Genomic DNA, 57388 nt, shown 5'->3' on the forward strand with positions numbered 1-57388 from the left:
GAATCTCGACGTCGAGCAGGTCATCGTCGGTCGCGATGCGCTTGCGGCTGGTGCCGTTGCGATGGTTCGTGCGGCCTGCCGGCTTGGCATCGCCCTTCTCGTAGCCGAGGTGGTGGGTCAGTTCACCACCCAGCGCGCGTTCGAAGATTGCCTTCTTGAGCGCCGCAAGCTGCTCGTTGATCGTCGCCCGATCCAGCGTGCCGGGTACCAGTTGCTTGATTAGTTCCGGGTCCAGGTTCAAGCCCTTGCCCGGTTCAATCGTCACTTCTTCCTTGCGTTTGCGTGGCATAAAGTGGCTCCTTGGCCATCAGTTTATGCCTCACACACAAACATTCGGATAGGTTCGATCGGATGCGAGCCGTTCATGCGATCCAATAGGCCCGATAATCCATACGTTTCCGTGATTTATCGCCACCCATGCCAAACCAATCCCCGGTACGCAAAACCATCCTCCTCATCGGCGCTTCGGGCCTGCTGGGCCGCGCGGTTGCCGCCTCGCTGGCGCGCGAATCGTCGCTGACCCTGCTCGCCACCATCCGGAACCCGCAAACCGCCGGCGCCAAATTGCTCGCATTGCCATCCGAAAGCATTGCCGAACTGGATGTCCTCGACCAGCCATCCCTCGAACGCGTTTTTGAAACCTGCCGACCGGCAGCGGTGATTCTCTGCGCCGCCGAACGCCGCCCCGACGTCTGCGAACGCGACCCGGCCGCGGCCCGCGCAATCAACGTCACCGCACCGGCCCGCATCGGCGCGCTCGCCGCGCGATACGGCGCATGGACGCTCGGCATTTCGACCGACTACGTCTTCGACGGCCGGGCCGCGCCCTACGGCGAAGATGCCGTCCCGAATCCGCTGAACATCTACGGCCGCACCAAACTGGAAGGCGAGGCCGCGCTCCTCGCCGCGTCGCCGCTGTCGTGCGTGCTGCGCCTGCCGTTGCTCTTCGGCCCGGTCGCCGACTGGAGCGAGTCGGCCGTCACGAGCCTCGTGCCGGCCGTCGTCGCGTCGGCGCGGCCGGGCGCCGACGCGGTCGGCATGGACGCATGGGCGATCCGTTACCCGACCTATACGCCCGACGTCGCGCAGGTCATCCGTGACCTGACGTTGCGCCATCTCGCGGGTGAATCGGTGACGGGCATTCGCCATTGGTCGAGCGAGGAGCCGATGACGAAGTACGACATCGCGCGGCGAATCGCCGCCGCGCTCGGCATCGCCGCGTCGCTCGCGCCGATCGACCAGCCGACCGACGCGACGCCGCGCCCGTACGACTGCCATCTGGACGCCGCGCGCGTGCGCTCGCTCGGGATCGATTACGCGACGCCGTTCGATACGGCGCTGCGGGCCGTGCTGCGCGATGCGCCGCAGTCGCCGTAGGATCGACACCCCGGGCGGCTCGCGGCGTCCCGCCGACATCGACGAGCCGATCCGCCGAGGATCGTACAGCCGTTCAACGCCCACTCAGGAGCCCGGCTATGCAACTGAAATGGCTCGAAGACTTCGTCGAACTCGCGCGCACGCGCAGCTTCACGCGCGCAGCGGAAAACCGCTTCGTCACGCATCCGGCGTTCGGCCGCCGCATTCGCTCGCTCGAGGAATGGGTCGGCACGCGTCTGATTGCACGCACGAAGCCGCTCGAGTTGACCGCGGCCGGCACCGTGTTCCTCGACGCCGCGTCGAACGCGCTCGACATTCTGCACGGTGCACGCACGCAATTGCAGGAGGCGTCGCCGGTGCTGGAAAACACCCTCCGGATCGCGACCGGCCGCACGCTGTCGGCGACCTTCTTCCCCGACTGGTACGACGAGACGGTTGCGCGCGCAGGCTTTTTCACGGCGACCGTGTCGACCGGCAGTGCGGAGGAAGCGATCCTGCAGTTGACGGCCGGCGAGGCCGATATGCTGATCGTCTATTCGAGCCCGCACACGCGGCTGCTGATCGATCGCGACCGCTTCGACTGGCTGTCCGTCGCACGCGAGGTGCTGGTGCCCGTCAGCGCACTCGATGCGCGCGGCAGCGCGCGCTACCGGCTGCCGGCCGGGCAGGCGCCGGTGCCGTGGCTCGCGTTCGCCCGCACGCTGACGCTGCGCGCGGTGCTCGCGCGCCATCTCGCCGAAATGCCGAACCGTCCGACGCTGCGGCCCGTGTACCAGGCCGATTCGTACGAAGCAATCCTCGCGATGGCGCGGCGCGGGCTCGGCCTCGCGTGGCTGCCGCAGCGGCTCGTCGCGGACGACGTGCGGCGCGGCGAACTCGCGATCGTCGGCGGCGCCGACTGGCAGATCGGCTTCGACGTCGCGCTGTACCGGCGCCGGAACGAATCGCATCCGGTCCTCGACGCGATCTGGCGCACCGCGCCGTCCCGCGACGACGGCGGGGCGCCAGCCGGTTGAACCCGCCGGCGGCTCGCGCGGCGCGCGATGCGCCGATCAGCACGATTGCGTGCCGAAACGGCACGAACGCACGCGCCGCGGTGCCTACACTCCGCGCTTGACTGGCCCGAACGGCCGCCGGCAACCGCCGCGCGCCGTCTTTCACAATCCTGACGGCCAGCATCAATGGAGGAGCACAGGCATGACCCGCAACCCGCACGCCGCGCAGCCGGCCCCGCACAATCCGTGGCGCGAGATCTGCGCCGCGAGCATCGGCAACGCGCTGGAGTTCTACGACCTGCTGATCTACGGCTATTTCGCGATCGTCATCGGTCAGCTGTTTTTCCCGACGCACGACGCGGCCACCTCGCTGTTGCTGTCGGTCGGCACGTTCGGCATCTCGTTCGTCACGCGCCCGCTCGGTTCGATCGTGCTCGGCAGCTATGCGGACCGCGCGGGCCGCAAGGCCTCGCTAACGATCTCGATCGGGCTGATGATGCTCGGCACCGCGATGATTGCGTTCGCACCGACGTATGCGCAAATCGGCATCGCGTCGCCGCTGCTGATCATCGTCGCGCGGATGCTGCAGGGCTTCTCGACGGGCGGCGAATTCGGCGCGGCGACCGCGTTCATGGTCGAGCAGGCCGACGCGAAGCGGCGCGGCTTCTTCGCGAGCTGGCAGATGTCGACGCAAGGGCTCGCGACGGTGCTCGCAGCCGGCGTGTCCGCGCTGCTGAGCCTGCTGCTGACGGCCGATCAACTGCATGCCTGGGGCTGGCGCGTCGCATTCGCGGTCGGGCTGCTGATCGGCCCGGTCGGGCTGTACATCCGCCGCAACATCGACGAACCGGCCGATTTCCGCCGGCTCGGCGAGGCCGGGCGCGCGAAGTCGCCGCTGCGCGACGTGTTCGTGCGCGATCGCGCGAACATGCTGCTCGGCGCGGGCGTGGTCGCGACGGCCACGGCGTTCAACTACGTGCACAAGCTGTACATGCCGACGTATGCGGTGAAGCAGCTGCATATCCCGGCCACGTCGTCGTATCTCGGCGCGGTCGTCACGGGGGCGATGCTGATGATCGCGGCGCCCGTCGTCGGGCACCTGTCGGATCGGTTCGGCCGCATTCGCGTGATGCTGATCGCGCTGATCCTCGTCGGCGTGACGACGTGGCCGCTGTTCGTGATCCTGAACCGCTATCCGAGCGTCGAAACGCTGCTCGCGGTGCAGGCGCTGGTCGGCTTGCTGATCGCGGTGAGCCTTGCGCCGCTGCCGGCGCTGCTCGCGGACATCTTCCCGACCAGCACGCGCGGCACGGGCCTCGCGCTGTCGTACAACTTCTCGGTGACGCTGTTCGGCGGCTTCGCACCGCTGATCGTGACCTGGCTGATCGACGCGACGCACAACAAGCTGGCGCCGAGTTTCTACGTGATGGCGACGGCCGTGCTCGGCATCACGTCGGTGATTTCGCTCGGCCGCCGGATGCGCGGCGCGGCGGCCGGTGCCGCGACGACGACGCGCGCGACCGAGGCGTGATGCGCCACGCACGTACCCGATTCCGGCGTGACCGGCCCGCGCCGGCCGCGCCTTTTCCGAACCCTGACGAATCCTTCCGACATGACCACGCTTGAAGCCATCCGCGCCGCGCTGCCGGCCTATCCGATCGAAGTGGCCTTTCCCGACATCTCGCGCTGGCACGCGGGCAATACGGGCATCGACTATCTGCACACGTTCGACAGCGGCAAGCCCGGCAAGCACGTGATGATCCTCGCGCTGACGCACGGCAACGAAGTCAGCGGCGCGATCGCCGTGGACGCGCTGCTGGCGGCCGGCCTGCGGCCGGTCGCGGGCCGGCTGTCGCTCGGCTTCGGCAACGTCGGCGCGTACGAGCACTTCAGCGCGGAGAACGCCGACGCGACGCGCTACCTCGACGAAGACATGAACCGCGTGTGGACGCCGGCCGCGCTCGACGGCACGCGCGACAGCCGCGAGCTGGCGCGTGCGCGGGCGATGCGGCCGCTGCTCGACACGGTCGACCTGCTGCTCGACATTCATTCGATGCACGAAGCATCCGCGCCGCTGATGATGACGGGGCCGCTCGAGAAGGCGATCGCGCTGGCGGCCGCGCTCGGCACGCCGGAGCACGTGATCGTCGATCGCGGCCATGCGAACGGCACGCGGCTGCGCGACTACGGCGGCTTCGGCGATCCGGCGAGCGCGAAGAACGCGCTGCTGATCGAGACGGGGCAGCACTTCGCCGCGAGCGCGCGCGACGTTGCGCTCGACAGCGCCGCGCGCTTCCTGCTGCAGGCAGGCGTCGTCGCGCGCGACGATGTCGCGGCGTTCCTGACGCAAGCCGCGCCGGTCCGGCAGAAGTTCATCGAAATCACGGAGCCGGTCGTCGCGCGTTCGATGGATTTCCGGTTCTCGCAGCCGTTCACCGGGCTCGAAGTGATCGCGAAGGCAGGCACCGAGATCGCCCGCGACGGCGACGACGCAATCGTCACGCCGTACGACAACTGCGTGATCGTGCAGCCGTCGATGCGCCATCTCGGCGTGAACGTCACGATGATGCGGCTGGGGCGGCTGCTCGAACGCTGAGTCGGGCCGCCAGGCGCCGGCCCGTACCGGCAAGCTGTCGTCAAAACCGGCCCCGGACGGCGCACCGCGGCCGACCGCAGATGTCCGTCCCGGACGAGCCGGCGGAAATCGACGCGTGTGAGAGACGCCGAACGACCAACCCGTCCGGCGATCGAATTCGAAATTTGTCTAGTCATCCTTGAGATTCGGCCGCTCGAATTGCACCAAACGTGTGCCGGAATTCCCCGTAACGATGCACGCCGGACCCCTGAAATTAGGGGATTTCCCGCGTTTACCCGGTTTTTATTGATCGCCGCTTGTCTCGCTGTTTTTCTTCTTGCATGCTTGTATAGACAAATTCCTGAGGCGGCTTGCTGCACCGAAGGGATGGCGAACTTCAACGCAAGGAGAAATCTCGTGAACGGCAAGCGCATCAAGTGGGCAATCAGGGCGATCGGCGTCATCGCGGCCGCGGCGGCAACGCTTGCGGCACCGGTGCAGGCAAAGGAATGGAAGACGGTGACGGTCGCGCTGGAAGGCGGCTACGCGCCGTGGAACCTCACGCTGCCGGGCGGCAAGCTGGGCGGTTTCGAGCCGGAACTGCTCGCCAACGTGTGCGAGCGCGTCAAGGTGCAGTGCAACATGGTCGCGCAGGACTGGGACGGGATGATTCCCGGCCTGCAGGCCGGCAAGTTCGATGTCCTGATGGATGCGATTTCCATCACGCCGGAGCGTGAAAAGATCCTGCTGTTCTCGCGTCCGTACGCGGCGACGCCGGCGACGTTCGCCGTCACCGATACGAAGATCCTGCCGAAGGCCGCGCCCGGCGCGCCGATCGTCAAGCTCACGGGTGACGCCAACGCGGACAAGCCCACCGTCGACACGCTGCGCAAGCAATTGAAGGGCAAGACGATCGGTATCCAGTCGGGCACCGTCTACACGAAATTCATCAACGACAGCTTCAAGGACATCGCGTCGATTCGCGTGTACAAGACGTCGCCCGAACGCGATCTCGATCTGGTCGCCGGGCGCATCGATGCATCGTTCGACGACGTCACGTACTACGCGGCGAACAACGCGAAGAAGGACAACGCATCGATCGTGCTCGCGGGGCCGAAGCTCGGCGGCCCGATCTGGGGGCCGGGCGAGGGGCTCGCGTTTCGCAAGCAGGATGCCGACCTGAAGACGAAGTTCGATACGGCGATCGCCGCGGCGCTCGCGGACGGCACCGTGAAGAAGCTCGCCGACAAGTGGTTCAAGACCGACGTCACGCCGTAAGCGCGCGTTCGGGCGCCGCCGCGTAAGTCGCCTGACGACGCGCGGCGGCACGCATCCAGCGGATTCACTCAACGCATGCCGGGAGGCACGCATGGCGATTCTTGAAATGCTCGGCTTCGGATCCGAAGGCTGGGGCGGTGTGCTGCTGCTCGCCGCCCTGATGACGGTCGCGCTGACGCTTGCCGCGCTCGCGGTCGGCGCGGTGATCGGCGCGGCGATCGCGGCTGCGAAGCTGTCGCGCTACCGCACCGCCCGCCTGCTCGGCGATCTGTATACGACGGTATTTCGCGGCGTGCCCGAACTGCTCGTCATCTATCTGTTCTACTTCGGCGGTTCGACGCTCGTGACGACCGTCGGCCAGTGGTTCGGCGCGGAAGGTTTCATCGGCGTGCCGCCGTTCGTGATCGGCGCGCTCGCGGTCGGGATGATCTCGGGCGCCTATCAGGCCGAGGTATATCGCGCGGCGGTGCTCGCCGTGTCGAAAGGCGAGCTCGAAGCGGCGCGCGCGATCGGCATGCCGCGCGGCATGGTGCTGCGGCGCATCCTGGTTCCGCAGGTGCTGCGCTTCGCGCTGCCCGGTATCGGCAACGTGTGGCAACTGAGTCTCAAGGATTCCGCACTGATCTCGGTCACGGGTCTTGCCGAGCTGCTCCGCACGAGCCAGATCGCAGCCAGTTCGACTCACCAGTACTTCGTGTTCTTCGTCGCGGGCGGCGCGTTGTATCTGCTGATGACGGGCTTGTCGAACCGCGTGTTCAACCGGGCGGAAGCGATCGTCGGCCGGTCGTTCCGCCGCAATTTCGCGCGCAACTGACGGAGAACGAGCATGTCCATCGATTTCGCTTTTCTCCTCGATACGCTGCGCCAGCTGCTCGCGGCCGTGCCGACCACGCTCGGTCTGTTCTTCGCATCGCTCGTGCTCGGCGGCCTGCTGTCGCTCGTGATCGTCACGATGCGCGTGTCGCCGCGCTGGCTGCCGAACCGCTTCGCGCGTGCCTACATCCTCGTGTTTCGCGGCTCGCCGCTGCTGATCCAGATGTTCCTCGTGTATTACGGGCTCGGCCAGTTCGGCGTGATCCGCGAGAGCTTCATGTGGCCGGTGCTGCGCGAGCCGTACGTATGCGCGGTGCTGTCGCTTGCGCTGTGCACCGCCGGCTACACGGCCGAAATCCTGCGCGGCGGGTTGATGGCCGTACCGGTCGGGCAGATCGAGGCCGGGTATTCCATCGGCCTGTCGGGCTTCTCGCTGCTGCGGCGCGTGATCGGCCCGATCGCGCTGCGCCAGTGCCTGCCGGCGTACTCGACCGAGGCCGTGCTGCTCGTCAAGTCGACCGCGCTGGCGAGCCTCGTCACGGTGTGGGAAGTGACGGGCGTCGCGCAGCAGATCATCCAGCAAACCTACCGGACGACCGAGGTGTTCGTCTGCGCGGCCATCATCTACCTAGGCCTGAACTTCATCGTCGTGCGTCTGCTCGGCGCGCTCGAATGGCGGCTCTCCGGGCACCTGCGTGCGCCGAAGCCGTCCGGTGCGCCCGCCGCGGCGACGCGCAATCCTCAGCGCGCCGCATCCTGAGCGTCCCCGTCCTTTTGAAGAGAATCCGATGAACACCCCTGCTCCCGTTGCGCTGTCGGTCAGAAATATCCACAAGTCGTTCGGCGATCATCATGTGTTGAAGGGCATTTCGCTCGATGCGCACGAGGGTGACGTCATCTCGATCCTCGGCGCGAGCGGATCGGGCAAGAGCACGTTCCTGCGCTGCCTGAACCTGCTCGAGACGCCCGACGACGGCTCCGTCGCGCTCGCAGGCGAAGAACTGGCGATGAAGCGTGCACGCGACGGCAAGCTGCATCCGAGCGACCGGCGCCAGGTCGACCGGATCCGCTCGCAGCTCGGCATGGTGTTTCAGAACTTCAACCTGTGGTCCCACATGACGGTGCTCGACAACCTCGTCGAGGGGCCGCTGCGCGTGCAGAAGCGCAGTCGCGCGGAAGCGGTGGAGGAGGCCGAGGCGCTGCTCGCACGCGTCGGCCTCGCCGACAAGCGCGGCTACTATCCCGCGCACCTGTCGGGCGGCCAGCAGCAACGTGTCGCCATTGCCCGCGCGCTGGCGATGCATCCCAAGGTGATGCTGTTCGACGAACCGACGTCGGCGCTCGATCCCGAGCTGGTCGGCGAGGTGCTGCGCGTGATGCGCTCGCTGGCGGAGGAAGGGCGCACGATGCTGGTCGTCACGCATGAAATGGGGTTTGCACGCCACGTGTCGAATCGCGTGATGTTCCTGCATCAGGGTGAGGTCGATACGGACGGAACGCCCGACGAAGTGTTCGGCGGGCAGACCTCCGAGCGCTTCCGGCAATTCGTGTCGAGCCATCACGACCGCACCGCGAACTGAGGCTGCCATGACCGTATTCCGTGGGGCGCGGCCGCTCGACTGGCGACAGGTCGCGGCCGTGGCGGCCGGCGAGCCGCTGGCGTTGGCCGACGATGCGCGCGTGCGCGTCGTCGCCGCTCGCGAACTCGTCGACGAGATCGTCGCGCGCGGGATTCGCGCATACGGCGTCAATACCGGCGTCGGCGCGCTATGCGACGTGATCGTGTCGCCGGCACAGCAGAGCACGCTGTCGCACAACATCCTGATGAGTCACGCGGTGGGCGTCGGCATGCCGCTCGGTGCAGCCGAAACGCGCGCGATCATCGCGGCCGCGATCAACAACTATGCGCACGGGCATTCGGGCGTCCGCGCCGACGTCGTCGAACAGCTCGTCGCGCTGCTCGAGCACGATTGCCTCCCCGAAGTGCCGGCGCACGGCTCGGTCGGGTATCTGACCCACATGGCGCACGTCGCGCTCGTCTGCATCGGGCACGGCCATGCGCGCCATCGCGGCGAACGCCTGCGCGGCGACGAGGCACTGCGGCGCATCGGCCGCGAACCGCTGGTCCTCGGCGCGAAGGAAGGGCTGAGCCTGGTCAACGGGACGCCGTGCGTCACGGGGCTGGCGGCGTTTGCGCTGGCCCGCGCCGAACGGCTGCTCGACTGGGCCGACTGGATCGCGGCGATGAGCTTCGAGAACCTCGGCGGGCAACTCGCCGCATTCGATCCGGCTTCGCTCGCGCTGCGGATTTCGCCCGGTATCGGGCAGGTCGGCGCCCGTTTGCGTGCACTGCTGGCGGACAGCGGCATGCTTGCCGCGGCGAGCGGCCGGCATACGCAGGATCCGCTCAGCCTGCGCACGATTCCGCACGTGCATGGCGCGGCGCGCGACGTGTTCGACGTCACGGCAGAGGTCGTCGACCGCGAACTCGCGTCCGTCACCGACAATCCGATCGTGGCCGGCACGCGAGAGGCGCCGGCCGTGCATTCGCAGGCGCACGCGGTCGGCGCGGGCATCGCGCTCGCGATGGACAGCCTCGCGGCGGCGATGGCTCAGGTCGCGGCGATCGCCGAGCGGCGTCTCGACCGGCTCGTGAATCCGCTCGTCAGCGGGCTGCCGGCGTTTCTTGCCGCGCCGGGAGGCAGTTGTTCGGGGTTCATGATCGCGCAGTACACGGCGGTCGCGCTGGTCGCGCAGAATCAGCGGCTTGCCGCGCCGGCGAGCCTCGACGGCGGCATCACGTCGGGGCTGCAGGAAGATCACCTGTGTCATGCGACGCCGGCCGCGCTGAAGGCGCTCGACATCATCGAGAATACGACGCGCGTGCTCGCGATCGAGCTGCTGGCCGCCGCGCAGGCGTGCGACCTGCAGCCGGACGAAACGGGGCGGGCCGCGGCGACCGACGCGCTGTGGCGGCATGTGCGCGCACGCGTGCCGGCGTATCACGACGACCGGCCGCTCGCGGACGATATCGCGATCGCGACCGGCATCGTCGCCGGTGTGCCGCCGTCGTTGCAGTGACGACGATCGAGGACGGGCCGATCTCCCAACATTCATTCGGTCGAGGGCGCATGAGCGAAACGGAACGCAAACTTTCCGCGCGGCCGGCGAAGGCGTCGGCCGACACCGTGCCGGCGCGGGCATTGCCGGCCTATCAGCAGATCAAGCGCTACGTCGTCGAGCGGATCGCGAAGGGCGACTGGAAGCCCGGCGGCGCGATCCCGACCGAGGCCGAACTGGTCAAGGAATTCGGCGTGGCCCGGATGACGGTGTCGCGCGCGCTGCGCGAACTGACGGCCGAGCGCGTGCTGACGCGCATTCAAGGGGCCGGCACGTTCGTCGAGCGCCGGCATTACGAGTCGACGGTGCTGGAGATCCGCAACATCGCGGACGAGATCGCGGAGCGCGGCCATCGGCACAGTGCGCGCGTGCTGCTGATCGAGCGCAGCGTCGACCCGGACGCGATCGATGCGCTCGGGCTGCGCACCGGGCCCGTGTTTCATTCGCGCATCGTGCATTACGAGGAGGACGAACCGATCCAGTTCGAGGATCGCTACGTCAATCCGGCCTTGTTTCCCGCGTATCTGGAGCAGGACTTCACGATCGAGACGCCGAATCATTACATGGTGCGCCTGGCGCCGATCCAGCGTGCGGAGTTCCGGATCTACGCGGAGAAGCCCAATGCGCAGGTGCGTCGGCATCTCGTGATGGAAATCGGTGAGCCGTGCTTGCTGCTGCGACGCCGCACGTGGGTCGGCGAGCAGGTCGCCACGTCGGTCAGGCTGTGGCATCCGGCGTCGCGGTTTCATCTGGCGGGCAACATGTAGGGAAGCGAGATGGGTCAGCGCTGAGCGGACCGTTTGCCGCTTCAGTCGGCGATGGCCGGTGCCTCCGCATGGATCGGGATGGCGCAATGCCGTACCTGCATCGAAAGGCGATACACTGCGCGGGTTCCCGATTCGGTCGGGAGCGTCGGGCAAACGAGCGACCGCATCGCGGCGCCGGCGCGCATCGCGCATCGTCCGGCTCGATTTGACACCTGGCGTCGCCGGCCGTTAAAGTCGCCGACGCGGGGCGGTGGGTCAAGCACACGCCCGGAACAGGCAGCCGATGTTCCAGGACTACGGGGCTACCCCGTGGATCAGATCGATACGCCGATGCGTCGCAAGCGCGCAAGTTGCGCGTTGCGCAACGACGGCTCTCGCAGCACCAGCCACGTTGACTCATCGTCCCGCCTCCCTTTTCCCATGCACTCATCCCTGCGCGACACCACCCGCACGATTGCCGAGGCGATGCTCGCCGGTCCGCCCGAACGCGACGGCGTCGTCGCCCGGCTGGCCGCCGTGCTCGGCGAAGCGTCGCCGTGGACGCACGAATGCGCGAACCTCGCGCTCGCGCGCTTCGGCACGAACTGGGCCGATACCGATACCGACGTGCTCGCGGCGGTCCTGGCCGAGGCGCCCGCGTTCGTGCGCGCATGGTATGGCGACCGTCGGCCGGCGGTGATCCGCATCGTGCGGCGGCCGCTGGTCCAGCGACCGTTGCCGGCGCCGCTCGCCGGCTGCGACGTGCCGCAATGGCCAACGCCCGGCGATCTCGCCGGCTGGCTCGGCGTGAGCGCGCCGGAACTCGACTGGCTGTCCGATCACTGGCGCGTCGATGCGCGCGGCAGCGCGACGCCGCTGCATCACTACACGTACGTCGCGGTCGACAAGCGCAGCGGCGGGTGCCGCCTCGTCGAAATCCCGAAGGGGCGGCTGCGCGAAGCGCAGCGCCGCATCCTGCACGGGCTGCTCGATCGCATTGCGCCGCACGGCGCGGTACACGGTTTTCGCAAGGGGCACGGGATCGTGTCGTTCGCGGCGCCGCATGCGGATCGCGATGTGGTCGTGCGCTTCGATCTCGCGGATTTCTTCGTGTCGGTGCGCGCCGCGCGCGTGCATGCGTTGTTCGCGACGCTCGGGTATCCGGCCGAAGTCGCGCGTGCGCTCACCGGGCTGTGCACCAATCGCGTGCCGTCGGCGCGGCTGCTCGCGCCGGACCTGCGCGACCGGTTCGACTGGATCGGCCGCCAGCGCTACCGCGAACGGCATCTGCCGCAGGGTGCGCCGACGTCGCCGGCGCTCGCGAACCTGTGCGCGTTCCGGTTCGACATGCGGCTGGCCGCGCTCGCGCGTTCGCTCGATGCGACCTACACGCGCTATGCGGACGATCTCGCGTTTTCCGGCGGCGGCGCGCTCGCGCGCGACCTCGAGCGGTTGCAAGTCCGGGTCGCCGCGATCGCACTCGAGGAAGGCTTCGCGCTGCACTTGCGCAAGACGCGCGTGATGCGGCGCGGCACGCGCCAGCAACTGGCCGGCGTGGTCGTCAATCGTCATCCGAACCTGGCGCGCGACGCGTTCGATCACCTGAAGGCCATCCTGACCAACTGCATCCGGCGTGGCCCGGCGTCGCAGAATCGCGACGCGCATCCGGATTTCCGTGCGCATCTGGCCGGACGCGTCGCGCATGCGACCGCGCTGAATGCGGCACGCGGCGCGAAGCTGCGCGCGCTGTTCGACCGGATCGCGTGGGAAGCCGACGGCGCGGACAGCTGAACCGTCGGGCCCGCATCGACGCCGGCCGGCGACTTCTGCATCGCGACGCCGCGCACTGCTATCATTCGCGCCATGCCGCACCCGTGCCTGGTGCGGCGATCACCTGCCGCCGCCGTCCGCCCGGTGCATGCGTACGCGGCGTGCCGCCCATTGCCGGCCTGGTCCTGTCTGTCAGTGACGCACGACGTCGTTTAGTGCGCATCGCGCAAATCATGCCGGCTCAGGTGGACGATTCACCTATTTGACAGCCCCGATCGGCGGAACTTCGTGGTAGGTTCGGCCATCGGAGCTTTTTGCAAAAACATGCCCAAAGAGGATGAATACATGACCCAGGCCCTGCAGGAACTCGAAGCACAACTTCGGGACCTGAACATCAAGCTGTCAGAGGCGAAGCAGAAGGAGAAGCAAGCCGCGCTCGCGGCCTTCAAGGAACAGGTCGAGTTGTTGGGAATTTCGCAGCAGGAAGTGCTGAGCGCGCTCGGCTACATCGTTCAGCGCAAGCGCAAGGCGCCTGCCAAGTACTACGATCCGTCGACCGGCCGCTCATGGTCGGGGCGCGGCCCGCGGCCGAAATGGCTCGACGGCAAGGATCTCGAAGCGCTCGCCGTCGACCGCGAGGCCAAAACCTGGTGGCCGGGGGACGATCAGGGCTGAAGCCCGCGCCGCAGGGCCATCCGGCGCCGTTTGGTTCGCGCCGGCGGCTCGGCCGGCAATCCCCCGCCAGCCTGCAGTCTTGCATCCGGTGTCCGGCCTGATCGCGACATCGCCGGCCTTGCCGCCGCACCGGATCCCCGTTTCCCTTTCTCCTTTCCACGCGTTGCTCGCCAGCCGTCCGGCCAGCGCGGGCCGACGCGCGCGCCTCGGTCGTTCGCCGGCACAGGCCTTAGAATGTCGCCGGACATTCGTGGCAGGACACCATGGCAGCAAACATGAAATCTTCGGCGCTCGGCGGCCCGTCGGCCCCGCGCGTGGAGCAGGTCGGGGCGTACGCGTGGAAAGCGCTGGCCGGATCGGCGATCGGCTATGCGATGGACGGCTTCGACCTGCTGATCCTCGGCTTCATGCTGCCGGCGATCACGGCGGCGCTGCACCTCACACCCGGGCAGGGCGGCGCGCTGGTCACGTGGACGCTGATCGGCGCGGTCGCGGGCGGCATCGTATTCGGCGCGCTGAGCGACCGCTACGGGCGCGTGCGCGTGCTGACCTGGACGATCCTGCTGTTCGCGATCTTCACCGGCCTGTGCGCATTCGCGCAAGGCTTCCAGGATCTGCTCGTCTATCGCACCATCGCGGGCATCGGCCTCGGCGGCGAGTTCGGGATCGGCATGGCGCTCGCGGCCGAAGCGTGGCCGGCCGGCAAGCGCGCGCGCGTGTCGTGCTACGTCGCGCTCGGCTGGCAGGCCGGCGTGCTGCTGGCCGCGCTGCTGACGCCGTTTCTGTTGCTTCACATCGGCTGGCGCGGCATGTTCGTGGTCGGCGTGTTGCCGGCGCTGCTCGCCTGGGCGATGCGCAACAAGCTGCACGAGCCCGAAGCGTTCGTGCAGCGCGCGGCGCAGCCGAAGTCCAACGCCTTCCGCATGCTCGTCGCCGACGGCCGCACCGCGCGCACGAGCCTCGGCATCGTGATCCTGTGTTCGGTCCAGAATTTCGGCTACTACGGAATCGTGATCTGGCTGCCGACCTTCCTGTCGAAGCAGATGGGCTTCTCGCTGACGAAATCGGGACTGTGGACGGCGGCGACCGTCGTCGGGATGATGATCGGCGTCTGGGTGTTCGGCCAACTGGCCGACCGCATCGGCCGCAAGCCGACGTTCCTGCTGTACCAGCTCGGCTCGGTCGTGACGGTCGTCGCGTATGCACGGCTGTCGGACCCGACGGCGATGCTGTGGGCCGGCGCGCTGATGGGCATGTTCGTCAACGGGATGGTCGGCGGCTACGGGACGCTGATGTCGGAAGGCTATCCGACGGCCGCACGCGCGACCGCGCAGAACGTACTGTGGAACATCGGCCGCGCGGTCGGCGGCTTTGGTCCTGTCGCGGTCGGCGCGCTCGCCGCGCGCTACTCGTTCCAGACGGCCATCGCGCTGCTCGCCGGCCTCTACGTGCTCGACATGGTCGCGACGCTGTTCCTGATCCCCGAACTCAAGGGCGTCGAGCTCGAATGAGCGCGATGCGCGCCTGCGCCGCCACGATTTCACCGGAAACCACGATGCAACGGAACAACAGGACGATCGGCGTGATGGGCTCGGGCAAGGAGCCGTGGCTCGCGTTTTCGGAGCCGCTCGGCGCGTGGCTCGCGCAGGCCGGGTTCAACCTGCTGACGGGCGGCGGGCAGGGCGTGATGCTGGCGGTCGCGCGCGCGTTCGCCGGCGTGCCCGGTCGGGCTGGCCGATCGATCGGCATCCTGCCGACGCAGGCCGATCCGGTCGCGGGCTTCGTGCCGCTCGACGGCTATCCGCATCCGTTCGTCGACATTCCGGTCCTCACGCCGCTGCCGCGCCGGGAACCGGGCGCGGCTCCGGACACGATCAACCGCAACTATGTGAACGTGCTGAGCAGCGACCTGATCGTCGCGCTGCCGGGCGGGCACGGCACGGCCGAGGAAATTGCGCTCGCGCAGCGCTGGCGCAAGCCGCTCGTCTGCTTCGGGCCGGACGGGGCGTTTCGCTCGCTTGCCGCGGACGCGGTGTGCACGTCGTCGCTCGACGACGTGATCCGGTTCGTGGCAGACGCGTTTTCGGCGGAGCAGGCGCAGGCGCTGCGATAGGTCAGGTCGCGCGATCGGCTTCGATCGCAGGCGTTGCGGCCTCCACGCGCCACTGCCGGTGCTTAGCGCCGCCGGTCGTCCAGCAGGTCGAGCACCTGCGCCCAGTCGAACGGCAGCAGTGCGGCATAGTCGAGGCCACGTTCGGCCATCCTGTCGACGAACCGATCCTGCACGCGCGCGCACGCGTCGCTCATCTCCGGTGCGATGCCGCCTTCGCGTAGCGTTTCGGCTACTTCGCGCATTTCCGCCGCGCGCCGGCGGCCGTGCTCGGCAACGCGGCCGATCAGGTAGCCGGGCAGGTCGGGCGACGTCGCGAACCGGTCGAAGGTCTGCCGCAACGATGCGAGCACGAGCGCATCGGCCCCGTACGCGCGGGCGGCGCCCAGGCATTCGACGGTCAGCGCCTCGATGCCCTTGATCATCACGCTGCGGCACATCTTGGCCGCCGACGCGACGCCGACCCGGGGCGATACGGCCCGCGCGTTGAAGCCGAGCGCTTTCAGTTCGTGCGCGACCGCTTCGGCCTGCGGGCCGCCCAGCAGCATCGGCACCGCGAGCCCGTCAGGCGGCACGGGCGCCATCACGGCCGATTCGACATAGCGGCCGCCGGCGGCTTCGATCAGCCGCTGGCCGTGCAGCTTCAGCGCGGGCGACACCGAGTTGATGTCGATGAAGGTCTGGCCCGGCCGGATGCACGCGGCCACGGCTGCGGCGACGTCGGCATCGGACGATGCGGTGACGGCGGAGACGATCCACCGCGCATCGCGGATCGCGTCGGCGACGCTCGGCGCGGCCTGCACGTTCAGGCGTGCGGCCTTGTCGCGCATCGCCGGCGCGGCGCGCGCGTCGTCGAGTTGCCGGTCGTACATCGTCACGCGCAGATTCCGCGCGGCCAGCGCACCGCCGAGCAGGCCGCCGGCCTCGCCGAATCCGATGAACGCGAGCGTCGATTCGTTCATGCGTGTCGCTCCTTCAGAACCTGGGTCGGGCAAAAGCCGTGTCGCGCTCGCAACGTCGGTATCCGGGTCGTTGATGACGCTATCGAGAATCGACGCCGCGCCGATCGGCCGGTGCTGGATATTGTCGGCTGACGGCCGGCGCCCATGCAATGTGAACCCGCCGCTCCGGTCATGCGCTTTCTTTATCGCGCGACGGTTGCGTGCGGCGAGCGCGCGACTTCGGTCGCGACGATCCGGATCGCGTCGATCAGCGCACGCGCGGCCGGCGACGGCGGGCTGCCGGTGCGCGTCATCAGGCCGATATCGCGCGTCGTCTCGCGCATCGGCGCGACGTCGAGGACGGCCAGCAGCCCCGAGTCGCACTCGTAATGCAGCTGCTGCGCGGACAGTACCGCGAGCATGTCGGTGTGCAGCAGCAGGCCGCGGATTACGGCAAGGTCAGCCGATTCGACCGTCGGCATCGGCGGCTTGAGCTTCAGGCGACGGAACAGCGCGTCGAACAGGCCGCGCGCGGGGGCATGGCTGCGCGGCAGGATCCATTGCGCCGCGGCGAGGCTCTTGATGCCGAGGTTGCGCACGCCGGCGAGCGGATGATCGCGCCGCGCGAGCACGACGAGGTTCTCCGACATCAGGCGTTCGTTCTCGAGATCGCTCGTCGGGTCGCTGGCGCGCAGCGCGCCGAGGATGAAGTCGATATCGCCCGCGCGCACGCCGGCGACGAGCGCTTCATACGCGCTTTCGTCGGTGATCACGCGCACCTTCGGAAAGCGCGTGACGACGCGCGCGACGGCTTCGGGCAGGATCAGCGTGCGGCCGAGCGGCAGCGCGCCGACAGTCACGGTGCCCTGGATGCTGCCGTGCAGCGCGGCGACGTCGTCGGCGACGTGCCGCAATTCGTTCAGCGCGCGCCGCACGTGCAGCAGGAACGTCTCGCCGTCGGTCGTCAGCAGCAGGCCGCGCGGATGGCGATGGAACAGCGCGAACCCCGCGCCGCTCTCGAGGATCCGGATCGCGCTGCTGACGGCCGGCTGCGTGACGCCGAGCGTGCGCGCCGCGCTCGGCATGTGCCGGTGCCGCGCGAGCGTCGAGAACAGCTGAAGCCGTCGCGTGTTGAGCAGATACGCGGGTAGCCCGCCCTCGGCCGATGCGCGCCGTCGCGACTGGCGTAGCACGCACCAGTTCGCCAGCTCGCCGAGTTCGGCGAACACGCGCTCACCGCGCTTGAGCACTGCGCGCCCGACCGGTGTCGCAAGCATGCCGGATGGTTTCCGGTCGAACAGCGGCTCGCCGAGCGCCGTTTCGATTTCCTGCACGGCGCGCGTGACAGCAGACTGCGCGCGAAACAAGGTCGCGGCCGCGCGGCTCACGCTGCCCGCTTCGGACACGCGCTGCACCGCGTACAGGCCGGCGAGGTTCGGAAGGTCGCTGTTGTCCATGGGTCGGTCAGGTGCAGATGGGCCGCGTTGAATGCCGGCCGGCGCGCGGCGCGCCGGCGGCAGGTCGCTCGACTTTACCGGAACGGGGGTGCCGCAGCTTGCGTCGTGCTTATTCAGCTATCTGTTTTATTTATCGGGTTCGATTCGTCAGGACCGACGATGACGCTCGCGGAGCGGCGTGCGGCCGGGCGCGAGCGCCATATCCGGCGGGCTTCCAGGCCATCCGTCAGGTGAATGGCGTTGTTCCGGAATGCTTGAAGGTCCGGCCATTTCGACGGAATTTCAGGGTTTTCCCTGGCTACTGGGTCCGGCGGCCCCTTGCGTAATTTCGATCCCGGCAGCCGCATCGACGCAGTTTCCGGCGTGTCGGGCCGCCATCTGATTCATTGTTTGTCCGATTACCCCCGGGCGTTCCGCCGAGCGCGGTGCCCATTTGACGAGCGAGGCAGCGCAATGGGACGGCAGCATACGTTGGGAGCCGGCAAACCGGTGGGCGGCACGCAGGCTGACGCATCGCCGGGTCGTGCCGCCGTTGCGGCCACGGTGCGCGCGGGCATTCGCGGCGGCCTGACGGGCGCGGTGCTGATCTGGGTCTACGAGGCACTCGTGTGGGTCGGCGCGCAGCACCTGATGCCGCTTGCCGGCATCCCGCGCAACGCGACGGGGCTCGTGTTCGGCAAGGCCGTGCAGGACGCGCTCGGCATCGGGTCGTACTTCATCGGCACCGCGATTCACTTTGCGTTCGCGATCGCATGGGGCATCGTGTTCGCTGCGATCTGGCCGTGGTTCCGCCGGCGCGGTTTCGAAGCGACGTTCGTCGCGCTGTTCTTCGCGATCGTCGCGTGGATCGTGATGCACGCGCTGATCATGATCGCGTCGAGCAACCATCCGAACTACTTCGACCCGAACGTGATCATCGGCGGGTTCATGTCGCACTTTGTGTTTGCCGTCCCGCTCGCGCTGGTCGTCAAGCGCAGCCTCGCGCAGCAGCCGAACGGCCGCGCGTAGGCAGCCGCGGAGGCAGCGGGCGCGGCACGCATTCAATCTGTCGCGGCCGGCCGGGTGGGCCGGACCGCATTCGAGCATCACGAAGGAGCACTGGCATGGCACGGATTATCGGAGGCATCGCGGCCTCCCACACGCCCACGATCGGGTTCGCGTTCGACAAGAACAAGCGCGACGATCCGGTATGGGCACCGATCTTCGAGAACTTCGCGCCGCTGGCCGCGTGGCTCGCCGACAAGCGCCCCGATGTGCTGCTGTTCATCTACAACGACCATGTGACGTCGTTCTTCTTCGACCACTACTCGGCGTTCGCGCTCGGCGTCGGGCCGCAGTGGCGCCCGGCCGACGAAGGCGGTGGCGTGCGCGACCTGCCGCCGATCGCCGGCCATCCGGCGTTTGCCGCGCATGTCGGCCAGTCGCTGATGGCCGACGAGTTCGACATGTCGTTCTTCCAGAACAAGCCGCTCGATCACGGCTGCTTCTCGCCGCTGTCGGTGCTGTGCCCGCACCGGCCCGACTGGCCGGTGCGGCTCGTGCCGCTGCAGATGGGTGTGCTGCAGTTGCCGGTGCCGTCTGCACGCCGCTTCTACCGGCTCGGGCAGGCGCTGCGGCGCGCGATCGAAAGCTATCCGGAAGATTTGCGCGTCGCGATCGTCGCGACCGGCGGGCTGTCGCACCAGGTACATGGCGAGCGCTCGGGCTTCAATAACCCCGAATGGGACGCACGCTTTCTCGATCTGCTCGAACGCGATCCCGAACGCCTTGCCGGCATGCCGCTCGCCGAATACGCGACGCTCGGCGGTTACGAGGGGGCCGAGGTGGTGATGTGGCTCACGATGCGCGGCGCGTTGCCGGCCGGCGTGGTATGCCGGCATCGCGGCTATTACCTGCCATCGATGACGGGCATCGCGACGGCCGTCTACGAGCCGGCGGACACCGACATCGACACGGCGGCGGCCGAACGGCACCGGCAGCGGATCGCGGCCGAGCTCGCCGGCGTCGAGCAGTTGCCGGGAACCTATCCGTTCACGATCGCGAAGGCCGTCGACGCATACCGGATCAACGACTATCTGCACCGGATGATCGAACCCGCGCATCGTGCGCAGTTCCTGAGCGATCCAGAGGCGAGCTTCGACGCGGCCGGCCTCAGTGCGCAGGAGCGCGACCTGATCCGCCGGCGCGACTGGCCGGGGCTGCTGCGCTACGGCGTGATCTTCTTCCTGCTCGAAAAGCTCGGCGCGGTAACGGGCGTATCGAACCTGCATATCTACGCGGCGATGCGCGGCGAATCGCTGGAGGATTTCCAGCGGACGAGAAACGCGCCCGGCGCGCTGTATTCCGTCGCGGGCAAGAGCGCGGGGCCGCTCGGCTGGGATGGCGCGGAGAAGCAGGAAAACGCTTGACGGACGACGATCGCGCGCATCGCATCGCGCGCGATCATGCAGGCCAGTTCAGCGAGATATCGACGCATATAAATAGGATGACGAATCGATATGAAGGATCGTCGTCAAGGAGACAGGAGAGACATGATGGGAAGCGGAAAGACAATCGACATCAAGTCGTTCATCGACGACCGGCCGGTGACGCGCTATCAGTGGCTGCTGGTCGTGCTGTGCTGCCTCGTCGTGATCGCCGACGGGATGGACGTTGCGATCATGGGCTTCGTTGCGCCGTCGATCATCCATGACTGGGCGATCTCGCGGCCCCAGTTCGGCCTCGTGATGAGCGCGGCGCCGATCGGCCTCGTGATCGGCGCACTGGTGGCGGGCCCGAGCGCGGACCGGTTCGGGCGCAAGCGTGTGCTGATCGCGTCGGTGTTCCTGTTCGGGGTGTTCACGATCGTGACCGCACAGGCGCACTCGCCGTTCGAGATGGCGATGCTGCGGCTGCTGACGGGCATCGGCCTCGGCGCGGCGATGCCGAACACGACGACGCTGCTGTCGGAGTACGCGCCGAAGCGGATGCGCGCGCGGATGATCACCGTGATGTTCACGGGCTTCAACCTCGGCTCGGCGCTGATCGGCTTCGTCGCCGGCTGGCTGATTCCGGAGCACGGCTGGCGCTCGGTGCTGCTGTTCGGCGGCGTGCTGCCGCTGCTGCTGATTCCGCTGCAGCTGTGGCTGCTGCCCGAATCGGCACGGCTGCTGGCCGTGCGCGGCGCGCCGTCGCAGCGCATCGCCGCGTTGCTGAACCGCGTATGCGGCGGGCAGTTCAGCGGCAACGAGACGTTCGTGTCGAACGAGCCCCCGCTGCCGACGCGCAAGCCGATCGGCGTGCTGTTCTCGCAAGGCTACGGGTTCGTCACCGTGTCGCTGTGGATCACGTATTTCATGGGCCTGCTCGTGATCTACCTGCTGACGGGCTGGCTGCCGACGCTGATCAAGGACGCGGGCCTGTCCGTCAGCACGGCCGCGAACGTGACCGCGATGTTCCAGATCGGCGGCACGATCGGCGCGCTCGGTGTCGGCTGGCTGATGGACAAGGTGCGGCCGGCGCCGGTGATCGGCGTCGCGTATCTGGGCGGCGGGCTGTGCGTGGCCGTGCTCGCCTGGGCCGGTGCGCTGTCGTCGTCGCTCGCGCTGCTGGTGTTCGCGGCTGGCTTCTGCATGAGCGGCGCGCAGACGGGGCTGAACGCGTATGCGCCGGGCCGCTACCCGACCGTCGCACGGGCGACTGGCGTGAGCTGGATGCTCGGGATGGGGCGCTTCGGCAGCATCTTCGGCTCGGCGATCGGCGGCGCGCTGCTCGGGCTGGGCTGGAAGTTCGGCGCGATCCTGTCGATGCTCGCGGTGCCGGCCACGTTGGCCGCGATCGCGATCATGACGTCGCAGCGCGCGAGCGCGCCCGAACCGCAGGAACTGGAAAACCCGGCGCACTGACGCGGCCGCGCCGACGGAGCGCGGCTGTCGACAGGCGGCCGGACACGTCATTACACGCAGGAGCATGCATGATCATCGATATTCACGGCCACTACACGACCGCGCCGAAGGCGCTGGAGGCCTGGCGCAATCGCCAGGTCGCGGCGATCGACAGCCCGTCGGAGCGGCCGAAGGTTGCCGAGCTGAACATCGGCGACGACGAGCTGCGCGAATCGATCGAGCTCAACCAGCTTCGGCTGATGCGCGAGCGCGGCCTCGACCTGACGATCTTCAGCCCGCGCGCGAGCTTCATGGCGCATCACATCGGCGATTTCGCGGTGTCGAGCACGTGGGCGGCCGTCTGCAACGAACTCTGCCATCGCGTGCAGCGGCTGTTTCCCGACCATTTCGTGCCGGCCGCGATGCTGCCGCAGAGCCCGGGCGTCGATGTCGCGACCTGCATTCCGGAGCTCGTCCGCTGCGTCGAGGAATACGGCAATGTCGCGCTCAACCTGAACCCCGATCCGTCCGGCGGCCACTGGACCAGTCCGCCGCTGTCGGACCGCTACTGGTACCCGATCTACGAGAAGATGGTCGAGTACGACATTCCCGCGATGATCCACGTAAGCACGAGCTGCAACGCGTGCTTCCACACGACGGGCGCGCACTACTTGAACGCCGATACGACGGCCTTCATGCAGTGCCTGACCTCCGACCTGTTCCGCGATTTCCCGACGCTGCGCTTCGTGATTCCGCATGGCGGCGGCGCGGTGCCGTATCACTGGGGACGTTTTCGCGGGCTGGCGCAGGAACTGAAGAAGCCGCTGCTGAAGGATCACCTGCTGAACAACGTGTTCTTCGATACGTGCGTGTATCACCAGCCCGGCATCGACTTGCTGACCGGCGTGATTCCGGTGGACAACATCCTGTTCGCGAGCGAGATGATCGGCGCGGTGCGCGGGATCGATCCCGAGACCGGCCATTACTACGACGACACGAAGCGCTATATCGAAGCGTCGTCGCTCGATGCGCAGGCGCGGCACAAGATCTACGAAGGCAATGCGCGACGCGTGTATCCGCGTCTGGATGCGCAACTGAAAGCGAAGGGGCTTTGATCATGAATGAACTCGGCGTGGTTTACCGCACGATCCACCGTGCGGACCCGGGCGTCGCGGCGCGGCTCGGTGCGCTCGGCTCGGCGACGGTGCACGAGGCGATGGGCCGCACGGGCCTGCTCAAGCCGTACATGCGGCCGATCTATCCGCGTGCGCTGGCGTCCGGCACGGCCGTCACCGTGCTGCTGCATCCGGGCGACAACTGGATGATGCACGTCGCGGCCGAGCAGATCCGGCCGGGCGACGTGGTCGTCGCGGCGATCACGGCGGACTGCACCGACGGCTATTTCGGCGATCTGCTCGCGACGAGCTTCAAGGCACGCGGCGCGCACGCGCTGATCATCGATGCCGGCGTGCGCGACGTCGCGGTGCTCGAAGCGATGCAGTTTCCGGTCTGGAGCAAGGCGATCTCCGCGAAAGGCACGATCAAGGCCACGCTCGGCTCGGTGAACGTGCCGGTCGTGTGCGCGGGCGCGCTCGTCAATCCCGGCGACGTGATCGTCGCGGACGACGATGGCGTGGTCGCGGTGCCTGCGGCGCGTGCCGCCGACGTGCTCGACAAGGCGATCGCGCGCGAGACGAACGAAGCGGCGAAGCGCGCGAAGCTCGCGTCCGGCGTGCTCGGCCTCGACATGTACGACATGCGCGAGCCGCTGCGCCAGGCCGGCCTGCGCTACGTCGACTGATGCGGGTGGCGACGATGGTGCAGACCCTCCAGGCGGCGGCTGCCGTCACCGGAATTTCGTCGATGGCGACGCGGCCGGTGCTCGCGCGACTGGCAGTTGCGTATGCGGACGAAACGGGATGCCGGGTATCGGTCACGTCAGTCGGCGGTGTCGACGCGGCGCGGCGTGTGCAGGCCGGCGAGCCGTTCGATTTCGTGGTGCTCGCGTCGGATGCGATCGAGCGGCTCGTGGCCGATGGCCGTGTCGATGCGGGCAGCCGCGTGGCGCTCGCGTGCTCGGGTATGGCGGTCGCGGTGGCGGCGGGCGCGGCGCGGCCGGACATCGCCACCGAAACCGGTCTTCGCGACGCGATCCTGCAGGCAGGGCGGATCGGCTATTCGACGGGGCCGAGCGGTACGCACCTGCATCGCCTGTTCGCGTACTGGGGCATCGCGGACATGATCGCGCCGCGTGTCGTCCAGGCGCCGCCTGGCGTGCCGGTCGGTACGCTGATCGCCTCCGGCGAGGTCGATCTCGGCTTTCAGCAGTTGAGCGAACTGATGCATGTGCCGGGCATCGAAGTCGTCGATGTGCTGCCTGAGGCGGTTCAGGCCGTCACGGTGTTCACCGCCGCGGTGTGCCAGACGGCGCACGATCGTGCTGCCGCCGCGGCGTTTCTCGCGTATCTGGCGTCGCCGCAGGCCGATCGCGTGAAGCGTGAATGCGGGATGGAGCCGGCGTAGGGCCGGAGTGCGGCGCAATCGCAGCGCCGCATCGGAATCGATAAACGGATCGGATGGGATTCGGCATTCTTCGCAATGCGGTCTGTCAGTGAGCTTAGTTATGCTGATGAATCGGCGCATGCCGTACCGATTCGGTTCGCCGGATGTATCGCAGGATTTTCGTGACGTCGCCGCATCGTCTGTCGAAAGCGACGCGGCATGCCAAACAGAACGACAGGAGACAAAAATGCAGACGAACGGCAGGGCAGGGTGGAGCGTGCGCGTATGGCATCGCGCGGCGGGCGTCCGGCGCGATGCGCTGGTCCGGATACTGGTGATCGGCATGATGGGGTTGTGTACGGCATTGGCCGGCTGGCCGAACGCGGCAAGCGCCGCCGGCGGCCTCGCGAATCTTCCGGCGGTGATGCCCGCGATGTCGTGCCCTGCCGTCGCGGCGCTCGACCTGAGCGGCGTGACCGACGGCATCGTCACGATCACGTCGGCGGTGCTGCTGCCCGCCGGCACGGTCGTCGGCAACAACACGCTGCCAGCGCCCATGTGCGACGTGAAAGGCACGATCGGTCCGGGCGCGTCGCTGTTCGAACTGCAACTGCCGACGCAGGGCTGGACGCAACGCTACCTGCAGACGGGCTGCGGCGGACTATGCGGCAACCTGTCGGTCAATGCGCCGATGGCGTCCACTTGCGTGCCGGTGACCAACGGGACGATCGCGATGGCCGCGACCGACATGGGCCATGAAGGCGGCAACGACGGCTCGTGGGCGCTCGACCCGAAGGCGAAGCTCGACTTCGCGTATCGCGCCGAGCATGCCACCGCGCAGGTGGCCAAGGCGATCATCGGCAAGTTCTATGCGCGGCCCGTGCGCCATGCGTATTTCGACGGCTGCTCGGACGGCGGCCGCGAAGCGCTGATGGAAGCGCAGCGCTTCCCCGACGATTTCGACGGCATCGCGGCCGGCGCGCCCGCGAACGACCTGATCGTGCAGAACACGTTCCATCACGCATGGCCGGCCGCGGTCAACACGGATCCGAAGACAGGCAACGCGATCCTGCTCGCCGGCAAGCTGCCGATGCTGCATGCCGCGGTGCTGAAGGCGTGCGACGGGCTCGATGGCGTGGTTGACGGCGTGATCGACAACCCGCGCGCCTGCCGGTTCGATCCCGCGACGCTGGTGTGCGCGGCCGGGCAATCGACCGCGACGTGCCTGACGCCGCAGGAAGCCGACGTCGTGCGCCGGATTCACGACGGCGCGACCGCGGCGAACGGCACGCGTCTCGAACCGCTCGTGTCGCGCGAATGGGGCTCAGAGCTGAACTGGAGCCTGTTCGTGCCGGCAACCGCCACGGCCCCGAGCGGCACGATCAGCTTCGTGCTGCCGTTCCTGCGCTATCTCGACTACTACAACGCGTCGTATCCGTCCGCGACGATCGGCGACCTGAAGTTCACGCTCGACGCGTTCGTGAAGACTGTGCCGGTGTCGAACTACCTGGCCGCAACCGATCCGGACCTCGGCCGCTTCGCCGGCCGCGGCGGCAAGCTGCTGCTGTGGCACGGCCTGGAGGATCAGCACATCTCGCCGCGTTCGAGCATCGAGTACTACGAAGCGATGAAGCACTACATGGGCGATGCGCAGGTCGATCGCTTCGCGCGCTTCTACCTGTTCCCGGGTGTCGCGCACTGCGGTGGCGGGCAGGGGCCGAACGTGTTCGACGTCCTCACGCCGCTGATGGCATGGACCGAAACGGGCGCGACGCCCGGCCGGATCGTCGCATCCATCGTCGATGCGAACGGCAACACGACGCGTACGCGCCCGGTGTTTCCGTACCCGGCCGCCGCGCGCTACACGGGCAGCGGCAGCACCGACGACGCGGCCAATTTCGTTGCCGACACGCCGAAGGCCGACCCGTATGTCGACCTGCATTGGGCCGGCGAATGGCTGTATGCGCCGGGCTACGAGGCGCAATGCCAGGCCAAGGGTTCGCAGCTCGTCTGTACGGACGGCAACGGCTGGCATGCGTATCGTCCCTGACGGACGGCAGGCCGGCATCACAACAACTCACTGACTGAACCAGACAAGGAAGGAGACGAATCGATGAAAAAGCAGGCATGGCGGGTAGCGCTGACGTCCGGCGTTGCGATGGCGGTGGTCGCACCGGCGTTCGCGCAGAGCAGCGTCACGCTGTACGGGATCGTCGACAACGGTATCGGCTACCAGAGCAACGCGACGACGGTCGGCTCGACGGGCGGCGGCAAGTCGGTCGTCAGGATGAACCAGGGCGTCTGGGCCGGCAGCCGTTTCGGGCTGAAGGGTAGCGAAGATCTCGGCGGTGGCACGAAGGCGATTTTCACGCTCGAATCGGGCTTCAATTCGGCAACGGGTGCCGCGCAGTACACCGATGCGATGTTCGGGCGGCAGGCATGGGTCGGGTTGACGAATGCAAGCTACGGCACGCTGACCGCGGGCCGGCAATATGCGTCGTACTACCAGACGATGTCGCCGTTCAGCCCGACCACGTGGATCACCGGCTACTACGGTGCGCATCCGGGCGACGTCGACGGGCTCGACACCATTTACCGCGCGAACAATACGATCGAGTACACGTCGCCGAAATGGTACGGCGTGACGCTGAGCGGTTCCTATTCGCTCGGCGGCGTGGCCGGCAGCACGAACGCGGGTTCGACGTGGGCGACCGGCATCCAGTATGCGGCCGGCCCGCTCGGTATCGGTGTTGCGTTCGAGCGCGTGAACAACTCGAATACGGCCGGCGGTGCATGGGGCGCGAATTCGACCACGTCGAACGGCGGCGCGCAGATCGGCGTATCGGCGGTCACGAACGGCTACCAGACCGCGAAGGCGCAGCAGCGGTTCGCGGTGGGACTCGGCTACCGGTTCAGCGATGCCTGGGACGCGACGGCCACGTACACCAACACCGAATACATTCCGGGGGCGTCGTCGAAGTTCTTCAATACGGCGATCTTCAACACGGCGGGCGCCGTGCTGCACTGGAAGCCGTCGGCGGTCTGGGATTTCGGCGCGGGCTATGCGTACACGCGTGCCACGGAGTCGAACGGCATTGCCGATAGCGCGCAGTATCATCAGTTCAACCTGTCGCAGTACTACTCGCTGTCGAAGCGAACCGGGCTGTACCTGCTCGAAGCGTATCAGCACGCGAAGGGCAAGACGCTCGGCACGAGCGGCGCGGGCACCATCGTCGACGCGACCGCGACGCTGGGCGACGGGTTCAATACAGTACCGTCATCGACGGGCAACCAGTTCGGATTCGGTGCGGGGATCATTCACCGGTTCTGATGCGGGGCGCCGCGCGTGCCGCCGGCCTGGACTGCCGCAGGCGCGGCGCGCCGCACCGCTCGGCGCCCGGTCTTCAACTGCACCCGCAGCCGGTTCCGCAGCCGAAACATCCAGGCGCCGAAGCCGCATGACAGGTTTCGTCGAAAATCAGCCGCCCGGTCCTGGGCGGCTGAAGCGCTGCTCGACCACCTCGGTTCCCCAATGCGTACCCGCGCACTCGCTCGTCAGCGCAAAGCCGAACGATTCGTACAGATGGCGTGCGGCGTCGAGCCCCTTGAAGGTCCACAGATAGGTCTCGCGAAACCGGTGATCGTCGACGAAACGCATCGCCAGCGTCATCAGCTGACGTCCGACGCCCGAGCCGCGCAACGCGTCGTTGACGATGAACCAGCGCAGGTGCGCGACGCCCGTCGCCGGATCGCCGTCGATCGCGAGCGACGCGAGCGTCCGGCCGTCTTCCTGGCACAGCCAGAGCGCCTTGCCGTCGGCCGGCAGCGCGCCCGCGAAGGCGGCCAGCTCGGTCGCCACGCGCTGTTCGAAGAAGGCGCCGAAACCCCAGTGTTCCGCGTAGAAGCGCGCATGCAGGCTCGCGATGTCGCCGATGCAGCCCGGCTGGTAGCCCTCGCGAATCGACGGCGCGTCGGCGGGCGCGACGGGCACCCTGGCCGCGTTGTCCTGCGCGAGCGCATCGGCGTACAGCGCGAGCGAACGCAACAGCGCCTGCTGATCGGCCGGAATCATGCGGCGCAGCGCATTCGACACCTGGTCGGTCGCGAACGTGTCGATTCGTTTCCGGAGCTTTTTGCCTTCGGCGGTCAGGTACAGCTCGATCGCACGCGCATCCTCGCTCGACACGCGCCGCTCCACGACACCGGCCGCTTCGAGCCGCGCGAGTTGCCGGCTCGTGTTCGATTTGTCGAGCCGCAGGATGGCGCCGAGATCCTTCGCGTTGATGCCGGGCGCCATCCCGATCTCGAGGATCGCGTGCACGGCCGACGGCGCCCAGTCGCTGTCGGCCAGCGTCGCCCGCATGAAGCCGAGCTCGCGCACCAGTTTGCGCGAGAAGTCGCGCAGCTCGAGGATGGTCGCGTCGCGCGGCTTGGCCGGCGCATCGATGAGGTCCATGGATGGCTCCCGAAAGGTTGCGTGTCGCAATCAATAATAGTTGCGGGTCGCAACTTTGGCAACGCGGATTTTCAGGCGGGATCGGTCGTTTCGGGGCGGTGCTTCGGGGAGGCGACGGCCAAGCGGGCGAGGCGCGGGGACGAACCGGGACGGGGCGACCGGTATCGAATCGGATGGCGGGGCGCGGAGAAGTGGCCGCATACTGGGCGGAACGGGCCGACCCGCGAGCAGGGTCGTCGACCGATCATCGATCGACGACCACGCACCACGCACCACGGAGATCACCATGAACAAGCTGTTGCCGATGACGATCGCGTTGCTTGCGGGGGGCGGCATCGGGGCGGCGCCGCTGCACGCGGCCGGCACCATGGATGCGCCGCCGTGCAGCGCCGCGCACGCGGCGGATCGGGGCGGCGGGAACGCCGCGATGCCGGGCGCGGCGGTCCGCAGCTTCTCGACCGCCGGCTGTTCGGGCGCGGTGTTGCAGGGCGACCGGGCCACCGCGACCGTCAACGGCGACAGGGTCGAGTTGCGCGACGGCGTCGCCTATGTGAATGGCCGATCCTACGGCGCGGTCGCGCCTGCGCAGACGGTCGAATACGAGGTCGCGCGTGACCGGCGCACGTTGAAGGTCGACGGAAAAATCCGCACGCCGCTGCGCTGACGCTCGCCGGTTCGGTACGCCGCCATGGGGATTCCCGATCGGCGCGCGAGCGCCATCGACTTGCCGATGCTATTCGGCCGGCGTCGGCCGACCGTCGCCGAGCCGAACGTCGTGCCCGACCCACGCCGCATCGATGCGCGGTAGCGCGGCCGACGGCTTGCGCAGCTCGCGCAGCTCGCGCAGCAGCGTCGCACCGTGCGACGTCCGACCGCCCGTTTCGATTCCATTCGATTTGCGATCCGAACAAACACGCCCCCTCTTTTTCGGCAACGCGCGGCATCGATTCGCTTCCCGAAGCCGATGCGATGAAGCGCCGGCAGCACCGGCCCGGGTGCGACTCAGGACGTGGCGACCGCGGCCGCCACCTCGACCGGACTGCCCGGCGGCTGACCGGTTTGCCGGCGCGACCGGCCGGAGCTCAGGTATGCGGCGATCGAATCCTGCGTGATCTCGCCGAGCCACGCACCGTCCGGGTCGAGCACCGGCATCCACGACACGCTGTACTGGTACATCTTCGACAGCACGATGCGCAGGTTGTCGTCCGCCGCGACGCCGGCCGGGTACGGCGTCACGCGTTCGCCGCACACGCCGCCGTCGGTGCGTGCCGCGCGGCGCGTCACGTAGCCGAGCGCCCGGCCCGCGTCGTCGAGCACGGTCAGGTAGCGGCAGTCGGTTTCGTCCATCACCGCCAGCGCATGCGCGAGCGGCGTATCGACGCGCGCCGTTTCGGGCTGCGTGGCGGCGTCGCCGGCCTTCACGAGCAGCAGGCGCTTGAGCGTGCTGTCCTGGCCGACGAACTGCGCGACGAACTCGTCGCGCGGGCGCGCGAGCAGCGTGTCGGGGTGATCGTACTGAACGAGCTGGCCGCGCCGGAACACGGCGATGCGATCGCCCAGCTTGATCGCTTCGTCGATGTCGTGGCTCACCATGATCACGGTCTTGTTGAGTTGCCGCTGCATCTGGAAGAACTCGTTCTGGATCGATTCGCGATTGATCGGATCGACCGCGCCGAACGGCTCGTCCATCAGCAGCACGGGCGGATCGGCGGCCAGCGCGCGAATCACGCCGATGCGCTGCTGCTGGCCGCCCGACAGCTCGCGCGGATAGCGTTTCAGGTACAGCTTCGGATCGAGCGCGACCATCGACATCAGATCGCGTGCGCGTTCGGCACAGCGCTTCTTGTCCCAGCCGAGCAGGCGCGGCACGACGGTGATGTTTTCCTCGATCGTCATGTTCGGGAACAGCCCGATCTGCTGGATCACGTAGCCGATGTGGCGCCGCAGGTCGACTTCGTTCAACTGCGCCGTATCCTCGCCGTTGATGAGCACGCGGCCCGATGTCGCGGCGATGAGCCGGTTGATCATCTTGAGCGTGGTGGTCTTGCCGCAGCCCGACGGGCCGAGGAACACGCAGATTTCCCCTTCGGGCACCGACAGGCTCACGGAGTCGACCGCGCGCACGGCCTGGCCGTCCTTGCGCGTGAAGGTCTTGGTCAGTTTGTCGAGTTCGATCATGTCTTCTGCACTCCCTTCGGTGTCAATGCACGTTGCAGCATCTGCAGCAGCCGGTCGGCGACGATCGCGAGCAGGCTCACGAGCACCGCGCCCACCAGCAGTTTCATCATGCTGCTCTGCCCGATCGCACGCAGGATCAGCGTGCCGAGGCCGCCCGCGCCGATCACGGCGGCGATCGTCATCACGCCGATGTTCATCACGACCGCGGTGCGTACGCCCGCGAGAATCACGGGCACCGCCAGCGGCAATTCGACGAGGCGCAGGCGCTGCCACGACGTCATGCCGATGCCGGTGCCGGCTTCCCTGATCCCCGCATCCACGTTGTGCAATGCGAGGTAGGTATTGCGCATGATCGGCAGCAGCGAGTAGAGGAACACGGCCGTGATCGCGGGCGCGGCGCCGATGCCCTGGCCGAAGCGCGAGAAGAACGGGATCATCAGGCCGAACAACGCGATGGACGGCAGCGTGAGCACGAGCGTGGCGAGGCCGAGCAGCGGCCCCGCCAGCCAGTCGTGGCGATTGATCAGGACACCGAGCGGTACGCCGGCGACGATCGCGCAGCCCACGGCGATCGCGACGAGCCACACGTGCTGCAGCGTGAGCTGCAGCAGCTCGGGCCAGCTCGAAGCGAGATAGTCGAATACGTTCATCGGTTCTCCTTCAAGGTAGCGAATGGGTGCGCAGGAATGCATCGGCGACGTCGCGCGGCGATTTGCCGTCGAGATCGACCGCCTTGGCCATCGCCTGCATCGCGTCGTTGTCGAGCGCGGCCGACAGCGCGTTGAGCTGCGTCGCGAGCTTCGGGTTGCGCTCGAGCGTGCCCTTGCGGACCACGGGCGTCGCGTTGTACGGCGGGAAGAAGTGCCTGTCGTCCTCGAGCGGAACGATGCCGAAGCCCTTCACGCGTCCGTCGGTCGTGTAGACGAGGCCGATCTTCAACTGGTCGTTGTGCAGGGCCGTATAGACGAGCCCCGGATCCATCTGTTTCAGTTGGGCGCGGCTGAACTGCATGCCGTACGCGGCGAGCAGCGGCTTCAGGCCGTCGGGCCGGTTCGCGAATTCCGCGTCCATGCCGAATACGTAATGCTTCGCGGCCGGATCGTTCTTCAGGTGCTCGGCGAGCTGCGACACCGTCCGGATGCCGGTGGCCTGCGCGAGCTGGCTCGGCAGGCCGATCGCGTAGGTGTCGTTGAGCGGCGACGCGTCGAGCCACACGAGCCCGCGCGGCACGTCGAGCGCCTTGACGCGCCGGTACATTTCCTCGGGCGACAGCTTGTCCTGGATCTTGTTGTAGACGAGGGCCGCAGTGCCCGTGTAATCCCACATCAGGTCGAACTGGCCGTTCTCCAGTGCGCTGCGTGCGAGCGTACTGCCGAGGCCGGCGCGGACTTCGACGTCATAGCCGCGCGAGCGCAGGTATTGCGACGTGAGTTCCGCCAGCACGTATTGCTCGGTGAAGTTCTTCGCGCCCAGCACGAGCTTCGCGGCGAAGGCCGGCGTGCCGGCTGCGACGCACAGCGCGCCGGCGACGCCCAGGCGTGCGAGCGATCGAAGAATGCGTCGAAGCATCATGCGGCACCTCCGTGGCGTGCGAGCCAGTGACGGCTGCCGGCCGCGACGACGCCGTCCAGCGCCAGTGCGAGGATCGCGGTGAGCGACGCGCCGAGCAGCAGCACCGGCTGGTTGTCGAGGTAGATGCCGGGGAAGATCAGCGAGCCGAGACTGTCCGCGCCGATCAGGTACGCGAGCGGCGCCGTCCCGACGTTGATCGCGAGCGCGGTGCGCACGCCGCCGACGATGATCGGCAGCGCATTGGGCAGTTCCACGCGAACCAGCGACTGCCAGCCGGTCATGCCGATGCCCTTGGCGGCTTCGCGCAGCGCGGCCGGCACGTTCTTCATGCCTTCGTACGCATTGCGAGTGATGGGCAGGAGCGACGCGAGGAACAGCGCGACGATCGCGGGCACGTTGCCGATGCCGAAGATGCCGAGTGCGATGGCCAGCACGGCGAGCGAGGGGATCGTGTTGCCGATGTTGAAGATCTGCATGAAGCGCTCGGCTTGATGCTGGAATCGCGGCCGGCTCAGCAGCACGCCGGCCGGCACGCCCACGGCGATGGCCAGTGTCATCGAATAGACGACCAGCAGCATGTGCTGGCCTGCGTAGTAGGCGAGATCGTCCGAGCGCTGATGGAACGTTTCGGCGCCGATGCCGCGCGCCAATGCCCATCCCACTGCGATGATTGCCATCAGGCTGCCCACCAGCTGGACAGTGCGTCGAGTCATGAAGATACGCCTCCTCGATTCGGTGCGACGCGCGCAGGCGCACGCCGCGATGACGCCGAATGGCGTCGCGATGGAAGTTCGTGATCCCGGCATGGCCGCGATTGAACTGACGGAAACAGTGCTGCCGGCTGCACCGAGGTGCGGCTGGCGGTCGGGTGAACGCGACGACGCGTTCGTCTGATTGTCAGGTTCAGCCCGGCGGCGCCGTAACGGCGAGGCGCGTTCGAGCAGGGCACCGTCCCGTGAGGACGGCATGGATGCGGGCGGCTTGACGCCGACCGCTGGGGCCGGTGGCCCCTTTGACGTGGCGAAACGGATGCATGCGCAACGAAGTGCGAAATGACATCACGTTGCGCACGAGATCATGCGTTTTGTGATGAAGTTGACGCGAGTATAGAGCAATCGATTAATCGCGTCTACCGTGGGGGACGATCGCGGCGATGCGTCCCCGGCCGCGCGACAGCGAAGAGCGAGGTGCGTGAAAATTGATTCGAAGACCGAATCAGTGGGTCAAGACGCGGTCGCGACATGCTCGTTCCGCTCATGTCGGTGGGCAGCCGCACGATCGTCCTCGCGGTCCGCTCGCGTACGTCGTGTGCCGGATGATATTGGTCGACGTCGATTTCCGCGACGCGCGTGATCGCCGAATACCGTGCGTCGGATTCACGCGTCGACGTCCGACTCGGCGCGCGGCGTCTTGCCGGTCCAGCGCCGGTACGCATGACGGAAGCTGCGCGGCTCGCTGTAGCCGAGCCGCTCGGCGATCGCGGCGACGGTCAACGCGTGATCGTCGAGCAAGCGCACGGCTTCGTCGCGACGCACGTCGTCGAGCAACGACTGGAACGTGATGCCGTCCTTGTCGAGCCGCCTGCGCAGCGTGCGTTCGGTCAGGTGGAGCGCGTCGGCGAGCGCCGTCATCGACTTGAAGCGCGCGAGGTCGCGCGCCATCAGTTCCTTCGCGCGATCGGCGAAGCGCGTGCCGACCGATGCGGCCCACTGCCGTTCGAGCACCTCGCACTGGCCGTGCAATGCATTGAAGCTGACTTCGTTTGCGAGACGCGGCGCTTCCATGCCGTTCACCGACGTGAACACGAGCCGGTTGTCGTCCGCATCGAAGACGACCGGGCAGCCGAAGTGGCGCGCGTAGTCGGCCGCGTTGAGCGGCGTGGGGCGCGCGAGCCGAACCTGCTCGGGCCATACCGGTTTGCCGACGAGATCGGACACGATCAGGCGCAGGCTCGCCAGGCACATGTCGGCCTGGAACACGGCGAGATCGGGCTCGCCGTTGTAGCGGCCAATCGTCACGCTCATGCCGCCTGCGTGCGCGTCGACCCGCACGTCGAAATACAGCCCCATGAACAGCGGAAACTGGCCCATGCAGCGGAACGCCTGTATCACGGAGCCGCTGATCAGCATCGCGTAGCCGGCCAGGCCGAGCGTCGACACATGCAGCCGCGCGCCGATCGACAGCCCGATCGACGGCACGCCGCTGCAGCGCAGCAGGTTGCGGAAGCAGCGTTGCTCCTGGCCGCGATTCACGTGCAGGTTCGGCGACGCGACTTCGTCCGCGCCGAGCCCCGTGCCTTCGAGCAGCGCGGCGCCGTCGATGTGCCGCACGCGGCACTCGTCCAGCGCGACCGCGATCGCATGGACCGTGGCGGGAATATCCTGCTGACGCCCGGCCGGGCGCGCGAGGCCGAGCGCCGAACGCAGGCTGCGCTCGGCCCGGCTCTGGTTTCGTTGGGAACGGCTGCTCATGGTGCCGACGGGGTGACGGAGTCGCACCGAACATAGCCGGATTGTCCGCAAAACGCCAGTGCGGCACAGCAGCATGCAAGGTGAAATGGCACGATGCGCGACCACCTGTCCGTAAATATCCCTCGATTACGTCCGCTTTTCTCATTCGTCGTCGATTTTTTGACGCACCACACTTTCCTCGAGTCGTGCCCCGCCGGCAGCGCCGGACGCACGCGTGTTGAAGTCATGGACGCCACCCACGTGAGGACAGCATGGACAACGACAGGCCAGGTCGAACCGTATCAGTCGCCGCGACGCACGAGTTCGGGGCGCACGTGGAGCGCGGCCACACGGACGCCGGCAAGCCGCACCTGCTCGGACTCTCGACGCTGGTGATCTTCGGGCTCGCGTACATGCTGCCGATGACGGTGTTCACGACCTACGGCCTCGTCACGAGCGAGACGAACGGACATCTGACGGCCGCGTATGCGGTCACGTTGATCGCGATGCTGTTTACCGCACGCAGCTACGGGCACATGGCACGGCTGATGCCGAGCGCCGGGTCGGCCTATACGTTCGCGAGCCGCAACTTCGGCACGTCGGCCGGCTTCATGGTCGGCTGGGCATTGCTGATGGACTACCTGTTCATTCCGATGATCAGCTACCTCGCGATCGGCATCTACATGAAGCAGATCTTTCCGACGGTGCCGGCCGGCGTGTGGATCGTCGGCAGCATCGCGCTGATCACCGGGCTGAACCTCGTCGGCATCCGGCTCGTCAATCGCGTGAACCTGATCCTGATCGCGAGCCAGCTCGTGTTTATCGCGGTCTTCGTCATCGCGTCGACGTACGTCGCGGCCGGCGAAGGACTGTCGATGGCCGTCGCGTTGCCGTCGTCCGGCGACGCGGGCGCGATCTTCGCCGGCTCCGCGATTCTGTGCCTGTCGTTTCTCGGCTTCGATGCGGTCACCACGCTGTCGGAGGAAACGCGCGAGCCGCGGCGCACGGTGCCGCGCGCGATTCTGCTCTGCACGCTCGCGAGCGGCCTGCTGTTCATGCTGATCGCGTATGTCGGTCAACGGGTGTTTCCCGACTGGCACGCGTTCAAGGATCTCGATTCGGCCAGCCTCGAACTGATGCGGCGGGTCGGCGGCCGCACGCTGTCGGCGTTCTTCGTCGCGGTGTACGTGGCCGGCTGCTTCGCGAGCGCGATGGCCGGCCAGGCGAGCGTGACGCGCGTGCTGTTCGCGATGGGTCGCGACCGCGTGCTGCCCGAATGCGTGTTCGGTCATCTGCATGCGCGGCTGCGCACGCCGGTGCGAGCGACGCTCGCGGTCGGCGTCGTATCGCTGTCCGCGCTGTTCATCACGCTCGATCTCGCGTCGACGATGATCAGCTTCGGCGCGCTCGTCGCGTTCGCGATCGTGAATCTGTGCGTGATGCGCAGCTATCTGGGCCGGCCCGAGCATCGCCATGCCGCGGGCTGGATCGCATACGGCCTGATGCCGGCGATCGGCTTCGCGATGAACGTGTGGCTCTGGTCTGGGCTGTCGCGCCAGACGTTCTACGTCGGCATCGGCTGGCTCGTGCTCGGGCTCTGCCAGCTCGTCTGGCTCACGCGCGGCTTCACGCGCCCGGCGCCGACGTTGTCGATGAACTGAATGACCGGCTGCGCGATGCCGGTTTTGAAACCCTGAAGGAGGAGTGATCCATGAACGCCGTTGACGTCAATCTCGATGCGGACCTGCAGGCGCTCGGCAAGCGCCATCTGCTGATGCACTTCACGCATGCCGATGCATACCGCGAGAACGCGCTGACTGTGTTCGACCGCGGCGAAGGCTGCTGGCTCGTCGACCGCAGCGGCAAGCGCTATTTCGACGGGCTGGCCGGGCTGTACTGCGTGCAGGTCGGCTACAGCCACGGCGCGGAGATCGGCGATGCGATCCGCGAGCAGATGGTGCGGCTGCCGTTCGCGACCAACTGGGGATACGGCCACGAACCGGCGATCCGGCTCGCGCACCGGCTCGCGGCGCTCGCGCCGGAAGGACTGAACCGCGTGTTCTTCACGTCGAGCGGTTCCGAGTCGAACGAATCGGCGATCAAGCTGGTGCGCCAGTATCACCAGTCGCGCGGCGAGCCGCAGCGGCGCAAGTTCATCGCGCGGCGCGTCGCGTATCACGGCACGTCGTTCGGCGCGCTCGCGCTGAACGGGATGACGAACTTCCGCAAGCATTTCGAGCCGCTGATGTCGGGTGTGCGGCACGTCGGCAATACGAAGCGCTACGGCCGCCCGGCAGGCGAAACGGAAGCGCAGTTCACGCGCCATCTGCTCGACGAGATCGAATCGCTGATCGTGCAGGAGGGGCCCGACACGGTCGCCGCGATCGTCGTCGAGCCGTTGCAGAACGCGGGCGGCAGCCTGACGCCGCCGGCCGGCTACGCGGCTGGCCTGCGCGGCCTCTGCGACCGGCACGGCGTGCTGCTCGTGGCCGACGAGGTGATCTGCGGCTTCGGCCGGCTCGGCGAGTATTTCGGCTCCGCACGCTATGGGCTGAAGCCGGACATCATCACGTTCGCGAAAGGCATCGCGTCGGGTTACGTGCCGCTCGGCGGCGTGATCGCAAGCGACGCGGTCGTCGACACCGTGCTCGACGGGCCGCAGCAGATGTTCCTGCACGGCGCGACCTACGGCGGCCATCCGGTCGCGTGCACGGCCGCGCTCGCGAATCTCGCGATCATGGAGCGCGAAGGCGTGCTCGCGAACGTTCGCGACAACGAAGCGGTGTTTCGCCGGACGCTCGACGGGCTGCTCGAGCTGCCGTGCGTCGGCGACGTGCGCGGCGACGGCTATCACTACTCGCTCGAACTTGTGACGGACAAGGCCGCGGGCCGCTGGGCGGCCGGTATCAGTGCGCAGGCATTCGTGTCGACGATGCTCGCGCCGGCGATCTTCGACGCGGGGCTGTTGTGCCGCGCGGGCGTCGATCACGAAGGCACGCCGATCGTGCAATTCTCGCCGCCGCTCGTGATGTCGCGCGACGAGATCGTGTGGTTCGTCGCGCAGATTCGCGACATCCTCGTCGAAACCTACGCACGGGCGACGCGCTGAGCGCGGCATCCTTCATTTCAGGAGCATTCGATGCGAACGTCACAACAGTCCTACGTCGATGGCCAGTGGCTCGATCCGGCCGATGCGAGATCGATCGACGTGATCGATCCGGCCACCGCGCGGCCGTATGCACGGCTCGCGATCGGCGGCGCGGCCGATGTCGACCACGCGGTCGGCGCGGCGAAGCGGGCCTTCGATACCTATTCGCGCTGGCCGGTGGATGAGCGCGTCGCGTTGCTGAAGCGGGTCCTCGAGATCTATCAGCGCCGCTACGAGGAGGTCGCGCAGACGATCAGCCAGGAGATGGGGGCGCCGATCGCGTTCGCGCGGGCGATGCAGGCCGCGGTCGGCACCGCGCACCTCGAACAGACGATCCGCGCGCTGCAGTCGTTCCGCTTCAGCACGCAGACCGATTCGCTGCTGGTGTCGCACGAGCCGATCGGCGTGTGCGCGCTGATCACGCCGTGGAACTGGCCGATCAACCAGATCGTGTGCAAGGTCGCGCCGGCGCTCGCGGCTGGCTGCACGATGGTGCTCAAGCCGAGCGAGATCGCACCGTTCAGCGCGATCCTGTTCGCGGAGATCCTGCACGAAGCCGGCGTGCCGCGCGGCGTGTTCAATCTCGTGCACGGCTATGGACATGAAGTGGGCGACGCGCTATCGCGGCATCCGGAGGTCGACATGGTGTCGTTCACGGGCTCGACGCGGGCCGGCGTCGAAGTCGCGAAGGCGGCCGCCGATACCGTGAAGCGCGTGCACCAGGAGCTCGGCAGCAAGAGCCCGAACCTGATCCTGCCCGACGCGGACATCGAGGATGCCGTCACGCGCGGCACGCGCAGTTGCTTCAGCAACAGCGGCCAGTCGTGCAATGCGCCGACGCGCATGCTCGTGCACGTCGATCATCTGGCGCGGGCCGAGCAGGCGGCGCGCCGGGAAGCGGAACGTACCGTCGTCGGCGATCCGCGTTCGACGGAAACCGGCATCGGGCCGGTGGTCAGCCGCACGCAGTTCGATCGTATCCAGCACTTCATCCGGCTCGGGATCGAAGAAGGCGCGACGCTCGTCGCCGGCGGCCCCGGCCGGCCGGCGGGGCACGCGGACGGGTTCTACGTGCGGCCGACGGTGTTTTCGAACGTGACACCGGGCATGACGATCGCAACGGAAGAAATCTTCGGGCCGGTGTTGTCGATCATGACCTACCGGACCGAGGACGAGGCCGTCGCGCTTGCGAACGATTCGGTCTACGGGCTCGCGGCCTACGTGCAGTCGAAGGATCTCGAGCGCGCGCGCCGGATCGCGGCACGGTTGCGCGTCGGCAACGTCCACATCAACTACCCGGCGTGGAACCCGGCCGCGCCGTTCGGCGGCTACAAGCGCTCGGGCAACGGGCGCGAGTATGCGGAGTTCGGCCTCGTCGAGTATCTGGAAACGAAGGGTACGACCGGGTACACGGAAGGCGGCGCGCGATGACGACCTGATCGCCCGGACGAAGCGCGCGGCGAATGTGCCCCCGCCGCGTGTGCCGCCGCTCAGCGTTCTTCCGGATCCGTTGCGGACGCATCGGATCCCGCCACGGGCGCGGCGGCCGCGCGCCTGCGGATCTCGGAATCGAGGATCAACCGCCCACGCAGCTTGCCTTTCATCCGCTTCACATGCTTGGGAGCCTCGGTCATGTGCTCGACCATCAGCGCACGCACGCGCTCGGCGTCGCGCTCGCGCGCGGCCTGCAGGATCGCCTTGTGGATCGACACGTTCGCTTCGCCGAAGCGCTTGTGCTCGACGAGCGGCGTATCGTTCCGGAACTCGATCAACTGCCGGATCATCTCGTTGATCAGTTCGCAACTGAAGCGCAGGAACGGATTGGGATTCGCGGCCGCGAGGATGTCGTGGAACGTCGTGTCCTCCTGCCGCTGGCGCAGCATGTGGCCGCGATCGTGCACGCCCGACGCGCCGTCGCAGCACGCGATGTTCGATTCCAGCGCCGCGAAGTCGCGCTCCGTCAGGTGCGGCACGGCGCCGGCGGCCAGCTCGGGTTCGAGCAGCTTGCGCACCGTATAGATGTCGTCGATCGTCACGTCCTTGAAGAACAGGTAGTTCTGCAGGAGCTGAAGCGTGCGGTCGAGCGGCACCTCGACGATCATCCCGCCGCCCGACGGCCCGGTCGTGACCTTGATGAGGCCCTGCACCTCGAGCGACTTCAGCGCCTCCCGGATCGTGCTCTTGCTCACCGCATAGAGCTGCTGCAGCTCGGCTTCGCGCGGCAGGCGGTCACCCGGCTTCAGGTCCTTCTCGGTGATCAGCCGCTTGATCTCCTCGGCGACGAGATCGGCCCGCTTCGGCTGCTTGATTTCGACCGCGAGGCCCGCCCTGGGTCGGTCCATGACCATCTTCACGACTCCTTTTTCTGACCGCGCGCCGCGTCATCTTCGACGATCGGTCCTGGCGCGGGTACGGAATTTTGCCTGATTGACACCAATTTTGATCAACTCTAGCATCAGGTTCATCCTATTTATCATGATAAATAGGATGAACCGGCGGCGCGCATGCGGGAGTGGCGTGGGCACGGTTTGGCAGTCGGTCGTATCGCGTGTGTCCCCCATCATGAGGAGCATCAACTTGAATCGCCGAGAACTGTTGAAACTGGCCGCGCTGTCGGCCGTGCCGGGCGCGCTCGGCAGCATGTCGTCCCGCGTCGCGTTCGCGCAGGGCTCGCCCATCCAGCTTGCCTGCCCGGTGCCGATGTCCGGCCCGTTCGCCGCCAACGGCAAGTACGCCGATCTCGGCATGCAACTGGTCGTCAAGCAATACGGCAAGGTGCTCGGCGCGCCGCTCGCCTATACGGCGCTCGACACCGAGGGCAAGCCCGCGACGGCCGTGCGGCGCGTGCAGGAAATCGCGCAGCAGAAGGGCGTGCGTTTCTTCGCGGGCGGCATCCTGTCGTCCGAATCGCTGGCGATGGGCAAGGAAGTCCAGAAGGCGGGCGGCGTGTTCATCACGACGGCCGGGGCGGACGAGATCACCGGCAAGGATTGCAACGCGGCGACCTTCCGCTGGTCGGTGCCGACGTTCGGCGCGATCGAGCAGACGGTGCGCCCGTTGATCCAGATGCTGCCGAAGGCGAAGCGCTGGTACACGATCACGCCGCAATACGTGTTCGGCGACGGCCTGCTGTCGGCCGCGAAGGCGCTCTTCAAGGAGAAGGGCATCGAGCACGTCGGCAACAGCTATCACTCGCTCGCCGAAAAGGAATTCAGCGGCTACCTGACCAATGCGGCGGCCGCGCAGCCGGACGTGCTGCTGATCCTCAACTTCGGCTCGCAATCGTCGGACACGCTGCGCCAGGCCGTCAGCTTCGGGATGAAGCGCAACTGCACGATCCTGCTCGCGTGGGCATCGGGCCTCGAGCAGTTCGAGGCGCTCGGTCCGGATATCTGCGACGGCGTGTATTTCGGCGCGCAGTACTGGCACGGCATCGATTCGCCGCTGAACCGCGATCTCGTGAAGCGCGCGAACGCCGCGTTCAAGGCGAACCCGAACTACAGCCTCGCGGGTTCGTACATGTGCTCGAAGATCCTGATCGACGCGATGGTGAAGGCCGGCAGTGCCGATCCGAAGAAGGTCGTCGCCGCGATGGAAGGGATGAAGTACGACGGCCTCACGGGTCCGGAGGAAATCCGCAAGGGCGACCACCAGGTGCTGAAGAACTACTACCTGCTGAAAGGCAAGCCGAAGAGCCGGATGAAGAACGCGGACGACTACGCGGACATCGTCAGCTCCGGCCAGTCGTTCCTGGCGGTCGACAAGACGGGCTGCAAGCTCGCGTGACGCCGTGCATGCGTTCGCGGCGCATCGCGCGCCGCGGGCGTCCGTTATCTTCCTTTCCGACACGGAAGCCATGAACGTCTATCTGCTGCAGATCGTCAACGGCATCGGCGTGGGCATGCTGTATTTCCTGCTCGCCGTCGGCCTGTCGATCGTGTTCGGCCTGCTGCGCTTCGTGAATTTCGCTCACGGCGCGTTCTACCTGCTTGGTGCGTATCTCTGCTACCAGGCGTTGCAATGGTCGGCGAATTTCTGGGTGGCGCTCGCGATCGTACCGCTCGTCGTCGGCGCGTTCGCATGGATCGTCGAGAAGCTCGTGCTGCGTCATGTGTACGCGCAGCAACATGAATTTCACATCCTCGCGACGGTCGGGCTCGCGCTCGTGCTGCAGGAGTGCGCGATCCTCGCATGGGGCCCGCTCGGCGACAACGTGCCGCCGCCCGACGCGCTGAACGGCGTCGTGATCTGGGGCGGCTTCGTCTACCCGAAGTACCGGCTGTTCGTGATCGCGTTCACGGCCGTCCTCGCCGCGTTGCTGTGGTGGGTGCTCGAAGGCACGCGGCTCGGCAGTACGGTGCGCGCGGGCAGCGAATCGACGGAGATGGTGTCGCTGCTCGGCATCAACGTGACGCGCGTGTTCAGCCTCGTGTTCGCGCTCGGCGCGGCGACGGCCGCGCTGGCCGGCGTACTCGCCGCACCGATCCGCGGCGTCGATCCGTTCATGGGTATCGAGGCGCTCGGCGTCGCGTTCGTCGTGGTCGTCGTCGGCGGGATGGGGAATTTTCTCGGCGCGCTCGTGGGCGGCCTGCTGGTCGGCATCGTGCAGAGCCTGATGAGCACGCTGTGGCCGGAAGGCGCGCGGCTGATGATTTATGTCGCGATGGCGGCCGTGCTGCTGCTGCGTCCGAACGGTTTGCTGGGGAGGGCCGCATGATCGACTCGTCGAAACCGCTGCCGCCGGGCGCGGCGGCGTCGCAACGTCCGCAGTGGCGCGGCGTGCTGCAGCGGCCGGAAGCCTGGCTCGCGGTGGTGGCCGCGTGCGTGTTGCCGCTCGTGTTGAGTTCGGGCTCGCTCGCGACCGAGGTGCTCGTGTTCGCGCTCGCCGCGCTCGGCTGCAACCTGCTGCTCGGTTACACGGGGCTGTTGTCGTTCGGGCAGGGCATCTTCTTCGGGCTCGGCAGCTACACGGCGGGGCTGGTGTTGACGCGCGGCGTCCCATCCGTGACGGCCGCGCTGGTCGCGGCCGCGGTGCTCGGCGCCGTCGCGGCCGCACTCGTCGGCTGGTTCTCGATCCGGCAGCGCGGCACGTATTTCGTGATGCTGACGCTCGCGTTCGGGCAGTTGTTCTACTTTCTCGCGTATACGACGCCGGATGTGACGGGCGGCGACAACGGGCTGCTCGACATCCCGCGTCCCGCGCTCGCCGCGTTCGGGCATCCGCTCGTCTCGCTCGATTCGCCGTGGCGCTACTACGGCTTCGTCGCGGTGCTGTTCGTCGCGGTGTTCTGGCTGCTGCTGCGCGTCTCGCGCTCGGTGTTCGGGCGGACGCTGCTCGCGATTCGCGACAACGAGGCGCGCGCGGCGGCGGCCGGCTACGACGTGAAGCGCTTCAAGCTCGCGGCGTTCGTGATCTCGGGCGCGGTCACGGGCCTGGCGGGGGCGCTGCACGCATTGATGACGGGCATCGCGCCGCTGTCGAACATCGACTATCACACGAGCGAGATGATTCTCGTGATGACGGTGATCGGCGGCACGGGCAACCTGTTCGCGTCGGTGCTCGGCGCGGCGTTCTACGTGCTGTTCGCGGACTGGCTGTCGACGCTGTGGCCGCGCTGGCTGCTGCTGCTCGGCCTCGTGCTGATCGCGGTCAGCCTGTTCATGCAGCGCGGGTTGTGGGGGCTGGGCGAACGCGTCGTGGCGTCGCTGCGGCGTAGCGATCGCGCGGCGGCTACGGTCAAGGAGCGGCAATGAGCGAAGCGATTCTCGAAGCGCGCGGCATCGTCAAGCGCTACGGCAAGTTCACGGCGCTGGGCGGCGTCGATCTACGCATCATGCCGCGCACCGTGCATTCGGTGATCGGCCCGAACGGCGCGGGCAAGACGACGCTGTTCCATACGCTGACGGGCACGTTGCCGATCACGTCGGGCTCCATCCTGTTCGACGGTCACGACGTGTCGCACGAACCCGATCACAAGCGCGTGCGGCGCGGCATCGCGCGCTCGTTCCAGGTCACGAGCCTGTTTCCGAACCTGAGCGTGCGCGAGAACCTGCGCGTCGCCGCACAGGGCGTCGAATCGCGGCGGGCGCTGAATCCGTGGACGCCGCCTCGCGGCGCGCTTGCGCATGACGACATCGTCGACGACGTACTCGAGCGGCTCGGCCTGCAGCGCTTCGCCGGCACGGCGTCCGGCGTGCTGTCGCATGGCCAGCAGCGCCGGCTCGAGGTCGGCATGGCGCTGGCGGCACGGCCGCGCGCGATCTTCCTCGACGAGCCGACGTCGGGCATGGGCATCGACGATCTCGACGACATGAAGACGCTGATCCGCAGCCTGCGCGACGACTACACGGTCGTGCTGATCGAACACAACATGGGCATCGTGATGGACATATCGGACACGATCACGGTGATGCAGCAGGGGCGCGTGCTGGTCGAGGGCAAGCCCGACGCGATTCGCGGCGACGCGCGCGTGCGCAGCGCCTATCTCGGCAACATGATCACGGGAGGCCGCGCATGATGCTCGACGTGAAGGAGGTGCATGCCTGCTACGGCAAGAGCCACGTGCTGCAGGGCGTTTCGCTGAACGTGAACGAAGGCGAGACGGTGACGCTCCTCGGCCGCAACGGGGCGGGCAAGTCGACGACGCTCAAGACCATTGCGGGCGTGGTCGCGCCGACCGGCGGCACGGTGACGTTCGCGGGCCGTCCGGTGTCCGGGCAGCCGGCGCACCGGATCGCCGCGCGCGGCCTCTGCTTCGTGCCCGAGCATCGGGGGATTTTCCGGCTGCTGTCGGTCGAGGAAAACCTGCGGCTCGGCGCGCGTCGCGATTCGCCGTGGCAGCTCGACGATATCTACCGGATCTTTCCGCGCCTGAAGGAGCGCCGCCGCAACGGCGGCGCGCAGTTGTCGGGCGGCGAGCAGCAGATGCTCGCGATCGGTCGCGCGCTGATGAATCATCCGCGGCTGCTGATGCTCGACGAGCCGGTCGAGGGGCTCGCGCCAGTGATCGTCGAGGAGATCGTCGAGCAGTTGAAGCGGATCAAGGCGGCCGGCGTCGCGATCCTGCTCGTCGAACAGAACCTCGAAGTGTGCACGCAGCTCGCGGATCGCCACTTCGTGATCGAACAGGGTGTGATCGTCTACGAAGGCAGCAACGCGGCGTTCGCGGCCGATCACGACGTGAAGGACCGGTACCTGGGCGTCGGCGTCGCATGAGCGCCGTGCCCTTTCAATGCGAGGAATGGCAACGATGCAAGTACAGGATTCGACTCCGGGCGTCGCGGCGTCCGGTTTGCGCGTCGATGGCGCGCGGCTGTGGAGCAGCCTGATGCGTCTCGCGCGGATCGGCGCGACCGACAAGGGCGGTGTGTGCCGTCTCGCACTCACCGAACTCGATCGCGATGCGCGCGACCTGTTCGTCGCGTGGGCGAAGGAAATCGGCTGCACGGTGCGCGTCGATGCGATCGGCAATATCTTTGCGCGGCGCGCGGGCGAACGGGGTGACCTGCCGGCCGTGGCGACGGGCAGCCACATCGACACGCAGCCGACCGGCGGCAAGTTCGACGGCAACTACGGCGTGCTGGCCGGCCTCGAGGTGCTGCGCACGCTCGACGACGCGGGGGTGCGCACGCGCGCGCCGCTCGAGGTGGCCGTCTGGACCAACGAGGAAGGGTCTCGCTTCGTTCCGGTGATGATGGGGTCCGGCGTGTTCGCGGGCGCGTTCACGCTCGACCATGCGCTCGCGCAACGCGACCGCGACGGCGTGTCGGTGCGCGATGCGCTGGCGGCGATCGGCTATGCGGGCGACGGGCGCGACGCGCATCCGGTCGGCGCGTATTTCGAGGCGCATATCGAGCAGGGGCCGGTGCTGGAGGCGCACGACACGACGATCGGCGTGGTCGAGGGCGCGCTCGGACAGCGCTGGTACGACGTGACCGTACACGGGATGGAGGCGCATGCGGGCCCGACGCCGATGGAACTCCGGCACGACGCGCTGCTGGTCGCGGCCGATCTCGTGCGCGCGGTGAACGGTATCGCGCGGGCGCATCCGCCGCACGGGCGCGGCACGGTCGGCTGGGTCGACGTGCACCCGAATTCGCGCAACGTGATTCCCGGCCGCGTGACGCTGACCGTCGACCTGCGCGCGGCCGACGACGCGACGCTGGCGACGATGGATGCGCAATTGCGTGCGGCATGCGCCGACCTGGGCACGGCGGCCGGCATGCGGATCGACGTCGAGCCGGTCGTGTACTTTCCGCCGCAGCCGTTCGATCCGGCGCTGGTCGAGCAGGTCCGCGCCGGCGCGCGTGCGCTCGGGCTGTCGTCGATGAACGTGATCAGCGGCGCGGGCCACGATGCGGTGTATCTTGCGCGCGTCGCGCCGACCGCGATGATCTTCGTGCCGTGCAAGGATGGCATCAGCCACAACGAGATCGAGGACGCCGATCCGGACCATCTGGAAGCCGGCTGCAACGTGCTGCTGCACGCGATGCTGGGCGCTGCCGGGATCGCGGAGGGCCGTGCGCAATGAAGATCCTGATCGCCCGGATGAACCACGAGACCAACACGTTCTCGCCGGTGCCGACGCCGCTCGCCGCGTTCGGCCGCAACGGCCCCGACTGGGGCGACGATGCGTATCGCGCGAATCGCGGGATGCGCACCGCGATGGCCGCGTTCATCGATGCGGCCGAGCGCGCAGGCGCCGACATCGTGACGCCCGTATCGGCGGCCGCGAACCCGAGCGGTCCGGTCGCGGCCGATGCGTACGCGGCGATCTGCGATGCGATCGTTGCGGCCGCGCCCGGCTGCGACGCGGTGATGCTCGACCTGCATGGGGCGATGGTCGCCGAGCAGAGCGCGGACGGCGAGGGCGACCTGCTCGCGCGCGTACGCGCGGCGCTGCCCGACGCGCCGATCGCGGTCGCGCTCGACCTGCATGCGAACGTCACGCAGAAGATGATTGATCACGCGGACGTGATCGTCAGTTTCAAGACCTATCCGCACGTCGACATGTACGAGACCGGCGAGCATGCGGCGCGGCTGCTGCTCGACCGGCTTCATGGCCGCGCGCGGCCCGTGCTCGCGTGGCGGCAGCCGCCGCTGATGACGTCGACGCTGCGCAGCGCGAGCGCCGAAGGCGCGATGCGGCGCGCGGTGGAGGCCGCGCGCGCGGCGGAGGCGGACGGGATGCTCGCGGTGTCGGTGTTGCCCGGCTTCTCGCTCGCGGATATTCCGGCGCCGTGCATCAGCGTGGTCGTGGTGGCCGACGGCGACCGCGCCGGCGCCGACGCCGTGGCCGAGCGCATCGCGCGGCAGATCTGGGACGCGCGCGACGAATTCGTCTATCGCAGCGCGCCGCTCGCCGAATCGGTCGCGCAGGCCGCCGCGCTCGCCCGCGGCGCGGACCGCCCGGTGCTGATGCTCGATCACGGCGACAACTGCATGTCGGGCGGCCCGTGCGACACGATGGACCTGCTCGAAGCCGCGCTCGCGCACGGGCTCGACGGGATCGTCAGCGGGCCGTTGTGCGACCCCGACGCCGTGGCGGCGCTGATCGATGCGGGCGTTGGCGCAACCGTCACGGTGCCGGTCGGCAACCGCCTGCCGTCGCACGGCGGCGTGCGGCGCGAACCGTTTCGGGCGACGGGCATCGTGCGCGCGATCACCGACGGCGAATACGTGATCACCGGGCCGACGTATACCGGGCAGCGTGCGTACATGGGCCGCGCGGCGGTGCTCGACATCGGCACGGCCACGCTCGTCGTCACCGAGCGCACGCAGGAGCCGTGGGATCTCGGCGTGTTCGAGAGCGTCGGCGTCGATCCGCGCCGTGCGCGCTTCCTGCTGCTGAAGTCGCGGATGTATTGCCGGCCGGTGTTCGTGCCGATTGCATCCGCACTGGTCGAATGCGACAGCCGCGGCGTGACGGGTTCGGACTTCGGGCTGTTCCGCTACGAGCGGCTCGCGCGGCCGGTGTATCCGCTCGACGACATCGGGCGGTGGGCGTCGGGCGCGGGCCGCACGGCCTGACGGAAACGGATACGAGACGCCGGGCTCGCGCGCTTTCGGGCATCATGCGATGGCGCCGGCCCGTCGGGCAGCAGGGTCGGGCAATCCATTGCGTCCGCAACCGATCCGGAGAACCGACCGCCATGCATTCGAATCCCTTCCGCCTGCGCGGCGCGCGCCTGCTCGCCGCGCTGACCCTCGCCACGACGGCCGTTGCCGTGCACGCCGCCGACTGGATCGTGTCCGGCAACGACGGCAAGTACCAGCGCGTCGAGGGCCGCGACACCTATCTGCCTTCGCCGCCCGCCGACACGCTGACGCTGCTCGACGCCAGCACGTTCCCGCCGAAGGTCGCGCTGCAGGTCGACGTCGAGAACGGCATCCAGGGGCCGCCGCAGGCGGTCGCGATCACGCCCGACGCGAAGCTCGCGCTCGTCGGCGCGCCGACGCGCTATGACGCGGCCGCGAAGCAGCTCGTGCTCGACACGTTCCTGCAGGTCGTGAATCTCGACACCGCGCCGCCCGCGATCACGCGCGTCGAGCTCGGCACGCATCCGCAAGGGATCGCGATCGACCGCTCGGGTCGGCTCGCGCTCGTCGCCAACGTCGACGGCAGCGTGTCGATCCTTCGCATCGACGGCACGCACGTGACGCTCGACGGCACCCTGAAAATCGGCAAGAAGCGGCTGGCCGGGATCAGCTTCACGCACGACGGCAAGCATGCGCTCGTGTCGCTGCGCGACGAGCAGGGCATCGCGGTGCTGAACGTCGACGACGGCAAGGTGACCGACAGCGGCACGCGCCTGAGCACGGGCGTCGCGCCGTACACGATCGACGTGTCGAGCGACAACCGCTGGGCCGTCGTCAGCAACGTCGGGCTCGCCGGGCTGCCGGGTTACACCGGCACGCTCGCGGGCGACGCCGATTCGGTCGCGCTGATCGACGTATCGCGCGTGCCGTTCCGCACGGTCCAGTATTTGACGGTGCCGTCGCTGCCGGAAGGCGTCGCGATTTCACCGAACGGCAAGTGGATCGCCGTGCAGGCGATGGACGGCTCGAACCTGACGGCCGACAACCCGGGCCGCCACAAGCTCGGCAAGGTGCTGCTGTTCGAAATCCGCGACGGGCAGGCCGTGAAGGTGAGCGAAGTGCCGGGCGGCGAAGCCGCGCAGGGCATCGTGTTTACCGCCGACAGCCGGCACGTGATCGTGCAGTTCAACGTCGAACGGCAGCTTGCGCTGTATGCGATCGAAGGCGGCAAGCTGCGCGATACGGGCAAGCGGATCGCGCTGACGGGCGGGCCGTCGTCGTTGAGGAGGTTGCCGCGCTGACGCGCCGCCGCGCGCTTCGCCCGTTTTTTCGCATCCGTGAGTGAACAGGGTACCCGCATTCGCCGGGTGCCCGCCGATCCCCATCCTTCTCTTGTCTGGTTGCAACGCAACAAACGCCGGCAATTTGTACCAGAAGCCACTTAACTCTCGATTGTTTAGTTAAACAAACTGAAAATTCGGGAAACTTCTCGTGGTGAATAAACAATCGTTACGGCACTGTAAGGCCCGGGAAGGCAGGACGGATATCCCGAACAGGAGGCCCACGTTGACGAACCGAGCACGCGTCGTCGACGCCGGATGACTCATTTAGTTAATGGTGCTAAACGAAAAAATGAAAAATCCACGACTCTTGATCGTCGCCGCACTGACGTGTGCCGCGCTCGCCGCATGTGGCGGCGACGACGTGAACAGTACGTCGACCGCCGGCAACGGCGGCACGGACGGGCCATCGACATCGGGGCCATCGCAACCAGGACAAACCGGGCAGCCGGCGCAGCCCGGCCAACCCTCCACGCCGACGCCCACGCCCACACCCACGCGTACCAACATGCAACTGACGCAGTTCGTCAACCCGCTGATCGGTACGCAGGTCAATGGCGACTCCGGCTACGCGGGCAACGTGAACCCGGGCGCCACGGTGCCGTTCGGGATGGTCGATTTCGGGCCGAACACGCCGCGCTACGACTTCAACGGTTCGGGCGGCTACCTGTCGTCGGGCGGGTCGAACGGTACGATCGATTTCTTCAGCGTCACGCACCTGAGCGGCGTCGGCTGCCCGGGGCAGGGCGCGGTCGCGATGCTGCCCACCGACGGGGCGAACGCCATCGCGCCGGGCGGCAGCCCGACCGGCATCGGATACAGCTATTCGGACGAAGCGGCCCAACCCGGCTACTACAAGGTGCGCCTCGCGAACGGCATCGTGACGGAACTGAGCGCGACCGCGCGCTCCGGCCTCGCGCGCTTCACGTACACGGACAAGAACAAGGGCTTTTTCTCGGTCGATGCGAAGCTGAACGGCAACAGCGATTCGGGCAGCACGAGCATCACCGCGAACAACGTGGCGCTCGCGCTTGCCAGCGACGGCAGGTCGATGAGCGGGCAGGCCATCGCACCCGCGTTCTGCACGCCGTACGGCACGATCTGGAACGCTCCCGTGTATTTCTATGCGACCTTCGACAAGCCGCTGCGCAAGCAAACGGGTACGTCGGTGAATACCGCAAGCAACGGCGCCGCGACACTGCAGTTCGATCTGACCGATGCTGACAAGACCGTCACCGTGAAGGTCGGCATCTCGTCCGTCAGCGTGTCGAACGCGCAGGCCAACCTGGCGGCCGAGGGCGAAAAACTGACGTTCGACGATGCGCGTGCGAAGGCATCGGCAGCATGGAACGACCGGCTCAACACGATCCAGATCGATCAGGCGAAGGATCCGGGTTCGCTGAACGCCACGCAGAAGGCGAACCTCACGAAGTTCTACACGGCGCTGTATCACGTGTTCAGCGCGCCGACGCTCTACAGCGACACGAATGGCGAGTTTCGCAGCATGCGTCAGCCGAAGAACGCGAACGGCGGCTATCCGACTTCGGTCGACCGGACCGGCACCGTCCCGCAGCGTGCCACCGCGAACGTCAAGGACTATGCGTACAAACGTCCGGACGGCTCGCAAGGCGGCGGCGCCAACCACTACACGGGCTTCTCGCTGTGGGATACGTATCGCTCGCAGGCGCAGCTGCTTGCCATGCTCGCGCCGCACGAAGCGAGCGACATGATGCAGTCGCTCGTCGTCGACGGGCTGCAATGCGGCGCGTTTCCGCACTGGGTCGACGGCAGCGACGATTCGACGCCGATGGCGGGCGACAACGCGCTGAACGTGATCGCCGGTTCCTACCAGTTCGGCGCGACCGATTTCGATCTGGTGTCGGCCGCGCGTCTGACGAAGCAGTCGGTATTCGATCCGTCGAGCGCGTGCAACGACCGCGCGAGCGCGCCGGGGCTCGCCAATTTCCTGACGGCCCATTACCTGTCGCAGAGCGACGACGGCCATTCGTCGTCCGCGACCATCGAGCGCGTGCTGAGCGACCGCTCGGCGGCCGCGTTCCTGCAGGCACTGCCCGCCAGCGTGCTGAACGCGCCGTCGGTCGGCGTGACGGCGGACAACATCGGCACGCTGTACACGCGCGCGTCGTGGTGGCGCAACATCTTCGACTACGCGAACAAGGTGATCGCCGCGCGCAATGCGCCGCCGGCCGGTGCGGCGCCCGGGACGCTGGGCACGCTCGTGCAGGGCTCGTTCCACGAATCGACGGAGCCGAACTACTTCTGGACCTTCGCGCAGGACTGGTCCGCGCTGATCGACGCGATCGGCGGCAAGCAGGCGGCCGTCGCGCGGCTGAACGAACTGTTCTCGATCACGACCCCGTACTCGACCGTGCCGGCTTCCGGCAGCCTGAACGGCGGCGAATCGTCGAACGGCCTCTATATCGGCAACGAACCGTCGTTCCAGTCGCCGTGGGGCTACAACTGGGCCGGGCAACCGAGCGGCGCGCAGTACGTCCTGCCGATCATCATGGCGCAGACGTTCGGCACCGGCCGCGACGGCCTGCCCGGCAACGACGACATGGGCGCGACGTCGAGCTGGTACGTGTGGGCGACGCTCGGCATGTTCCCGGTCATTCCGTCGGAAGCCGGTCTGGCGTTGTCGACGCCGCAATTCAGCGGGATCACGGTGTGGCTCGGCAACGGCAAGACGCTGCGACTCGAAAGCGACAAGCAGGTTGCCGCGGACGATACCGGCCGCGCCGCGTTCCCGTACATCCAGTCGCTGAATGTAAACGGCGCGGACTACGCGGGCTCGTGGCTGCCGCTCGGCAAGATCACCAACGGCGGAACGATGCGTTACGCGCTGTCCGCCACGCCGACGCAATGGGCGGCCGCCGACAACCTGACGCCGCCGTCCGGGCCGAATGCGGACTATACGCAGATGACCGCCGGCGGCGCGTCGACTGCGACGCGCCTGCTGCACCAGGCCGGCGCGCGATAAATGCAGGGATGCGCGCAGGGCGCCGCGCTGCGCGCATCCGTCGAGACGACGCAATCATGGAGGACAACTACATGAAATCGAAAGAGCGCCGAAAGTTTCTGTCCTACAGTGCCGCGCTGGTCGGTACGAGCTGGCTCGCCGGCTGCAATGGCGACATGGATTCGCCGTCGGGGGCAGCGGTCACGCCGAGCACCGACGGCCCGGCGACGGTCACGCCCACCGTCCCCGGCGTGCCGGCCGACCCGGAACACAGCCTGCTGGCGACGCAGCAGCTCACGCGGAACTGGACGTTCGCGCCCGCGAGCAGCCTGCCGGGCGCGGGCGGCGCGCAACTGTCGGGCGCTGCCGGCGTGACGGGCATGGCGCCCGCGACGGTGCCCGGCACCGTGCTGAACAGCATGATCGTCAACGGCAAGTATCCCGATCCGTTCTACGGCCGCATCGTCACGGACACCATTCCCGATACGCTGAAGGACACCGACTACTGGTACCGGACGACGTTCGCGGCACCGCCCCGGCAACCGGGGCAGCGCTTGTGGCTGAACTTCGACGGGGTCAATTACTGCGCCGAGATCTGGCTGAACGGCGCGCTCGTCGGCCGGCTCGAAGGCGCGTTCAAGCAGGGCGCGTTCGACATCTCGCGGCTGGTCCCGCAGGCGGGCGGTGTGGTCAATCTGGCCGTGCGCGTCGTCAAGCTGGATTTCTCCGAAGGGCCGCTGCTGCCGAACTACCAGAGCGGCGTCACGCGTGGCGGCCGCAACGGCGGTCCGACCGGCGTCACGCTGAAGAACGGCCCGACGTTCTTCTGCTCGGCCGGCTGGGACTGGCTGCCGACGATTCCCGACCGCAACCTCGGCATCTGGCAGCCCGTTTCGTGGTTCACGACCGGCTCGGTACGGATCGCGGCGATCAACGTCGCGCACACGCTTTCCGCCGATCTGTCGCGAGCGGAATTACGGCTCGATCTGGAACTCGACAACGGGTCGGGCCAGGATCTCGTCGCAACGCTCGTCGGCAGCATCGGCAACGGCGCGACGTTCAGCCACGACATGGCGATTCCCGCATCGAGTACGACGACGAAGCTATCGCTCACGTCGTCGGATATCGCGGCGCTGTCGATCAGGCAGCCGCGCCTGTGGTGGCCGAACGGGTACGGCGAGCCGGATCTTTACGCGGTGACGGTGGGGATCAAGGTGGGACGCCTGTTGTCGGACGAACGCACGCTGAACGTCGGCCTGCGCCGCATCGACTACTCGCGCGACATCGGCCAGGGCACGCAGTTGAGCATCACGGTCAACGGCTTGCCGATTCTCGTGATGGGCGGCAACTGGGGGCTCGACGAAGCGTTGAAGCGCATTCCGCGCGAACGGCTGTTCAACCAGGTGCGGCTGCATCGCGACGCGAACCTCAACCTGATCCGCAACTGGAACGGGCAGAGCACGAGCGACGATTTCTTCGATGCGTGCGACCGTTACGGGATCCTCGTCTGGCAGGACTTCTTCTTCTCGACCGAAGGAGACGGATCGGGCGCGGCCAACGTGCCGCGCGATCTCGACGACATTCGCGACGTGATCGCGCGCAACCGCCATCGCCCGTCGATCCTGCTCTGGTGCGGCGGCAACGAAGGTGCGCCTCCGCCGGCCCTCGTCAAGGGGCTCGACGCGCTCGTCGCCGAGCTGGACCCGCAACGCCTGTGCCTCACGAGTTCGGCAGGCGATACGGGCGCCGGCGCGGTGAACGGCTATTCGTCCGGCGGCCCGTACAACTGGGCGTCGCCGCAGGCCGCGTTCAGCCGCGGCTACGGCACGACGTCGGTCGCGTTCCACAACGAAGTCGGCTCGCACTCGATCCCGACGCTCGAATTCGTCGAGTCGATGCTGCCGCCCGGCTCGTACGATTGCCCGGACGATTTCTGGGCCGATCGCGACATGAACGGCAACGGCGCCTACTACGATCAGGTCGGCAAGCAGGGCGGCGCCGGCTACATCGCGATGACGGCGCTGCGCTACGGCGCGATCCGCAACCTCGCCGATTTCGTGCGCAAGGCGCAGATGATGAACTACGAGTGCATCCGCTCGATCTACGAGGCGAATGCGGCCGTGATGATCGGCCCGGTGGCCGGGAAGATCACGTCGCCGGCCACCGGCGTGATCATGTGGATGACGAACCCGTCGCAGCCGAGCTTCGTGTGGCAAATGTACAGCCACGATCTCGAGGAGCATTCGTCGTTTTTCGCGGTGCGGCACGGCTGCCGCCGCGTCAACGCGATCCTCGACGCGAATACCGCCGACGTGACGATCGCGAATCACACGAGCGCGGCCGTCACCGGCCGTGTCGAGATGCGCGTGTACAACCTCGACGGCACGTTGAGCAGCCGCGCCACGGCCGACGTCGGCGGCGTTGCCCGCGCGTCGTATCGCGTGGTGGCGAACCTGAAGCCGGCGATGGCCGCCGCGAAGTCCGACGTGTGCATCGTGTCGCTCGCGCTGACCGATTCGGGCGGCAATACGCTCGCGGAGAACGTCTACTGGCGGCAGCGCGACGGCGGCGACACGTCGTACACGTCGCTCGACACGATGCCGGGCGCGGCCGTTGCCGTCGGCGCGACGTCGGCCGAGGTCGACGACGTGACGACGCGCATCACGGTCGATGTCGCCAACGCCGGCGCTACCATCGCGCTGATGACGCACCTGCAGGTGTTCGATCCGGCGACCGGCGCGCGCATCCTGCCGGCGTTCTACAGCGACAACTATCTGAACCTGATGCCGGGCGCGAAGCGGCGGATCACGATCGACCTGCCGCATGCGAACGGCGCCCCGGTATCGCGCGTCGCGTTGCGGATCGACGGGTGGCGACTCGATCGGCCGAACTGCAAGCTCGGGCTCGGCGGTGTGCCGGTCGTGTTCAACGAGCGCGCGCTGGCGGTCGACCAGGCGGTGGCGACGTTCGCGACATGTTGAGCGGGTGGTTGGCGTGATGCGGCGCGGCGGCGAACGTCACTGGCGGTTGTCCGCCGCGCGGCTTCGGAGCCTGAATGCAAACGGGGAACGGAGCTTGGAGACGTTTCAGAGGATACGGATCGGGGCGCTGAAGCAAGCGCTGGACGACGAAGTCCACGGCTCGTCGATCAGCCATGAGCGGGCGGAAAACACCATCGCGCGGCTTGCCGAGGTGTTGTCGTTCACGCAAGCCGGCCATGCGCACACGAGGATTCTGAGGAAAGAAGTGCCCGGTACGGCCGCACCGGGCGGCATGGCCGCGCAGTTACGGGCGCAGCAGATCGAACCCGCCGAATACCACGACACCGCTGAGCACGATCATCGCGACGGAGTGCTGGCCGAAGTAGAGAATCGCGGCGGCGAGCCACGTCGTGATGCAGAAGGCGCCGATGCGGGCCATCGTGTGTTCCTCGAATGCGTGATGAAGTGAATGCGTGCCGCGCGGCGTTCGCCGCTCGAGCGGTGAGCGGAGCATCCACGCGGGCGAACGGAAAAGGCGACCCGGGAAGCCGCGTCGTCGTCGGCACACGTTGCATGCCGAGCCCCGAAAGGCCGTGAGTCGAAGCCGGCGGCATCACGCGATCGGGCCTGGAAGAGGCATCCGACATGCGCGTCCCGGCCGGCGAAGCGGCGATTTTACCAGCGCCGTCATGCCGCCAATCCGTCCCTTTCGCGATCAATTGCGGTCATCGCCCGGCAATCCACCCGACCCCGATATTCAAGTTTCGTGTGACGAATGCCGTAAAACGATAGGAAGGCGACTTTCGCCCCTGTCATTTCGTTTACCGACACACGGACCGACACGATGCAGATCGATTTCTCCACGACCGCGAGATCCCCGCTCGCGGACAGCGGCGTGACCGCGAACCCGCCCGCCGCGACGTCGTCCACCGGCGCCGCCACGGATGCCGCGAGCCCGACGGGCACGGCCGACGCCACGGGTGCGACCGGCACGGCCGGCACCACCGGCACGAAGGATTCGGCCGGCGCCGCCGGCGCTGCGGGCGCATCGTCGGAAGACCCGGCGGTCGCCCAGTTGAAGGCGCTGATCGAGCGGCTGCAGAAGCAGCTCGCGACAGTGGAGCGGCAAATGGCCGCTGCGGCGCAGCGCGCAAAGGACGATCCGGCCGCGGCCGTCGAACAGCAGTCGCTGAATGCGGAAGCCAGCGCGATTTCAGCCGCGCTCGCGACGGCAATCTCGCAACTCGCCGCGGCACTCGAGAAATCCGGCGGCTCGCCGTCGGGCGGGCTGGTGTCGACGCAGGCCTGAGCGGCCACGGCGGCGTCGGCCGCACGCATTACAATCGCAAGCTCGTCTCCCTCTCAAGGACGGCTGACCGATGAATGCGGAACTCGACGACGACGAACTCGTTCACTTCGACGCACACGGCGGCACGCCGCTGCCCGCGGCCGATGCCGAAGGATGGCTCGACCACGACGGCGCGCGCATCCGGCACGCGTCGTTCGGCCGGGGGCCGGCGGTCGTGCTGCTGCACGGCGGCCTCGGCCACGGCGGCAACTGGGGCAACCAGGTACCGGCGCTGCTCACGGCAGGCTACCGCGCGATCGTGATCGACAGCCGCGGCCACGGCCGCAGCACGCGCGACGACAGACCCTATTCGTACGAACGCATGGCCTCGGACGTGCTGGCCGTTCTCGACGCGCTGCAGGTCGACCGTGCACGCTTCGTCGGCTGGAGCGACGGCGCATGCATCGCACTCGTGCTGGCCGCCCGCGCACCGGAACGCGCGGCCGGCGTGTTCTTCTTCGCGTGCAACATGGATCCGGGCGGCACGAAGGAAATGGTGCCGAGCCCGCTGATCGATCGTTGTTTCGCGCGACATCGAAAGGACTATGCGCAACTGTCCGCGACACCGGACCAGTTCGACGCATTCGTGGCTGCCGTCAGCGAAATGATGCGCACGCAACCGAATTACACCGCGCAGGATCTCGCGGCGATTGCCGTGCCGGTTGCGATCGTGC

Annotated in this window: 51 protein-coding genes (1 of these 51 cut by a window edge); 40 read left to right on the plus strand and 11 right to left on the minus strand. The window is 67.7% G+C overall.

The genetic code is table 11. From position 1 onward, the window contains the following. Positions 1-265 (minus strand): transposase (locus tag C4B30_RS00005; protein WP_199779026.1); only part of this gene is annotated, 265 nt, incomplete at its 3' end. A gap of 152 nt (positions 266-417) precedes the next feature. Here C4B30_RS00005 and C4B30_RS00010 point away from each other — a divergent pair. The 14 genes from C4B30_RS00010 to C4B30_RS00080 all read left to right on the plus strand — a co-directional run bounded on the left by C4B30_RS00010 (position 418) and on the right by C4B30_RS00080 (position 15462). Then, the gene (locus tag C4B30_RS00010; protein WP_027786344.1) at positions 418-1377 is read left to right on the plus strand and encodes a dTDP-4-dehydrorhamnose reductase family protein; all 960 of its coding nucleotides are present in this window, start codon (positions 418-420) and stop codon (positions 1375-1377) included. Between the two features lie 98 nt (positions 1378-1475). Further along, complete coding sequence (locus tag C4B30_RS00015; protein ID WP_027786345.1) at positions 1476-2393, plus strand: LysR family transcriptional regulator; 918 nt, start codon at positions 1476-1478, stop codon at positions 2391-2393. Positions 2394-2574: 181 nt separating this feature from the next. Next, positions 2575-3903: an MFS transporter gene (locus C4B30_RS00020; RefSeq protein ID WP_027786346.1), complete on the plus strand. Its 1329-nt coding sequence runs from the start codon at positions 2575-2577 to the stop codon at positions 3901-3903. Positions 3904-3984: 81 nt separating this feature from the next. Continuing rightward, complete coding sequence (locus C4B30_RS00025) at positions 3985-4968, plus strand: succinylglutamate desuccinylase/aspartoacylase domain-containing protein (RefSeq protein WP_027786347.1); 984 nt, start codon at positions 3985-3987, stop codon at positions 4966-4968. Between the two features lie 396 nt (positions 4969-5364). After that, a complete protein-coding gene (locus C4B30_RS00030) occupies positions 5365-6225 on the plus strand; it encodes a transporter substrate-binding domain-containing protein (protein WP_027786348.1) in 861 nt (286 codons plus the stop codon). 91 nt (positions 6226-6316) lie between these two features. Continuing rightward, entirely contained in the window at positions 6317-7039 is a 723-nt protein-coding gene (locus tag C4B30_RS00035) for an ABC transporter permease (RefSeq protein ID WP_027786349.1), read from the plus strand. A gap of 12 nt (positions 7040-7051) precedes the next feature. Continuing rightward, a complete protein-coding gene (locus C4B30_RS00040) occupies positions 7052-7798 on the plus strand; it encodes an ABC transporter permease (protein WP_027786350.1) in 747 nt (248 codons plus the stop codon). A 28-nt stretch (positions 7799-7826) separates the two neighbouring features. After that, positions 7827-8618 (plus strand): ABC transporter ATP-binding protein, encoded by a 792-nt coding sequence (locus C4B30_RS00045; RefSeq protein ID WP_027786351.1) that lies wholly within the window; start codon positions 7827-7829, stop codon positions 8616-8618. 7 nt (positions 8619-8625) lie between these two features. Beyond that, positions 8626-10119 carry an HAL/PAL/TAL family ammonia-lyase gene (locus tag C4B30_RS00050; protein ID WP_027786352.1) on the plus strand — a complete coding sequence of 498 codons (1494 nt, stop codon included), beginning with the start codon at positions 8626-8628 and terminating at the stop codon, positions 10117-10119. Between the two features lie 50 nt (positions 10120-10169). Continuing rightward, complete coding sequence (gene hutC / locus C4B30_RS00055) at positions 10170-10925, plus strand: histidine utilization repressor (RefSeq protein ID WP_027786353.1); 756 nt, start codon at positions 10170-10172, stop codon at positions 10923-10925. Between the two features lie 420 nt (positions 10926-11345). Continuing rightward, on the plus strand, positions 11346-12695 hold the full coding sequence (locus C4B30_RS00060; protein ID WP_027786354.1) for a reverse transcriptase family protein: 1350 nt from the start codon (positions 11346-11348) through the stop codon (positions 12693-12695). Between the two features lie 324 nt (positions 12696-13019). Beyond that, entirely contained in the window at positions 13020-13349 is a 330-nt protein-coding gene (locus tag C4B30_RS00070; RefSeq protein WP_027786355.1) for an H-NS histone family protein, read from the plus strand. A 263-nt stretch (positions 13350-13612) separates the two neighbouring features. Next, entirely contained in the window at positions 13613-14860 is a 1248-nt protein-coding gene (locus tag C4B30_RS00075) for an MFS transporter (RefSeq protein WP_027786356.1), read from the plus strand. Then, positions 14857-15462 carry a DNA-binding protein gene (locus C4B30_RS00080; protein WP_027786357.1) on the plus strand — a complete coding sequence of 202 codons (606 nt, stop codon included), beginning with the start codon at positions 14857-14859 and terminating at the stop codon, positions 15460-15462. The genes C4B30_RS00075 and C4B30_RS00080 overlap by 4 nt, the downstream gene beginning before the upstream one ends. Positions 15463-15524: 62 nt before the next feature. On the opposite strand, the gene C4B30_RS00085 is transcribed toward C4B30_RS00080, so the two are convergent. The 3 genes from C4B30_RS00085 to C4B30_RS35090 all read right to left on the minus strand — a co-directional run bounded on the left by C4B30_RS00085 (position 15525) and on the right by C4B30_RS35090 (position 18204). After that, positions 15525-16421, minus strand: a complete 897-nt coding sequence (locus tag C4B30_RS00085) for an NAD(P)-dependent oxidoreductase (RefSeq protein ID WP_027786358.1) — start codon at positions 16419-16421, stop codon at positions 15525-15527. Positions 16422-16603: 182 nt separating this feature from the next. Beyond that, positions 16604-17857 carry a LysR family transcriptional regulator gene (locus C4B30_RS00090; protein ID WP_027786359.1) on the minus strand — a complete coding sequence of 418 codons (1254 nt, stop codon included), beginning with the start codon at positions 17855-17857 and terminating at the stop codon, positions 16604-16606. Positions 17858-17970: 113 nt separating this feature from the next. Further along, entirely contained in the window at positions 17971-18204 is a 234-nt protein-coding gene (locus C4B30_RS35090; RefSeq protein WP_143751684.1) for a hypothetical protein, read from the minus strand. Positions 18205-18310: 106 nt separating this feature from the next. Here C4B30_RS35090 and C4B30_RS00095 point away from each other — a divergent pair, with 106 nt between their 5' ends. The 8 genes from C4B30_RS00095 to C4B30_RS00130 all read left to right on the plus strand — a co-directional run bounded on the left by C4B30_RS00095 (position 18311) and on the right by C4B30_RS00130 (position 27553). After that, entirely contained in the window at positions 18311-18865 is a 555-nt protein-coding gene (locus C4B30_RS00095; protein ID WP_027786360.1) for a hypothetical protein, read from the plus strand. A gap of 95 nt (positions 18866-18960) precedes the next feature. After that, complete coding sequence (locus C4B30_RS00100) at positions 18961-20265, plus strand: gallate dioxygenase (RefSeq protein WP_027786361.1); 1305 nt, start codon at positions 18961-18963, stop codon at positions 20263-20265. Between the two features lie 126 nt (positions 20266-20391). Continuing rightward, on the plus strand, positions 20392-21741 hold the full coding sequence (locus tag C4B30_RS00105) for an MFS transporter (protein WP_027786362.1): 1350 nt from the start codon (positions 20392-20394) through the stop codon (positions 21739-21741). A gap of 68 nt (positions 21742-21809) precedes the next feature. After that, entirely contained in the window at positions 21810-22835 is a 1026-nt protein-coding gene (locus C4B30_RS00110) for an amidohydrolase family protein (RefSeq protein WP_027786363.1), read from the plus strand. A 2-nt stretch (positions 22836-22837) separates the two neighbouring features. Beyond that, a complete protein-coding gene (ligK, locus tag C4B30_RS00115; RefSeq protein WP_027786364.1) occupies positions 22838-23521 on the plus strand; it encodes a 4-carboxy-4-hydroxy-2-oxoadipate aldolase/oxaloacetate decarboxylase in 684 nt (227 codons plus the stop codon). 14 nt (positions 23522-23535) lie between these two features. Beyond that, positions 23536-24243, plus strand: coding sequence for a substrate-binding domain-containing protein (locus C4B30_RS00120; RefSeq protein WP_027786365.1), 708 nt, complete (start codon positions 23536-23538; stop codon positions 24241-24243). Positions 24244-24469: 226 nt separating this feature from the next. After that, a complete protein-coding gene (locus C4B30_RS00125; protein WP_027786366.1) occupies positions 24470-26272 on the plus strand; it encodes a tannase/feruloyl esterase family alpha/beta hydrolase in 1803 nt (600 codons plus the stop codon). 63 nt (positions 26273-26335) lie between these two features. Further along, positions 26336-27553, plus strand: coding sequence for a porin (locus C4B30_RS00130; protein WP_027786367.1), 1218 nt, complete (start codon positions 26336-26338; stop codon positions 27551-27553). Between the two features lie 147 nt (positions 27554-27700). On the opposite strand, the gene C4B30_RS00135 is transcribed toward C4B30_RS00130, so the two are convergent. Continuing rightward, entirely contained in the window at positions 27701-28678 is a 978-nt protein-coding gene (locus C4B30_RS00135; protein WP_027786368.1) for a bifunctional helix-turn-helix transcriptional regulator/GNAT family N-acetyltransferase, read from the minus strand. 286 nt (positions 28679-28964) lie between these two features. Between C4B30_RS00135 and C4B30_RS00140 the strand changes: the two genes are divergently transcribed. Further along, positions 28965-29342 (plus strand): hypothetical protein, encoded by a 378-nt coding sequence (locus C4B30_RS00140; protein WP_027786369.1) that lies wholly within the window; start codon positions 28965-28967, stop codon positions 29340-29342. 338 nt (positions 29343-29680) lie between these two features. On the opposite strand, the gene C4B30_RS00150 is transcribed toward C4B30_RS00140, so the two are convergent. From C4B30_RS00150 to C4B30_RS00165, 4 genes are read right to left on the minus strand one after another with little or no spacing between them, the layout of a single operon-like run. Continuing rightward, on the minus strand, positions 29681-30856 hold the full coding sequence (locus C4B30_RS00150) for an ABC transporter ATP-binding protein (protein ID WP_027786371.1): 1176 nt from the start codon (positions 30854-30856) through the stop codon (positions 29681-29683). After that, positions 30853-31506, minus strand: a complete 654-nt coding sequence (locus C4B30_RS00155; RefSeq protein ID WP_027786372.1) for an ABC transporter permease — start codon at positions 31504-31506, stop codon at positions 30853-30855. Before C4B30_RS00155 ends, C4B30_RS00150 begins: the two co-directional genes overlap by 4 nt. 10 nt (positions 31507-31516) lie before the next feature. Further along, positions 31517-32428, minus strand: coding sequence for a glycine betaine ABC transporter substrate-binding protein (locus C4B30_RS00160; RefSeq protein WP_027786373.1), 912 nt, complete (start codon positions 32426-32428; stop codon positions 31517-31519). Then, on the minus strand, positions 32425-33141 hold the full coding sequence (locus C4B30_RS00165) for an ABC transporter permease (RefSeq protein ID WP_089502457.1): 717 nt from the start codon (positions 33139-33141) through the stop codon (positions 32425-32427). Before C4B30_RS00165 ends, C4B30_RS00160 begins: the two co-directional genes overlap by 4 nt. A 49-nt stretch (positions 33142-33190) precedes the next feature. Here C4B30_RS00165 and C4B30_RS36025 point away from each other — a divergent pair, with 49 nt between their 5' ends. Beyond that, positions 33191-33322, plus strand: coding sequence for a hypothetical protein (locus C4B30_RS36025; protein WP_256980740.1), 132 nt, complete (start codon positions 33191-33193; stop codon positions 33320-33322). 482 nt (positions 33323-33804) lie between these two features. Here the strand turns inward: C4B30_RS36025 and C4B30_RS00180 are convergent, their stop codons facing one another. Then, positions 33805-34899: an AraC family transcriptional regulator gene (locus C4B30_RS00180; protein WP_027786376.1), complete on the minus strand. Its 1095-nt coding sequence runs from the start codon at positions 34897-34899 to the stop codon at positions 33805-33807. A gap of 251 nt (positions 34900-35150) precedes the next feature. Here C4B30_RS00180 and C4B30_RS00185 point away from each other — a divergent pair, with 251 nt between their 5' ends. The 3 genes from C4B30_RS00185 to C4B30_RS00195 are packed head-to-tail and all read left to right on the plus strand — an operon-like array spanning position 35151 to position 39457. Beyond that, the gene (locus C4B30_RS00185) at positions 35151-36539 is read left to right on the plus strand and encodes an APC family permease (RefSeq protein WP_027786377.1); all 1389 of its coding nucleotides are present in this window, start codon (positions 35151-35153) and stop codon (positions 36537-36539) included. A gap of 50 nt (positions 36540-36589) precedes the next feature. Beyond that, entirely contained in the window at positions 36590-37987 is a 1398-nt protein-coding gene (locus tag C4B30_RS00190) for an aspartate aminotransferase family protein (protein WP_027786378.1), read from the plus strand. Between the two features lie 30 nt (positions 37988-38017). Further along, a complete protein-coding gene (locus C4B30_RS00195) occupies positions 38018-39457 on the plus strand; it encodes an aldehyde dehydrogenase family protein (RefSeq protein WP_027786379.1) in 1440 nt (479 codons plus the stop codon). Between the two features lie 59 nt (positions 39458-39516). On the opposite strand, the gene C4B30_RS00200 is transcribed toward C4B30_RS00195, so the two are convergent. Further along, positions 39517-40374 carry a FadR/GntR family transcriptional regulator gene (locus C4B30_RS00200; RefSeq protein ID WP_027786380.1) on the minus strand — a complete coding sequence of 286 codons (858 nt, stop codon included), beginning with the start codon at positions 40372-40374 and terminating at the stop codon, positions 39517-39519. Between the two features lie 229 nt (positions 40375-40603). Here C4B30_RS00200 and C4B30_RS00210 point away from each other — a divergent pair, with 229 nt between their 5' ends. From C4B30_RS00210 to C4B30_RS00270, 13 genes are all read left to right on the plus strand, one after another. Then, positions 40604-41812, plus strand: a complete 1209-nt coding sequence (locus tag C4B30_RS00210; protein ID WP_027786382.1) for an ABC transporter substrate-binding protein — start codon at positions 40604-40606, stop codon at positions 41810-41812. Positions 41813-41882: 70 nt separating this feature from the next. Then, the gene (locus C4B30_RS00215; protein ID WP_027786383.1) at positions 41883-42743 is read left to right on the plus strand and encodes a branched-chain amino acid ABC transporter permease; all 861 of its coding nucleotides are present in this window, start codon (positions 41883-41885) and stop codon (positions 42741-42743) included. Then, complete coding sequence (locus C4B30_RS00220; RefSeq protein WP_027786384.1) at positions 42740-43780, plus strand: branched-chain amino acid ABC transporter permease; 1041 nt, start codon at positions 42740-42742, stop codon at positions 43778-43780. The genes C4B30_RS00215 and C4B30_RS00220 overlap by 4 nt, the downstream gene beginning before the upstream one ends. Beyond that, positions 43777-44544, plus strand: a complete 768-nt coding sequence (locus tag C4B30_RS00225; RefSeq protein ID WP_027786385.1) for an ABC transporter ATP-binding protein — start codon at positions 43777-43779, stop codon at positions 44542-44544. Before C4B30_RS00220 ends, C4B30_RS00225 begins: the two co-directional genes overlap by 4 nt. Further along, positions 44541-45242, plus strand: a complete 702-nt coding sequence (locus C4B30_RS00230) for an ABC transporter ATP-binding protein (RefSeq protein WP_027786386.1) — start codon at positions 44541-44543, stop codon at positions 45240-45242. Before C4B30_RS00225 ends, C4B30_RS00230 begins: the two co-directional genes overlap by 4 nt. Before the next feature lie 34 nt (positions 45243-45276). After that, positions 45277-46557 carry a Zn-dependent hydrolase gene (locus C4B30_RS00235; RefSeq protein ID WP_027786387.1) on the plus strand — a complete coding sequence of 427 codons (1281 nt, stop codon included), beginning with the start codon at positions 45277-45279 and terminating at the stop codon, positions 46555-46557. Next, the gene (locus C4B30_RS00240) at positions 46554-48056 is read left to right on the plus strand and encodes a M81 family metallopeptidase (RefSeq protein WP_027786388.1); all 1503 of its coding nucleotides are present in this window, start codon (positions 46554-46556) and stop codon (positions 48054-48056) included. The genes C4B30_RS00235 and C4B30_RS00240 overlap by 4 nt, the downstream gene beginning before the upstream one ends. 122 nt (positions 48057-48178) lie before the next feature. Beyond that, positions 48179-49366: a beta-propeller fold lactonase family protein gene (locus tag C4B30_RS00245; protein ID WP_027786389.1), complete on the plus strand. Its 1188-nt coding sequence runs from the start codon at positions 48179-48181 to the stop codon at positions 49364-49366. A 547-nt stretch (positions 49367-49913) separates the two neighbouring features. Then, complete coding sequence (locus C4B30_RS00250) at positions 49914-52406, plus strand: GH92 family glycosyl hydrolase (protein ID WP_175888568.1); 2493 nt, start codon at positions 49914-49916, stop codon at positions 52404-52406. 71 nt (positions 52407-52477) lie between these two features. Further along, the gene (locus tag C4B30_RS00255; protein ID WP_027786391.1) at positions 52478-55366 is read left to right on the plus strand and encodes a glycoside hydrolase family 2 protein; all 2889 of its coding nucleotides are present in this window, start codon (positions 52478-52480) and stop codon (positions 55364-55366) included. Positions 55367-55460: 94 nt separating this feature from the next. Further along, the gene (locus C4B30_RS35535; RefSeq protein WP_199779028.1) at positions 55461-55835 is read left to right on the plus strand and encodes a hypothetical protein; all 375 of its coding nucleotides are present in this window, start codon (positions 55461-55463) and stop codon (positions 55833-55835) included. Between the two features lie 375 nt (positions 55836-56210). Continuing rightward, positions 56211-56675 carry a hypothetical protein gene (locus tag C4B30_RS00265; protein WP_027786392.1) on the plus strand — a complete coding sequence of 155 codons (465 nt, stop codon included), beginning with the start codon at positions 56211-56213 and terminating at the stop codon, positions 56673-56675. A gap of 70 nt (positions 56676-56745) precedes the next feature. Next, positions 56746-57388, plus strand: partial view of an alpha/beta fold hydrolase gene (locus C4B30_RS00270; protein WP_027786393.1) — the 5' portion only. Its footprint extends 170 nt past the window's final position; only the first 643 of its 813 coding nucleotides appear in the window; the start codon lies at positions 56746-56748; its stop codon lies off the right edge, out of view.

The sequence above is a fragment of the Burkholderia sp. BE12 genome (assembly GCF_002959955.1).
In the GTDB taxonomy this organism is placed as follows: Bacteria; Pseudomonadota; Gammaproteobacteria; order Burkholderiales; family Burkholderiaceae; genus Burkholderia.

Excerpts from the sequence above, each read along its gene's own strand:
- C4B30_RS00010 (WP_027786344.1), top strand. The coding sequence starts at position 418 with ATGCCAAACCAATCCCCGGTACGCAAAACCATCCTCCTCATCGGCGCT.
- C4B30_RS00015 (WP_027786345.1), top strand. The coding sequence starts at position 1,476 with ATGCAACTGAAATGGCTCGAAGACTTCGTCGAACTCGCGCGCACGCGC.
- C4B30_RS00020 (WP_027786346.1), top strand. The coding sequence starts at position 2,575 with ATGACCCGCAACCCGCACGCCGCGCAGCCGGCCCCGCACAATCCGTGG.
- C4B30_RS00025 (WP_027786347.1), top strand. The coding sequence starts at position 3,985 with ATGACCACGCTTGAAGCCATCCGCGCCGCGCTGCCGGCCTATCCGATC.
- C4B30_RS00035 (WP_027786349.1), top strand. The coding sequence starts at position 6,317 with ATGGCGATTCTTGAAATGCTCGGCTTCGGATCCGAAGGCTGGGGCGGT.
- C4B30_RS00040 (WP_027786350.1), top strand. The coding sequence starts at position 7,052 with ATGTCCATCGATTTCGCTTTTCTCCTCGATACGCTGCGCCAGCTGCTC.
- C4B30_RS00045 (WP_027786351.1), top strand. The coding sequence starts at position 7,827 with ATGAACACCCCTGCTCCCGTTGCGCTGTCGGTCAGAAATATCCACAAG.
- C4B30_RS00050 (WP_027786352.1), top strand. The coding sequence starts at position 8,626 with ATGACCGTATTCCGTGGGGCGCGGCCGCTCGACTGGCGACAGGTCGCG.
- hutC (WP_027786353.1), top strand. The coding sequence starts at position 10,170 with ATGAGCGAAACGGAACGCAAACTTTCCGCGCGGCCGGCGAAGGCGTCG.
- C4B30_RS00060 (WP_027786354.1), top strand. The coding sequence starts at position 11,346 with ATGCACTCATCCCTGCGCGACACCACCCGCACGATTGCCGAGGCGATG.
- C4B30_RS00070 (WP_027786355.1), top strand. The coding sequence starts at position 13,020 with ATGACCCAGGCCCTGCAGGAACTCGAAGCACAACTTCGGGACCTGAAC.
- C4B30_RS00075 (WP_027786356.1), top strand. The coding sequence starts at position 13,613 with ATGGCAGCAAACATGAAATCTTCGGCGCTCGGCGGCCCGTCGGCCCCG.
- C4B30_RS00080 (WP_027786357.1), top strand. The coding sequence starts at position 14,857 with ATGAGCGCGATGCGCGCCTGCGCCGCCACGATTTCACCGGAAACCACG.
- C4B30_RS00085 (WP_027786358.1), bottom strand. The coding sequence starts at position 16,421 with ATGAACGAATCGACGCTCGCGTTCATCGGATTCGGCGAGGCCGGCGGC.
- C4B30_RS00090 (WP_027786359.1), bottom strand. The coding sequence starts at position 17,857 with ATGGACAACAGCGACCTTCCGAACCTCGCCGGCCTGTACGCGGTGCAG.
- C4B30_RS35090 (WP_143751684.1), bottom strand. The coding sequence starts at position 18,204 with ATGCGGCTGCCGGGATCGAAATTACGCAAGGGGCCGCCGGACCCAGTA.
- C4B30_RS00095 (WP_027786360.1), top strand. The coding sequence starts at position 18,311 with ATGGGACGGCAGCATACGTTGGGAGCCGGCAAACCGGTGGGCGGCACG.
- C4B30_RS00100 (WP_027786361.1), top strand. The coding sequence starts at position 18,961 with ATGGCACGGATTATCGGAGGCATCGCGGCCTCCCACACGCCCACGATC.
- C4B30_RS00105 (WP_027786362.1), top strand. The coding sequence starts at position 20,392 with ATGGGAAGCGGAAAGACAATCGACATCAAGTCGTTCATCGACGACCGG.
- C4B30_RS00110 (WP_027786363.1), top strand. The coding sequence starts at position 21,810 with ATGATCATCGATATTCACGGCCACTACACGACCGCGCCGAAGGCGCTG.
- ligK (WP_027786364.1), top strand. The coding sequence starts at position 22,838 with ATGAATGAACTCGGCGTGGTTTACCGCACGATCCACCGTGCGGACCCG.
- C4B30_RS00120 (WP_027786365.1), top strand. The coding sequence starts at position 23,536 with ATGGTGCAGACCCTCCAGGCGGCGGCTGCCGTCACCGGAATTTCGTCG.
- C4B30_RS00125 (WP_027786366.1), top strand. The coding sequence starts at position 24,470 with ATGCAGACGAACGGCAGGGCAGGGTGGAGCGTGCGCGTATGGCATCGC.
- C4B30_RS00130 (WP_027786367.1), top strand. The coding sequence starts at position 26,336 with ATGAAAAAGCAGGCATGGCGGGTAGCGCTGACGTCCGGCGTTGCGATG.
- C4B30_RS00135 (WP_027786368.1), bottom strand. The coding sequence starts at position 28,678 with ATGGACCTCATCGATGCGCCGGCCAAGCCGCGCGACGCGACCATCCTC.
- C4B30_RS00140 (WP_027786369.1), top strand. The coding sequence starts at position 28,965 with ATGAACAAGCTGTTGCCGATGACGATCGCGTTGCTTGCGGGGGGCGGC.
- C4B30_RS00150 (WP_027786371.1), bottom strand. The coding sequence starts at position 30,856 with ATGATCGAACTCGACAAACTGACCAAGACCTTCACGCGCAAGGACGGC.
- C4B30_RS00155 (WP_027786372.1), bottom strand. The coding sequence starts at position 31,506 with ATGAACGTATTCGACTATCTCGCTTCGAGCTGGCCCGAGCTGCTGCAG.
- C4B30_RS00160 (WP_027786373.1), bottom strand. The coding sequence starts at position 32,428 with ATGATGCTTCGACGCATTCTTCGATCGCTCGCACGCCTGGGCGTCGCC.
- C4B30_RS00165 (WP_089502457.1), bottom strand. The coding sequence starts at position 33,141 with ATGACTCGACGCACTGTCCAGCTGGTGGGCAGCCTGATGGCAATCATC.
- C4B30_RS36025 (WP_256980740.1), top strand. The coding sequence starts at position 33,191 with ATGACGCCGAATGGCGTCGCGATGGAAGTTCGTGATCCCGGCATGGCC.
- C4B30_RS00180 (WP_027786376.1), bottom strand. The coding sequence starts at position 34,899 with ATGAGCAGCCGTTCCCAACGAAACCAGAGCCGGGCCGAGCGCAGCCTG.
- C4B30_RS00185 (WP_027786377.1), top strand. The coding sequence starts at position 35,151 with ATGGACAACGACAGGCCAGGTCGAACCGTATCAGTCGCCGCGACGCAC.
- C4B30_RS00190 (WP_027786378.1), top strand. The coding sequence starts at position 36,590 with ATGAACGCCGTTGACGTCAATCTCGATGCGGACCTGCAGGCGCTCGGC.
- C4B30_RS00195 (WP_027786379.1), top strand. The coding sequence starts at position 38,018 with ATGCGAACGTCACAACAGTCCTACGTCGATGGCCAGTGGCTCGATCCG.
- C4B30_RS00200 (WP_027786380.1), bottom strand. The coding sequence starts at position 40,374 with ATGGTCATGGACCGACCCAGGGCGGGCCTCGCGGTCGAAATCAAGCAG.
- C4B30_RS00215 (WP_027786383.1), top strand. The coding sequence starts at position 41,883 with ATGAACGTCTATCTGCTGCAGATCGTCAACGGCATCGGCGTGGGCATG.
- C4B30_RS00220 (WP_027786384.1), top strand. The coding sequence starts at position 42,740 with ATGATCGACTCGTCGAAACCGCTGCCGCCGGGCGCGGCGGCGTCGCAA.
- C4B30_RS00225 (WP_027786385.1), top strand. The coding sequence starts at position 43,777 with ATGAGCGAAGCGATTCTCGAAGCGCGCGGCATCGTCAAGCGCTACGGC.
- C4B30_RS00230 (WP_027786386.1), top strand. The coding sequence starts at position 44,541 with ATGATGCTCGACGTGAAGGAGGTGCATGCCTGCTACGGCAAGAGCCAC.
- C4B30_RS00235 (WP_027786387.1), top strand. The coding sequence starts at position 45,277 with ATGCAAGTACAGGATTCGACTCCGGGCGTCGCGGCGTCCGGTTTGCGC.
- C4B30_RS00240 (WP_027786388.1), top strand. The coding sequence starts at position 46,554 with ATGAAGATCCTGATCGCCCGGATGAACCACGAGACCAACACGTTCTCG.
- C4B30_RS00245 (WP_027786389.1), top strand. The coding sequence starts at position 48,179 with ATGCATTCGAATCCCTTCCGCCTGCGCGGCGCGCGCCTGCTCGCCGCG.
- C4B30_RS00250 (WP_175888568.1), top strand. The coding sequence starts at position 49,914 with ATGCAACTGACGCAGTTCGTCAACCCGCTGATCGGTACGCAGGTCAAT.
- C4B30_RS00255 (WP_027786391.1), top strand. The coding sequence starts at position 52,478 with ATGAAATCGAAAGAGCGCCGAAAGTTTCTGTCCTACAGTGCCGCGCTG.
- C4B30_RS00265 (WP_027786392.1), top strand. The coding sequence starts at position 56,211 with ATGCAGATCGATTTCTCCACGACCGCGAGATCCCCGCTCGCGGACAGC.